This window comes from Myxococcales bacterium (assembly GCA_016712525.1).
Taxonomy (GTDB): domain Bacteria; phylum Myxococcota_A; class Polyangia; order Polyangiales; family Polyangiaceae; genus JAAFHV01.
The window spans coordinates 1,260,520-1,318,190 of record JADJQX010000007.1 but is presented as its reverse complement, the minus strand read 5'-3'; the positions used below and the strand labels follow the sequence as shown (position 1 = coordinate 1,318,190).

Sequence of the window (57,671 nt, the reverse complement as noted above, 5' to 3'; positions counted from 1 at the left end):
ACGCGCACCGGGGTCCTCGTCGGGACGATCGACTACATGGCGCCCGAGCAGATCCTCGGGCGCGCTGTCGACGGGCGCACGGACATCTACTCGCTCGGCGTGTTGCTCTACCGGATCGTCACCGGCACGAACCCGTTCCGGGATCCGCTGATGCCGGCGATGATCCACAATCACCTCAACGTGATGCCCGAGCCGATGCAGTCTCGGGTCCCGGGGACCGAGATCACCCTCGCGCTCGAGCGCGCCGTCGAGAAGTGCCTCCGCAAAGACCCGAAGGACCGCTTCGCCGCCATGTCCGACGTGGCCGCTGCGCTGCGCGCGTCGCTCCGGCTCGACCCATCGGATCTCCCGGAGCTCGGGGTGAGCGCCGAGCTCGAAGCCGATCTCGGGGACGACCCGTACGACGACGGCTTCTCGGACGATGCCAAGACACGCGTCCAGCGGCGAAAAGAGACCGCCGTCACCCGCGTACGTGCGTCGCGCCCACCCCCCCGCGACGCCACCGCCGTGACCCGCGTGTCGAGGCCCGCTGTCCCCGAGGCGGGGCCGGAGACGGCTCCTTCACGAGGGCCCGCGCCGTTTCCCCACACCCCCGCTCTCCCGCCCGCCCGGCCGGCGCCCGCGCCCGCGCCGCCCGACGCGCTCCCTGTCCTCGTCGCGAGCGACGAGCACGAGGACTTCTCCGCCGGGAAGACGCGCGTCGACCCGACGATCCGCTGCGCGATGTGCAACACGCCCAATCCGAGGGGGGCCGTCCACTGTGCGGCGTGCGGGGTGGGCCTCCACACGGGGGAGCAAGCCGCGGTGCGGGCGCGCGTGCGGCCTGCGGGGCCAGAGGTGCCACTCGTCCACGCCCCGCCACAGCCCGGGCCATTCATGCACCCTTCGTCGGTCGAAGGTGCGCGCGGCCCCCACATGGGCTCCGGTTCTCCCCCTTGGCCGCAGTCACCTCCCACACCGCCCGCCCCTCCGAGCCCCGAGCCGCCGGTCGAGGGCGTGTGGGCCCGTGTGCTTCGTTGGGCAGGAATTCGACGCTGACACGCCGGGGCGCCTGCCCCGTAGGGGCCCCTACGCCGCCTCGTCGGGCTTCTTCGTGAGCGCCTTCTTTGCCTTGTATCCGTAGTACGCCAGCGCCGCCGCGCCGACCCCGAGGAAGCAGATGGCGATGAGGCGCTTCATCCGCGGAGAGCTCATGTCTCCGTCGGCGATGTCGGCCATCACGCCGTCCGAGCTGCCGGAGCCCTGACTCGCGCCCTCGCCACCTCCGGAGGTCGTCCTGGACCCGCCGCTGAGCTCGTCTCCCGAAGCGCCCCCTCCGAGCGATGCTTTGCTCGAGGCGTGCCCACCGCCACCCATCGAACCGCCGCCACCGCCACCACCACCGCCGCCGCCACCGCCACCGCTGGCCGTCGAGCCGCCACTTCCACTCCCCCCGCCGCTGCCCCCGCCGCTGCCTCCGCCCCCGCCGCCCCCGCCACCCGAGGAGACGACGTTGCCGGCGCTCGAGCTGCGACTCGAGAGGGCGCCCCCGAGCAACTTGGTGGCGCCCGCAGCGACCAAGAGGACGCCGACGAGCAAGACCGCGTACTCGACGAGCGAGGCTGCGCGGCGATGCCGTGGAGGAATGAGCTTGCCCATCTCCTGAAAACCGTACTCTGGCGCGCAGGAATGGCAAAGCCCAAGGTCGGATCTTCTCCGAGAGGGGCAGGTACCGCGCGGCTACGAACGAAGTGCGAGGACCGAGGCGTTCCGGGTTAGGCTCGGGTTCGTGCGTGGCGCCGCTCTCGCTCGACTCCATGGGATTTCGAAGACCTATGGGGGCGTCCGCGTGGTGTCGAACGTCGATCTGACCGTGTCCGCTGGTAAGGTGCTTGTTATCGCTGGGGAAAATGGAGCGGGAAAGACCACGGCGCTCCGGGTTCTGGCGGGCCTCGTTCGGCCCGATTCGGGAGCGGTGGAGGTCGCGGGGGCGCGTGCCGTCGAGGCGAGCCCGCGCGCGGCCCGGGCCGCCGGGATCGCGCTCGTGGCGCAGCACTTTTCCCTCGTCGAAGGCCTCTCGGCCCTCGAGAACGTGGTGCTCTCGGCGCCGCCGAAGGGGCCTTGGGGGGCGTTTCGCGCCGATCTCGCGCGGCAGAAGGTCGAAGCGATCCTGTCGCGTCTCGGTGCGCGTCTCGATCTGGCGAGCGACGTCGCCGCCCTCGGGGTCGGAGACCGTCAGCGCCTCGAGCTCGCGAGGGCGCTCTACGCCGACGCGAAGGTCCTCCTCCTCGACGAGCCCACTGCGATCCTGTCGCCGCGTGAGGCCGACGACCTCTACGGCATCCTTCACGACTTGGCAGCCGAGGGACGCGCGGTCGCCGTGGTGAGCCACAAGCTGGACGAGATTCGTCGACACGCGGACGCGGTGACGGTGCTTCGTCGAGGGGAGGTCACCCTCGACGAGCCGCTCTCCCGCGGGGCCGTCGACGCCGAGACGATGGCGCGCGTCGAGCACGCGATCCTCGGCGGCGCGACGGCGCGCCTCGAGCCCGCACCGCCCCGTGAGCGCGGAGCTGCCGTGGCAACCCTCACCCGTGCGAGCGTAGGGCGGCTGCGCGAGCTCGATCTCGTGGTGCGCGAAGGTGAGATCGTCGGTGTGGCGGGTGTCGCCGGCAACGGCCAAGAGGAGCTCGTCCACCTGCTCGCGGGGGCGGTGGGGGCCGAGTCCGGATCGGTGTCGCTCCCTGCGCAGGTAGCCGTCGTTCACGAGGACCGCCACCGAGAGGGGCTCTGTCTCGACGTCCCCTTGCGCGACAACGTCCTCCTCGGGGAGCACGCGCGGTACTCCCGGTTCGGTCTGCTCGACGCGAAGGCCATGGACGCCGAGGCTCGGCGCAGGCTCGAGGCCGTCCGTGTGCGCGGCTCCGGAGACGCGCTCGAGCTCGACCTCCCGGCGCGCGCTCTCTCGGGGGGGAATCAACAAAAAGTCGTGTGTGCCCGTGCATTTGCGCGTGTCTCGGCGGGCGCGAAGCTGCTCGTCCTGGCGCACCCCACGCGGGGCGTGGACCCCGGCGCCGCACACACGATTCGCGAGGGAATTCGCGAAGCGGCGAGCTCGTGCGGCGTGGTCGTCGTGAGCGCCGACCTCGGCGAGCTTCGCGAGCTCGCGTCGCGGATCCTCGTGCTCTTCCGCGGCCGAGCCCGCGAGCTCCCCGTCACCTCCTCCGACGAAGAGATCGGCCGGGCCATGCTCGGGGAGGGGAGCTCGTGAGCGCACGCGCCGTGGACCGGCTCGCCGTCGTCGCGTTCGCGCTCCTCGCGACGTACGTCGCCTTCGGGCTCGTCGTGCTCGCGTACGGCGAGTCGCCCGCTCGAATGGCCGGCGCGCTCCTCGAGGGCACTCTCGGCTCCGCGTACGGCATAGGTCAGGTCCTCTTCAAGGCGACCCCGCTCCTCTTCGCGGGCGTCGCGATCGACGTTGGGCTGCGCGCGAAGCTCTTCAACGTCGGCGCGGAAGGGCAGATCGCCGTCGCGAGCTTGGTCTCGGCGGTCGTCGGCGCCGGCTTGCCTCAGGGGACGCCCCGTCCGGTCGCGTGGCTCGTGGTCGTCGCGGCCGCGATGCTGGCGGGGGCCGTGTGGGCGATGCCTCCCGCCCTCCTCAAGGCGCGTCGCGGAGTCCACGAGGTCCTGTCGACCGTCCTCATGAACAAGGTCGCCGACGCGCTCCTCTCGCTGGCGCTCGCGTCGGGGCTCGCCCTGGCCGGGACCACGCGGACGCGGGACGTCGTACCGTCCGCGCGGATCCCCAGGCTCGACGTCCTCTCGGACGCGTTCCGTGGGTCGTCCGCGAGCCTCTCGGTCGGCCTCGCCGTGGCGGTCGCGTTCATGGCCTCGTCCGCGTTCCGGCGCACGCGGGTGCGTGAGCTGTGGCTCGTCGGGGAGAACCCGTCCGCGGCGCGCGCCGCAGGGCTCCCGGTCACGTCTCGGGTCGCGCAGGCGATGCTCCTCTCGGGAGCGCTCGCGGGCCTCGCGTCGTCCGCGACCGTGCTCGGGTACAAGGGATACTTCGAGCTCGGCCTCGGCGCGGGCGCCGGGTTCGGGGGGCTCGCGGTGGCCATGATCGGCCGTGGGAGCGCCGGAGGTCTCGTCGGCGCCGCCCTCTTCTTCGGTGTGCTCGAGCAAGGTGGCCTCGTCGTGAACGCGCACGTGCCGCGGGACGTGATGAGCGTGCTCGAAGGCCTCGCGATCGTGCTCGTCGTGCTCGGCGAGCGTCTCATGGTTCGCGGACGGTCCATGGAGGGAGCCCGATGAGCGGCCTCTTCTCGGCGGCGTTCGTCGCCGCGTCGCTCCGCATGACCGTCCCGTTGGGGTTCGCGGCGATGGGGGGCGTGCTGTCCGAGCGCTCGGGGGTCCCCAACATCGCGCTCGAGGGGACCATGCTCGGCGCCGCGTTCGGAGCCGTCGCCATCCACGAGGCGACGGGGAGCCCCGTGGCGGGTCTCGTCGGGGGCGCGCTCACCGGGGCGCTCTTCGGCGTCGTTCACGCGGTGCTCGTCGTCCGGGCTCGCGTCGACGCGATCGTGAGCGGCCTCGCGCTCAACCTGATCGCCGTCGGGGGCACCCGTTCCCTCCTCCGGGCATTCTATCATTCGAGCGCCAACTCTCCGAATGTGATGGGTTTTTCGTATTTCGACACCCGCTCGCCGGTCCTCCGGGTGATCGTGGACCCGATGACCTGGGTCTTCGTGGCGGCGATCTTGGCCACGGTCTGGCTCGTCGGTCGTTCGTGGCTCGGCCTCTGGATTCGCGCATCCGGAGACGATCCGCGCTCGGCGCACGCGGCGGCGGTCCCCGTGGGGCGTGTGCGCTTCGGGGCGGTGGTGCTCGGGTGCTTGCTCGCGGGGCTAGGCGGCGTCGCCCTCGCGTTCGAGCAGCGCCAGTTCCAGTCGGGCATGACGGGCGGCCGTGGTTTCATCGCCCTCGCCGCGGTCATCGTCGCGGGGTGGAGGCCAGGCCGCGCCGTGCTGGCGTGCGCGGTCTTCGCGACCCTGGATGCGGCAGGCTTCGTGCTCCAGGATCGCGGCGGCGCGCTCCCACAGCTCTTCGCCGCGCTCCCCTACGTCGGCACCCTGCTCGTGCTCGTCTTCGTGGGCACGCGTGGGCGCGCTGCTCCCCGTGGGCTCGGCCAACACCACGACGACGGCGACGTCTAGGCGAGCGTGCCGTGGAGCGCGTGCCCCTCGCGCACGACGAGGCGCGTGCGGGCGACTCCGAACGGTTGAACGACCCCGATCTCGTGCGGAAGATCGAAGGCCGCGAAGTCGGCGTCGTAGCCGACCCGGATCCGGCCCTTGCTAGCCCCGAGCCCGAGGCTCTCCGCGGCGTTTCGCGTCGCCCCGAGGAGCGCTTCGTCCGGCGAGAGGCCATAGCTCCTGACGGCGAACGCGAGCGCGAGGGGGAGGCTCTCGGTCGGGGCCGTGCCGGGGTTGGCGTCGCTCGCCACGACGAGCCGGACGCCCGCCGCTCGAAGCGCTGCGACGTCGGGAGGTGCCTGTCCGAGCGTGAAGCTCGCGAGGGGGAGGAGCCCCGCGAAGACACCGGCGGACGCGAGCGCGAGCACTCCCTTCGCGCCCACGTTTTCGAGGTGGTCGGCGGAGTGCGCGCCGAGCTCGGCGGAGAGCTCGGCGCCTCCGACGTCGGCGAATTGGCCCACGTGAAGACGGACGTCGAGGCCGAGCCCACGGGCCGCGATGCCGAGCCCCTTCGCTTCGGCCGTGGAGAAGGCGTTCGCGTCCACGTACGCGTCGACGTAGCGCGCGAGCCCCTCGGCGGCCACGCGAGGCAAGAGCTCCCCGACGACGCGCGCGACGTAGGCGTCCCGATCGTCGCGCATGTCCTTCGGGAGGGCATGCAATCCGAGGAAGGTCGGGACGACGTGAGGCAGGCTCCCGTCTTCTCGCGCCTGCGCGATGGCACGCAGCTGCCGGAGCTCGAGCTCGGGGACGAGCCCGTATCCGCTCTTCACCTCCACGGTGGTTACTCCGAGAGCCGCCATGCGACGAAGGCGTGCCTCGAGCACCCGAGCGACGGCCTCCGTGTCGACCTCGGCGATGGCCCGCTGGGAGGCCACGATCCCGCCGCCTCGCGCCGCGATGTCGCGGTAGTCGCACCCGGCCATGCGCATCGCGTATTCGTCGTGGCGCGACCCGACCCACGCCGCGTGGGTGTGCGCGTCGACGAGGCCGGGGAGCACCACGCCACCCAGCGCGATCGTGCGGAGCCCGCGGGGGGCGTCGGCGCGGCTCCCGACGAACGAGAACTGGCCGTGCTCGTCGACGGCGATGGCTCCGTCCTCGATGACTCCGAGCGGGTTCGCCGTCGTCGCCGTGGCGGGGTCGCAGGTGACGATGCGGGGCGCCGTGAAGACGGTGGGCTCGGCCGTCGTCACGAGCCCCTCCGCGAGCCGAGGGCTCCGAGCTCGGCGGCGATGTCGGCGTGTCCGGCGAGGACCGCGTCGCGCTCTTCGCGCGTGACGGAGACCGGCCGGCACGCGCGGCGCATGGAGAGCCCGCGCTCGAGGGCCTGTTCGCACCGCGCGCGGAACGCCGGATCGCGCTCCATCCTGCCCGCGAGGGCGGCGCGCGCGCGCCGGACCATAGGCTCGCTCGAGCACACGAGCGCCATGTCGCAGCCGGCTGCGATCGCGGAAACCGCAGTGGTTTCGACCTCTTGCGAGAGCGCTTTCATCTCGAGGTCGTCCGACACGAGCACGCCGCGAAAGCCGAGCGTCGTGCGCAGGAGGTCCGTGGAGATCGCCTTTGAGAGCGTAGCGGGCGCGTCGGGATCGAGGGCAGGGTAGAGCACGTGGGCGCTCATGAGGGCGGGGAGGGAGGTCTTCGCCGCGAGCTCGAAGGGGCGCAGCTCGGTCGCTTCGAGGGCGCCCCGCGAGCGGCGCACGATGGGCAGCTCCACGTGGGAGTCCGTGTCGGTGTCGCCGTGTCCGGGGAAGTGTTTTCCACACGCGAGCAGCCCGCCCTCTTCGATCCCCTTCGCGAACGCGAGCGCCAAGCGAGCCGCGACGTCGGCCGTCGTGCCGAACGCGCGGTCTCCGATGATGGGGTTCTTCGGGTTCGAGTCGACGTCGAGGATCGGCGCGAAGCTCATCGTCAGACCGATGGCGCGAAGCTCTTCGGCGATCGCAAGGCCCGCGCGGCGGACGAGATCCACGTCGCCGGTCGACCCGAGCGCTCGCATCGTCGGCAGCGTGAGCACGGGCGGGCCGAGCCTCGCGACCCGGCCACCTTCTTGGTCGATCGCGAGGAGCGGAGGGAGCCCCTCGGGTGCTTCCCGTGCGAGCTCACCGAGCGTCGCGGCGAGCGCGTGGAGCCCGTCGCGCCCGGGGGTCACGTTCCGCTTGAAGACGATGAAGCCTCCGAGCCTTCCCGCGCGATGATCGGCGAGAAGCGTCTCGCTCGGGCTCGGGCCGTCGTACCCGACGACGAGGAGCTGGCCGGCGAGGGCCTCGGGGTCGAGAGACCGTGCGACCTCGGATTCCGTGCGTTCCATCGCGACCCAGTCTATTCGATGAGGATGCGGCTTCGCCCCTTTGTGGCAGCGTTTTCGTGGTGCCTCGCCTCGTCGTTCGGTTGCGGCGGAGGTCGCGACGTCACCGCGCCCCTCGAGCCCGTGCCCTCGCCACCGGCGCTCCCTTCGAGCCCCGATACGTCGTCCTCGTCCGCCGTCCGGCCCGTCGCGACCGCCGAGCCCTCCCCGGGCATCGCGCCCCCGCGAGGCAAGCTCCGGCTCCGCGAGGCGCGGCTCAAGATGCTCGCGCTCGTCAACCGTGATCGGGCCACCCAGGGCCTTGGGCCTCTCGCGCTCGACGAGGGCCCCGCCCAGCGCGCCGGCCAGCGCCACGCCGAGGACATGGCGAAAAATGGCTTCCTCGGACACTACGGCACGGACGGCTCCGTCCCCGAACAGCGTCACACGGAGGCCGGTGGCAGCGACATGGTGCTCGAGAACGCGTCCTGCATGGACGACCTCAAGCGGAGGGAGCTCGATCCCGACCCGCTCGTGGACGAGGCCGACATCGAGCGCGCCGAGCACATGTTCTTCGACGAGGTGCCGCCGCACGACGGCCATCGCAAGAACATCTTGAAGCCCCAGCACACACGCGTCGGCATCGGCATCGCGCTGCCTCGGCCGCTCCCCGGCGAGATCGCGGTGCCCTGCATCACGCACGAAATGGTCGACGGATACGGCACCTACGGGGCGCTCCCGGCGAAGGCGACCGTGGGCGCGACGCTTCGTGTGGAGGGTGCATTGTCCGGGCCGGCCCAGCTCGGCGGCGTCGGGATCTCGCGCGTCGACATGCCGAAGCCGCTCCCGCCCGCCGAGGCCAACAAGCGCCGCAGCTACACCGTGCCCAGCCCCTACGAGACCTACTGGCCGAAGGGCTTCGTGACGAAGATCCCGGTCGAGGTCACCCCCACCGGGTTCCGGATCGACGTGCCTCTGTCGGATGCGGGGAAACCTGGGCTCTATTCGGTCGCCATCTTCGGCAAGCTCCCGGGGCAGTCGAGCTACGGGATGCTCTCGCTCCGCACGATCACGGTAGCACCGAAGTAGGTCTTTGTAGGGGATGGCTTCCCTCAGAGGCGGACGACGCGTCGTCGTTCGACCTTCATGGATCGGCGAGGGCGGTCGTCCAGTCGGTCGGGCACTCGGGGCGCGCGGAGGAGCCCGGCCCGACGCAGGCGAGCGGGCTCGACCCCGGGCCCACGAGCAGGAACGTCGTCGGGGACACGAACGGGAGCGCACGAACGCGCCGCTTCTCGATCGCGAGCCGTCGACGCTCGCGCTCGTCGGCGTGGGCCGAGGCGTCGAGCTTGTCGAGCTGGGCACGCACTCGGTCGCGGGTGTCGTCGTCGTCGGCCACGGCGTACGCCCGCTCGAGCGCCTTCCGTGCGGCTTCGCGCTCTCCCGCGCGGCCAAGGAGCGAGACGGCGGCGAGGGTGCGGTCGGCCTTGGCGCCGAGCTCCACCGCGTGCACGATCGCGAGCGCGCCGTCCCTCCGCCAGGCTTCGCGTTCGGTCTCGTCGTCGAGCCACGCCGGCCCGAGGTAGCTCACGAACTCGCCGTAGTGGAGCCACACGTTCGGGTCCCGGGGACGGAGACGCGTGCCTTCCTCGAGGTAGCGACGGGCCGCGACCGCGTCTTTCCGCTCTCCTTTCGGGGGGCGGTACACGAGCAGCGTGTCGACGTAGCGGTAGATGGGGACGAAGTCCTTGTCGAGCACGAGGAGACCGTCCAAAAAGCGAACGAGATCATTATGTTCCAGCTCTCGGTGCTCGGACCAATGCCGGCCGTACTCGACGAGCAGCTTCGCCCAGAGGATGTCGCAGGCGGCGGAGTCGTAGCCGAGCGTCATACGCTTCAGCTGCGAGGCAGGCGGCAAGTAGAAGATGTCGGCCTTCGTCTTGGTGCGCGCGTGCTCGGCCGCGAGGCGCCCCTGACCTGCGGCGATGCCGGCGACCGACAAGACGCCGACCAGCACACCGACGACCCCCGCGCGGCTCACTCGACCTCCGAGAGCACGGTCATTCCTGGCTCGATGACGACCCCGCCGGGCTCGCTTCGGCCCCGAATCTCGAACGTGCTCGTGTTCCCGTCGCCGTCGAGGTCCCCGTGGGCGTGGGCCAGAAAGGACCCTTCGGGGCGGTCGTAGCCGAACGAGAAGGCGTGCGGGGCGTTGTTCGGGAGGGGCTCGAACGTGAGGGCCTTCCACGTCGGGTGGTCCCACGTGCCCGGAGCCTCGATCACGAGCACCCCGCGTGGGACCTGCGCGGGGGTGAGCGGCGCAGGCCCGGGGAGCGCACCCTCGTGGGCGAGCCCGTGGGCGACCGAGGCCTTCCCCAGGCGCTCGAGGCCCGAGACGGGCTCGGCGAGGCGCGAGGCGTGGAAGTCGCGGATGAAGGTCGGGACGGCCGTCGCCAAGATGGCGCCCACGACCGCGAACCCGATGGCGCCTTGGAGCGCCGTCGCCCCGCGAGCGCGCACCCGGCTCATTCCTCGGGATCCTCTTTCACGAGGTTTCCGACCAGGGCATGCGCGTCGGACCCGGGCGCGACCGGCACCCAGAAGAGGGACCGTGTTCCGTTGCCGTTCAGATCGCCTTCGGCGTAGGCCTTCGCCTGGGCCTGGAACCCGATGCCCTCCGACGTGAACCGGTACGCGTAGGATTGCGGCTGCGCGACGCTGAACCCGAGCTCTTTCCAAGGCGAGCCGGCCCAATCGGCGGACGTCGATTGGTAGCGTTTTCCGCGGACGTCGAGCGGGTCGGCGGGGACGCTCGCCTTGGACGATGGCGGGAAGTGCCGCATCGCGCGCTTCGCCTCGACGGTCGCGCCTGCGGGCTGGTTGGCGTCGGACTTGTCGTAGTACTCGGCGGCCGCCTTGCCGAGCGCGTTCACCTCGGCCACGGCCTCGGTCGTGCGGGTGTAACGAATGTAGCGCGCGGTCCCGTACATGCCGATGGCGCTCACGCCCGCCGCGACGACCACGAGGTTCATCACGTCGACGAGCGTGACGGCGCGCGACCGTCGACGGGAAGGGGGCCGGCCCGCGGAGGGGGGGGCCGGGCGGGCGCAGGGTTCGAGGGGGCGAAGACTCACGCGCCCTCCACGTTATCCTACTTGCGAGCGATTTCGCATACGGGTCTTATGCCCCCGTGCGCTTTCGTCTTTCCCGGGTGGGCCCGCTCCTTTTTTTCTCCGGTGCCTCGGCCCTCGTCTACCAGGTCGCGTGGCTCCGTGAGCTTCGGCTGGTCTTCGGAGCGAGCACCGCGGCATCGGCGGCCGTGCTCGGCGTCTTCATGGGAGGCCTCGGCCTCGGCGGGATCCTCCTCGGCAAGCGCGCTGACAAGGTACCCAATCCACTTCTTTTTTACGCCAACCTCGAGATCGCCGTCGCTGTCGCCGCGGCCGTGACACCGCTCCTCGTCTGGCTCGCTCGTACGCTCTACCTCGCGCTCGGGGGGCAGTCGACCTTGGGGATGGCGGGCGCGACCGTCGCGCGCCTCGTGCTCGGCGCGCTCGTGCTCATCGTGCCGACGACGCTCATGGGCGGCACGATGCCGGCGGCCGCGCGGGCCGTCTCGCACGAAGGCGATCCGGGTCGCCGGTCGATGTCGGCCCTCTACGGCATCAACACGCTCGGCGCGGTCGTCGGCGCGCTCGCCGCCAACTTCGTCATGCTGGAGGTCTTCGGCACGCGCCTGTCGCTCTGGATGACGTGCCTCCTCAACGTCCTCGTCGGGCTGGTCGGGCGCATGCTCTCCCGCGACCCGGTCGCCGAGCCCGTCCGCGAGGCCGCCCCCGCGCGCACGGTGGTGCCCGAAGCCGCCGAGGCCGCAGCGCCCGAGCCCGAGCCAGCGGCCGAGCTCGAGGCCGAGGCTCCCGCGAAGGACTCGGGCGAGAGCGGCGTCTCGCCGGAAAAAACACCTCCCTCGTCCGCGCGCCCCGCGACGACGGCGAAGGACGAGCCCTCGCAGGAGGTGCTCCCCGCGTCGCTCGCTTGGTTCCCTGTCGCGGCGGCGGGCGTCGTCGGCTTCGCGTTCCTCCTGATGGAGCTCGTGTGGTACCGCATGTTGGCCCCGCTCCTCGGCGGCTCGTCGTACACGTTCGGGCTCATCCTGGCGGTCGCGCTGCTCGGCATCGGCGTCGGAGGGGCGATCTACGGCTTCGGGAAGACGGTCCCCACGCTCCGAGGTTTCGCGCTCACGTGCGGTCTCGAGGCGCTGCTCATCGCGATCCCGTACGCGGCAGGCGATCGCATCGCGCTCCTCGCGCTCGGTCTGCGCCCGCTTCGTGTCCTCGGGTTCGGCGGGAGCATCGCCTCGTGGGCGCTCGTCTGCCTCGTCGTCATTTTTCCGGCCGCGGTCGTCTCGGGCGCGCAGTTCCCGCTCGTCATCGGCCTGTTCGGACGGGGAGGGAAAGATCTCGGAAAGCATATTGGTGTCGCTTATTTGGCGAACACCGTGGGCGCCATCGTCGGCTCGCTGTCGGGCGGGTTCGGGCTCATGCCCGCGCTCACGGCGCCCGGATGCTGGAAGCTCGTCGTCGCGCTGCTCGCGGGCTTCGGCATGGTCTCGCTCTTCCTCTCGGCGCGCCACGAAGAGCGCCGCGGACCGGTCTACGTCGGCGGTCTCGCGACCTCGTTGCTCGCCTTCGCGACGTTCTTTGCCGAGGGCCCAACGCCGGCCTGGAGGCACTCTCCGATCGGCGCCGGGCGCATGGACCCGCTCGCCGCGAACCCGTCGGCGAACGAAGTCGAGCGCTTCCGCCACGACGCTCGGAGCAGCATTTTGTGGGAGCGCGACGGCCTCGAGAGCACCGTGGCGGCGGGGCGCAAGTTCGGGACGAGCTTCATCGTCAACGGCAAGACCGACGGCAATTCGATAGGAGACGCGCCGACGCAGATCATGAGCGGGCTCCTCGGCTCGCTCTTGCACCCGTCGCCGAAGCGGGCGCTCGTCGTCGGCCTCGGCACCGGCAGCACCGCGGGGTGGCTCGGGAAGGTGGCCGGGATGGAACGCGTGGACGCCGTGGAGCTCGAGCCCGCGGTCATCGAGGTCGCCCGCGAGTGTTCCCCCATCAACGAGAAGGTGCTCGAGAACCCGAAGGTCCACGTGATCCTGGGCGACGCGCGCGAGGTGCTCCTCACGTCGCGAGAGCGGTACGACATCGTCTTCTCGGAGCCCTCGAACCCGTACCGCGCGGGGGTCTCGAGCCTCTACACGCAGGAGTACTACCGCGCCGCCAAGACGGCCCTCGGCGAGCAGGGCATCTTCATCCAGTGGATGCAGGGCTACGAGGTCGACGCCGACGCGCTCCACACGGTGCTCACCACGGTGCGCTCGGTGTTCGGGAGCGTCGAGCTGTGGGAGACCATGCCGGGGGACTTCTTGGTCCTCGCCCGCTCGTCGCCCGTCGCGTCGATCGACGTCGCCGCGATGACCGACCGGCTCGCCCAAGAACCCTACAAGACCGCGGTGAAATACGTGTGGGGCGGCGCCTCGCCCGAGGTGGTGCTCTCGCACTTCGTCGCGACGGACGACTTCGCGAAGCGCCTCGTCGACAACCACGTCGGGTTCGTCAACAAGGACGACCTGAACCGCCTCGAGTTCTCGTACGCGCGCACCGTGGGAGAGCAGGGGACCCTCGCCGACGAGACCATCCGCTTGTCCCGCGCGCTCGGCACCGATCGCCCGGCGGTCTCGGCGAAGGTGCGCTGGGACCGGGTCGACGCGTCGTGGGTGCTCTTTCGCATGATGAACGACGTCCCCGCGCCGTTCCCGCGCCCTTTGGACCCGTCGCGCGCCGACGAAGAGCAGGGCCTCCGTAAGGCGTACGCCGGCTTCCTCGGGGGCCCGGGGCTCGAGGTGGTCCGCGCCTTCCAGCAGGCAAAAGTCCCCGAGCCGACCTACTTCGAGACCCTGGAGCTCGCGCGCGCCGCGGCCCGCAGCTCCCTCGACGCCAAGGTGGTCGAGGTCGCCGTGGGCCCTCTCGATCCCGGCACGGCGAAGCTCCTTTTGGCCGAGCGTGTCGCGCGCACCGGAGACGACAAGTCCGCCGTGGCGCTCCTCGTCGAGGGCTTCGGCCTCGCCCGCGCGTCGGTGTGGGTCGACAAGCGCGCCTTGCTCCAAGCGCTCGCGCTGGCGCGTGAGATCGTGGGGCGGTCGACTTGGGCGGCCGATCCGCTGCTCGCCGCGCTCGAGACGCCGTTCGTCCTCCACATGGAAGACATGGCGCGCCATCGCGTCGCGATCTGGCTCTCGTCGCGCGCCCAGAACGCGACATGTGCGGCCGTGTCGGGAGATCCCCGCGGCTTCCCGTGGGAGCAGAAGGCCCTCGAGGAGCGCGTGGCCTGCCTCACGCGCGTCGGCTCTCCCGCGCTCCCCGCGGCCCAGGCCGATCTAGGGCGCTTCGTGCGTCAAGCCCCCACGCCCGTCGGGGGGCGTTGACCAATCCCGTCGGTCCATGGGGCTCGGGGTGTCGAAAAACGTCACTTGCGGCTGGGACAGCCCGAAAAAGCCGGAAAATTCACATGGACCGGCCCGTGCATTAGGCTCCATCACCGAAAGGGAAAGACCATGAAGAGTTTCCTCCGCAAGAAGCGAGCGGGCGGTTTTACGCTCATCGAGCTCATGATCGTGGTCGCCATCGTGGCGATCCTCGCGCTCCTCGCCATCTTCGGCGTGAGCAAGTTCCTCGCGACGTCGAAGACGGCCGAGGCCACCAACACCATCGGCCAGGTCAACAAGCTCTCGATGCAGGCGTACGAGCGCGAGATGGCCACCCCGCAGCTCCAGACGGCGGGCGGCCCCGGCGGCAGCAACATCCACGCCTTCTGTGGCACCTCGAACGCGGTCCCCGCGAACGCTGCCGACGTGAAGAACAAGAAGTACACCCCCAACCCGGGTGGCGACTACCTCGCGCTCGTCGCGGGCACGAACGACAACGTGACCGGCTGGCGCTGCCTCAAGCACGAGATGGGCGAGCCGCAGTACTACCGCTACCAGTACACCAAGGGTGCGGCGCCGACGATGGGTTCTCCGGCGGGTTTGCCCGGCGGTGCGTCGTGGCTCGCCGAGGCCGAGGGTGACCTCGACGGCGACGGCACGCTCTCGCGCTTCGTGACCGGTGGTGGCCTCTCGGCGCAAAACACGCCGGTTCCGTTCACGCAGATCGTGCAAGAGAACCCGGAAGAGTAATCTTTGGGAGAGGGGCCGTGAATCGTCACGGCCCCTTGCTCACCGGAGGAGCGATGATTCGAAGCCGTCGGTACTCACGAGGGTTCACCCTCATCGAGCTCATGATCGTGGTGGCCATCGTCGCGGTGCTCGCGCTCCTTGGCGTCGCCGGGTATCGGCGCATCATTCGAACGTCGCACTCCGCCGAAGCGCGGCAGATGATCGGCGCGATCAAGATCGCGCAGGAGCAGCGGCGTGCCGAGACAGGCTCGTACGCGAGCCCGTCGCCTGGCATCACGGGCGCTGCCAACTTCTGCCCGACCGGCGCCGGCCTCTCTCAGAAGTTCGCGTGGAACCCGGGCTGTCTGAACTGGTCCGTGCTCCCCGTCCAGTCGGATGGACCGGTTCTGTTTCGGTATGCCTCGGTCGCCGGGGCTGCGGGCGCGGCACCCCCCGCGCTCAATATTCAGGGTCAGAACGTGATCTGGCCCGCGCCCACGGTCAACGATTGGTTCGTCACCGTGGCCGAGGTCGACGAGAACGGCGACGGCACCTTCTGCCGCCTCGCGGGTAGCTCGTTCACCAACGAAATTTGGGTCGAGAACGAAGGCGACTGACCGCCCGGCTCGCCGAGCGAAGTGCTTTTGGGACGTGGCTCTCGCCCCGTTCAACGCGTGAGCCGAGTCGCGATATGTAGCGACAGCGCTCTCGCGCTCGCCTCCTCGAGATGGCTTCCGTCGTACGTCACGTAGCTGCCCTCGAGCGCCAGTACCCGCGCGCCGGCGCCCGTGAGCCGAGCCCGAAGCGCCGCTTCGTCGAAGCCCGAGATGCGATCCTCGAGCTCGAGGAGCGCTGGGGCTACGGGAGGGCGAAAGGCGACGACGCGAACCCCGGTTCGGGTCCACTGCGTCACCCGCTCCACGAGCTCGTTCACGAGGCTCGGGTCGACCTTCGTCGACGCGAACACGTTGCGGTATTCCGTGAGCGCGAAATCCGGCTGCGCCGGGGTGAGTGTCGCTCCTACCCAACCGTCGGCGAAGAAGGTCTCTCGGTAGTGCGAGTCGGCCGGTCGGGCGCGGCGCCCTCCGCCGAAGAAGGGATCGAGCGGCATGGGCTCGAGGTAGTCGAGGGCTGGCGCGAGCACGATGCGCTCGAGCACCTCGCTGCGGGTTCGCCGCGACTCGGCGAGGTACCCATTGTCTTGCTGCGCGTGAGGCGTGAGCGCGTGGGGCGTGACGCCGAGCACGATCACCCGGCGCTCCGCCCGCGGGTCGAGCGCCCGATCGACGTAGGGGAGATACGGGCCACACAGGCACACACCCGAGAACCCCAGGTTGACGACGTTCGGGTCGCCCCAGCCCGCCTCGCGGAGCACGGCGCCCATCTCCGACGGCGCGAGGCCGTGGTAGACACGAGAGTCCCCCACGAGGGCAACATGCACGGACCCACGGATCCTGGCTTTTTCAGCCCAAAATCGCTTCGGGTGCACCCCCGCGTGAACCGTCTCGGCCTCGGGGTGGGGCCTCAGCGCGCCAGCCGCGAGGACGAGCGGTACGGCGAGGAGGAGCGTGCGGAGGATCGGCGCATCCACGGCTCTCGAGCGGTAGCACGAAACACGAGGTGCTCGCCATGACGGCCGACGCGACCCCGGACGCGATCGAGCGCCGGCACGCCCCCGAGGCGTCTGCCCCGTGGCTCTTCTCCCGCGAGCTCGACGCGGCCCTCCTCGTCGTGCCCTACCTCGTGGCCCTCGTGGCGTTCGTCGCGTCGGGGCTAAGCCTTTCCGGTGGCCTCCCGCGCGCGTACGCCGCGTGGGGGAGCCAGTTCGTGCTCGGCAACACGACCCATGTGATCCTCACGTTTCTCCTTCTGGGGGCGCGCCGTGACCTCTTGCATGCGGCGCCTGGGCAAGCGCGCACGATCATCGTCGGCGCGAGCCTCACGTGGGGCGTCGCGTTCGGGAGTTACTACGCGCTCGATCGCTACGCGCCGACGCTCATGGACCTCTTCCTCGCGTTCGTGATCACGCTCGCGTCGCACCACACGTTCTCCCAGTCGAAGGGGATCTGGTCGCTCTACGCGATGAGGGCGCCCGCGCCACCGTCGCCGTCCGAGCGCACCATGCAGCAGCGCTACGTGCCGGTCGCGCTGATCCTCGTGATGGTCCGCTGGCTCTTCGTGGCCGCCGGACCTGGCAAGGTGTTCCCGTTCATCGGCGCGGTCCCGGGCCTCGAGGCGCCGCTCCCGTACGCCGTCACGTTCGTGTTGGCGGCGGCGTGGGGCTTTTTCGCCGTCGCGACCGTGCGCGCGGCCGCGGGGGACGCGCCCTTCTACGCCCAAGCCAAGTCGCGCTACGTCGCCGCGAGCGCGCTCGCGGTGCTCGTGATGATCGTCGTGCCGCCATGGGGCAGCGTGATCGCCTCGGGGATGCATGGCATCGAGTACTTCTTGCTCACCCGTCGCATGCTCCGCCCGTTCCCGGGCGAGGAGACCCCCGTGGGGCCGAGGGTCGTGGTCCCGGCCATGCTGGTCGCCATCGCGCCGCTGCTCGTCGTCGGGATGACGACGGCGCCGTTCTCTCCGCGGCCCGGGAGGTTGGCCACGCTCGCCATGTTCGCGATGAACGCCGTCGTGCTCGCCCACTACTTCGCCGACGCCTTCACCTACCGGTTCCGCATCCCTTCGGTGCGCAAGAACGCCCTCGCGCGCCTCGGCTTCGGTCCACCTCTCGCGCCGAAGGGGTAGGCCCGCGAAGGCCCGAAAGCGCCGAGCCTCGTCCTCTGGTCCCCCGCGCTCCTCCACGTGCTCTTCAACTCTCTCGCTTTCTTCGTGTTCACCGCGGTGTTCTTCGCCGTGTGGCCGCTCGTGTGCGCGAACCGCCGCGCTCGGTACGTGGTCATTGCCTCGTTTTCATTGGTGTTTTACGGGTTTTGGGACCCGCGATACGTGCTCGTCCTCGTCGCCACGTGCGCCGCCGACTTCTCGTTCGCTCTCGCGATGGAGAGGTACCCGGCGCACCGTAGGCTCCTGCTCGTGAGCTCGCTCACGCTGAACCTCGGCACGCTCGTGGCGTTCAAGTACGCGACCTTCCTGGCCGGCCTCTCCGATCGCGCCCTCCACTCGGTCGGTGTCGGGTCGACGCTCGTGGCCACGTTGCCCGCGTTCCTGCGTGTGCTGCCGCCGGGCATCAGCTTCTACACGTTCCAGTCGATGAGCTACACGATCGACGTGTACCGGGGAAAGCTTCGTCCCACCCGGAGCTTCTTGCACTTCCTCGTCTTCGTCTCGATGTTCCCCCAGCTCGTCGCGGGACCCATCGTGCGAGCGACGGATCTGCTGCCGGCCCTCGAGGAGCACCGCCACCCGACGCCCGCCGAGCGATCGAGCGCGCTCGTCCTCGTCGTCGTCGGGTACTTCAAGAAGGTCGTCGTCGCCGATCACCTCTCGGCCACGGTCGAGTCGGTCTACGGCGGGGCGCGCGCGGGGTCGATGCTCTATTGGCTCGCGACCCTCATGTTCGCGTTTCAGATCTACTTCGACTTCTCGGGCTATTCGGACATCGCGCGGGGGCTCGCGCGCCTCATGGGGTACGAGTTCCCGCTGAACTTCGACCACCCGTACACCGCGCGCAGCATGCGTGAGCTCTGGCAGCGGTGGCACATCTCGCTCTCGACGTGGTTCCGTGACTACGTCTACGTGCCGCTCGGAGGCAACCGCCGGAGCGCCACGCGGAACCTCTGGATCACGATGCTCGCGTCCGGCATCTGGCACGGCGCATCGCTCACCTTCCTCGTGTGGGGCGCGTGGCACGCGCTGTGGCTCTCCGTCGAGCGCTGGACGCGGTGGCCGGAGCGCGCGGTCTCGTCGGTCGTCGGCAGGGTCGTGGCGATGCCCTTCGTGTTCCTGCTCACCCTGCTCGGGTGGGTGTTCTTCCGCGCGTCGTCGCTGACCAAGGCCGTCGCGATCCTCTCCACGATGCTGACGGAGGTCCCGAACGTCCGTGACCTCGCGCTCTTGCCGAGCTATGCGCCGCTCGTGTTCTTCGGCGTCGGCGTCGTGGTGGAGGCCGTGTCCGTGCGGGTCTCGCGGAGGAGCGAGCCCGAGGTCCCGCCGAGCTACGCGCGAAGGTTCGCGCTCTCGGTCGGCCTCGCCGTGATGATTGTGCTTTGCATCTATTTCCGCGGCCCGGGCACCGCGTTCATCTACTTCCAGTTCTGAGGTCGGCCGGGGCCGGCGGGCCGGCGGGCCCTCGGCTGCCTCACGAACCGGAGGGCGCCTTGTCCGAGATGGGCGCCGCGGCCGGGATCGACTCGCTCTGAGGCTCGTCGCCGTCGTCCATCGCGTATTTCGCGAGGCGGTAGCGGAACGAGCGGAAGGTGATGCCGAGGAGCTTCGCGGCCGCTGTGCGCACCCCGCCCGTGCGCTCGAGCGCTTGCACGAGGAGCCGGCGTTCGAGCTCTCCGATCACGTCGTCGATGTTGCATCCCTCGTCGGGGATCGTGACGAGGGTAGGGGTGGGAGCCGAGGCGGCGCCGCTCACCTCGCGCGGCAGATCGCCGAGGCCGATGGTGCTGCCCATGGAGAGGGCTACGGCTCGCTCGACGATGTTCTCGAGCTCGCGCACGTTGCCCGGGAACCCGTACGCGTCGAGGGCGCGGAGCGCGTCGGGAGAGAACCCTCGGAGCGTCTTGCCGTGCTCACGCGAGCACCGGTCCAAGAAGTGGTGCGCGAGGAACGCGATGTCCTCGCGCCGCTCGCGGAGCGCGGGGACCTCGAGGCGGAGCACGTTCAGGCGGTAGTAGAGGTCCTGCCGGAACGTGCCGCCCCGCACGTCGGCCTCGATGTCCCGGTTCGTGGCGGCGAGCACTCGCACGTCCACCGGGGACTCTTGCGACTCGCCGACCCCTCGCACCTTGCGCTCCTGGAGCACCCGGAGGAGCTTCACCTGCATCTGGAGGGGCAGCTCCCCGACCTCGTCGAGCAGGACGGTGCCTCCCTCGGCCTCACGAAAAATCCCGAGTTTTCGCGAGGTTGCGCCGGTGAACGCGCCGCGCTCGTGGCCGAAGAGCTCGCTCTCGATGAGCTGCTCCGGGATCGCCCCGCAGTTGACGACCGAGAACGGCTTCTTCGCGCGGTCCGAGGCGTCGTGGAGGGCCCGCGCGACGCGCTCTTTGCCCGTTCCGCTCTCGCCCGTGATGAGCACGGTGCTCTTCGTGCTCGCGATGCGGTGCACGAGCTCGACGATCTTGCGCATCGGCTCGGACCGCACGAGGAGCCCCTCGTGCGCCCGATCGAGCCTATCGACCTGGGCTCGCAGTCGGTGGTTTTCGGCCACGATCGCGCGCTTCTCGAACGCCTTTTGGACGAGCGCGCGGAGCTCGGCCGTCGAGAACGGCTTCGCGATGAAGTCGTACGCTCCGCGCCGCATCGCCTCGATGGCCTGCTCGACCGTCGAGTGGGCCGTCATGACGATCACCTCGGTCGCGTCGGAGCGGGTGCGCGCGGCCGACACCAGATCGAGGCCGGAGCCGTCGGGCATCATCAGGTCGGCCAGCACCATGCCGTACGGCGACGGCGCGTTCTCGACCGCGTCTCGCCCAGCGAGAAAGCCCGGCGCCAGCGTGACCTCGTAGCCATCCCGGCGAAACAGGATACCCAACATGTCACGAAGCCCGGGCTCGTCGTCGACCACGAGGACCGTGCGAGGTTCTTGCGCGTGTGACAAGAACCTCAGCGTACCACGGGTCTTACTCGCGGAGCTTCACGATCACGGGCTTCGTCTCGCCCGCCTTGACCGTCACCGAGACGCTCTTTTTCAGGCCCTCTTCGGTGTTGATGAGCATGATCGTGTGGGCGCCCGGAGTGACAGGCACCTTGACCTTCGGGGTCTGTCCGAGGGGCTTTCCGTCGAGCGCGACGTTCGAGACGGGCGTCGAGTTGATCGTGATGAACGCCTCGCCGGCCGCGGCCGCGGGGGCTGCGGGCTTCTCCGGCGCTGCGGGCTTCTCCGGGGCGGTGGTTCCCGGCGACGTGACGGGGGTGCCGCCGGCGGGCGCCGTGGCCGCGCCCTTCGGATCGAGCGTGACCGTGAAGGTCTTCTCGGCCTGGCCGTCCTCGAACGTGATGCTCTGGTGGTAGTCGGTGAAGCCGGCCTTGGTGGCTTCGAGCACCCACGGCTTCGCGGGATCGAGGTCGACCGAGACGGGGAGGGACGGGAACTTTCGCCGGTCCGAGCCCGAGACGAGCAACACCGTGGCGCCCTCCGTCCCGAGGTTGATCGTCGCCTTGCCCTTCACGACCTTGAGCGGAAGCGCGACGTCTTGGACCTCGCCCTTCGTGACCGTGATCTTCTTCTCGACGGGCGCGTACCTGTCGGAGCCCGCGAGCTTGATGGTGTGCTCGCCGGGCGCAAGATCCCTGATTTCTTGAGGAATCTGCCCGATCTCTTTGTCGTCGACGAAGAGCTTCACGCCCGCCTGGTTGCCGGCGACCTTGAAACCCGTGCCGCCCTTGCCGCCCGCCACGAGGGCGAAGTCGACGGTGCTGCTCTGGCCCGAGTTCACGTTGACCGCCTTCGGAGCGGGCGGCTCGAAGCCGTCGGCCTCGACCTTGACCTGGTGCACTCCCGCCGAGAGCTTCTCGACGATGCACGGCGCGACCGTGCACGACTGCTGCGTGCCGTCGATGAACACGGCGACGCGGCTCACGGCGCCGCCCTTCGCGTCGGTCACGTTGACGGCCATGGCGCCCGTGCGGGGCATCAGGAAGAAGACGCCGAGACCGGCCACGAGCGCGACGCCGGCGACGAGGCCCACGATCATGCCCGTGCGGTTCGGCTCGGGCTGCGCGCGGGTGACGAGCGCGGTCTGCTCCATCGCCCGCGAGGTCATTTGCGCGCTCGGGGGCACCGAGGCAGGGGCCGTGGCGGGAGGCTGCGACGGTCCGGCGGCGGCGGGGGCAGCCGAGGGGGTCGGCGGCTTCGGCGGCGGCGCAGAGAGGGGCTTCGGCGGTCCGGGCATCGGCATGGGGGCCGTGTGCGTCTGGACCGGCGGGGGCGGGGGCGTCCCGGGGCGGATGGATCCGCCAGGAGGCGGAGGAGGCGGAGGGGCGGACGGCCCACCCGGCGGGGCCGACTTGAGCGGCGGGGGCGGAGGAGGAAGCTGCGCGCTCATTCCGACGAGGGTCGCGCCACCGGCCTTCGGGAACGACTCGGGGAGGCCCTTGTCGGTCACCTCGGTCGGCGCCGGCTCGTCGTCCTCTTTTTTGTCCTTGTCGAAGATGTGGGTCGCCTCATCCTCGTCGTCCCAGTCCATATCGATGCCCTTTTTCTTCTTTTCGGGCTTCGCTTCGGCGGCGGCGGGCGGAGTGCTCCCCGGCTTCGGGGGAACGGAGATCGCGGGCAGGCTCTTCCGCGCGGGCGGCGCGGAGGGACGGATCATCGGAGCCGCGCGCATGCTCCCGCTCGGGGTCGTGCTCGGGAGGGGCGGAGGTCCGGCGCTGGGCACGGGCGGCGGAGGGGGCGCAGCCGAGGCGGCGGGCGGCGGCGGTGCGGCCGACGCGACAGGCGGGGGGGGCGGGGGCGCGGCCGAGGCGGCGGGAGGCGGCGGCGGCGGAGCCGCGGAAGCCGTGGGCGGGAGGGGCGGCGGCGCGGCCGAAGGGGGAGGAGGAGGCGGCGCAGGGATGGCGACGCCGAGGAGCGTCTTTTTGGGCTCGGGCCCCTTCGCGCCGGCACCGGGGGGAGGCGGGGGCGCCGCGGCGCCGTTCGTTGCGGTCTTCTTGCCAAGACCCTCGAAAATGTCGAGGTCGGTCCCGCTCTTGTTTTCGTCTGCCATGAACGCTCTCTCGAACCCGTAGGAGCCGTGCGGAGGTCTCCGCCTTGGACATGAGCGAAAAAGGCGCAACATGCGCGTTTTTCCCTCGGTCGAAGCGAGCCCGGAACCCCTCGTTGACCGAAGGCTGCCGGATACCCGTCCCGCCGGCGCGCATGCTAGCGCCGACGCGTCACCTTGACGAGCGACTATCGTCGCCCAGCCGTCCGTTTCGGGCGAGATTTCGTCCGCTCCCCCGGTTTTCCCGTCGTCGCTCGGCCGCCCCCACGTCGGTTTGTAGTGGTAGGTACGACTTCATGCTTCAGGGGTTGGCGGAGGCCGACGGGGAGGGGGCCGGCTTCGGCTTGGCGAAGTAGCGCACGCGCTGCATCTGCAGGGGGCGCCAGACCGAGACGTCGACGACCGGGGTCGACTCGAAATAGGGGCGCCCTCCCGGCATCGCGCGGCGGACGAGGCGCATCGTCACGGGGCCGTGGGGGACGGGATCGCGTTCGCCGTCGAGCGCGAGCCCACCGCCGAGGAGCGCGGCGACGTCGTTCGCGACGAACACGCGCTTCGACGCCCCGGCCCTCCCGAGCAAGGCCGCGCCGCCGGCGAGGGCGTCGGCGCGTTTGGGCTCGTCGCGTGCGATCTCGGCGTAGAGGAGCACGCCGTCCTCGTCCCGGACCCCGACGACCGCCCGTGTCGCCGGGGTCGGGGCATCGTTGCCCGTGAAGAGCGGCGTGCCTTGGGCCTTCTCACGCGCGACGAGCGAGAAGCGCCCGTCGGCGAGCACGAGCGCGGTTTTTCCAGGGGAGGTGGGCGCGCCAGCGTCTCCCCGGCGGTCGGCCAAGGCGAGCACCGTGGTGGGATCGTCGTTGGCGCCGTCCTTCGGATCGACGGCCTTCGGGTCGACCTCGAGCACCGCGATCGCCGAACCCGCGCCTTCGACGCGGGCGGTGGTGGTCGCGATGGCGTAGGGGTACCCGTGCTGAGGCAAGCCCTTCACCCGCCACGCCGCGGCGCCCGGATCGAGCGGCGGCCCCGGTAGCACCCGGCGCGCGGTGAGGTAGAAGAAATCGCGCTCGTCCCGCCGGATGTAGCGGGGGAAGTTCATGTGCCCCATCGCGCGGATCATCCGCCGCGCGCGGAACCGGAAGTCGGGGAAGTCTTTGACCTGGCCCTCGTACTCCCAGTCGGCTTGGAGCGGCCGCCCGAGGGGAGAGAACCCCGTCCCTTGGGCCATCGAATAGAACTCGAACCCGGCGTGGCCGGCGTTCATGTCGAGGTGCATGCCGTAGCGGCAGCGCGCCCGCAGCATCGCGCGGCCGAGCTCCTCGGTGGCGATGTCGACCCCGTAAAAATAGCCGAAATACCCCTCTTTCGTGAGGCAGAGGCCGCTCCGCGTGGTGTGGATGGTGTCGTGCCAGCCGGGCGGCGTGCCGCCCCACCAGGTGCGGTTCCAGGGGTTCCACTTGTCGTCTTGGACGATCATCGTGAGGTTCTGGCGGTAGCTCAGGATCTCGTCGGGGACCTCGGAATTTCCAGGCCAGGAGCCCATGGCGGTCGACCCGTCCCGGAGCTCCATCACCGTGGCACCGTACGGCTTCGGCGGCAGGTACATGATGCCGTTCGCCTGCATGCCGTACTCGCCGTGCTGAGCCTGGAAGCCGCCGTTGAAGCCCGCGACCACGTTGCGAAGCACCTCGGGGGTGCGCGCGATCGTTCCAGGGCCGGCCTCTCCGGTGGCGCTCACGGGCTCGACGGTCCCGGCTTCCATGTGCAGCGCGATCACGCGCGCGTCCCACATGGTGATGAAGATGCGCGTGCCCGTGCGGTTCGGGTCGGCACGAAGGAAGGTCTGCGCGAACGGCGCCGGGACGCCCGGGATGGGTGTGATGAACGGGTCGTTCTCGAGGGCGACGAAGGTGCCCTCGTTCGGCAGAGCGGGCTTCAAGATCGGCTCGAGCGGCGCCGGAGGGAAGCCGACCTCGGGGTCGCGGGTGCTCGTCACGGTGCCCCCGGTGACCTGCGATAACCCCTCGAGACCACTCGGGGTTTCGGCGGTCACGGTGGGCCCACCGGTGACCTTCGTCCGCGCCTTCTCCGCCCACTCGAGACCCGTGAACGCCACGGCCTTCAGGATCTGCATGTTCTCGTCGCCGAACGCGGGCACCGAGCGAACCCGGTCGACCGCCCATGGGACGAAGCCCGCCGGACGGCCCTTCTCGGCGAGGCTCACGCGGAGGAGCTCGGCGCCTTCGAGCACGCGGCGAGACCCAGGATCGAGCACGACCTTCGTCCCGCCTCCGAGCCCCACGTCGAGCGCGTCGCCTCGGAAGGCGAGGCGGGCCTCGGTGAAGTCCCCGGCGAGCGTGTAGACGTCGTGGACGATGCCCTGCGAGAGGCCCGTCTTCTGCCACTCCGTACCGGCCGACTGGAGCTTCTGGAGAGAGGTGAAGTCGGCCGATTCGGCCGCCGGGTGACCCCGCAGATCGAGCACGTGGATCGCCTTCGGGGCGCCGTCGAGGGCCGTCGTGTAGGCGACGAAGGGGCCGGAGACCACGGGCGCGCCCTCGTCGACGCTGGCGGAGCTCGTGAGGTTCACGGGCGCCGAGACCTCGAGCACCACGCCCTCGGGCGAGCGCCGCACGAAAGTCATGTAGAGATCGTGCATGTCGTCCGAGGGCGAGCGGCCACGAACGAGCGCGACCTCGACGGACCCGAGGGACCGCGGCCGCCGAGAGACGACGAACGTCGACAGCTCGACCCCCTCCGCCGACGCGTCGATCCCATGCGCCGATAGCGCTCGGGCGATCGCGGCCTTGGGCGTGGGCGCGGCCAGGTCGACGCCGCCTCGCGCCCCTATGGCCGCGGCGACGGCGAGCACGAGCGCGAAGGGAATCGGGCGAAACCTCTCGGAACGAAGCACGTCCTGCAAACGCCCGAATCGGCCCATCGCGTCCGCGCGACCATACCGCGCTTTCCGCCAAGCTGCTCGACGTTCCCGTCAGGCGTCAGCGCGGGATCTGGACCGACACGGGCGGCGAGCGCTCGTTGCCGCGCTCCTGGGTGAGGTCGATGCGGTCCCCTGGGCTCGCGTAGAGCTCGATGCGGTAGGACCCGTCGGAGTCCGCCTGGGTCCCGGCGACCCGCTGGTCGCGGGGGAGCCTCGCGCTCTCGTTGATGGCGATGACGAAGGCGTCCGCGAGCGCGGCCCCCTTGGCGCCGGAGAGGACGTACCGCCCCGGGGCCGTCCCTTGCGAGACGGCAGGAAGCTCGGGTGGAGGCAGCGGCAACGTCGGGCTCACACACCCCGCGACGCCGAGCACGGCGACCGCCGAAGATGCGAGGAGGAGCGCACGACGACCAACCACCATGCCTACGAGATTAGCACGACTCGTGCCACCGCATCTCCTCGAAAAGCCCGGGAAATCGAACGGCAGTTGCCAACTGGGTTGGCAGCTCCGTGACGGCGGTTGTCAGGCGAGGACCTTGAGCCCCACACGACCCTTTCGGCGGGCCGGCTCGGCCTCGTGGACCTCACCGACGAGGTCGTAGTCGCTCGCCTGGGTGATGGTCACCCTCCGAATCTCGCCCGCCTTCACCTCGCCGCCCGAGAGGTAGACGTGGCCGTCGATCTCGGGGGCTTGCCCGGCGTGGCGCCCCTTCATCACGAGCTCGTGGTCCTCGCTCGGGCCCTCGACGAGCACGTCCACGTCGGTGCCGACGAGGCGCTTCTGGTTCTTGCGCGAGATCTTGCGCTGGAGGGCCATGAGGCTCCGCGCGCGTTTCGCGGCGACCCGCTCGGGGACCTTGCCCTCGAGCAGGAAGCTCTTGGCGCTCTCTTCGTCGGAGTACCGGAACACGCCGACGCGGTCGAACTCGGCCCACGTCACGAAGTCGCAGAGCTCCTGGAACTCTTCGTCGGTCTCGCCGGGGTGGCCCACGATGAAGGCCGTCCGGAAGGCGAGCCCCGGGATGGCCTTTCGAAGGCGCTCGACCACGCGCCTCTGCCGCCCGATCCCGTGGCCGCGCTTCATGCGGCGGAGCATGGCGTCCGCCGCGTGTTGGAGCGGCATGTCGACGTACTTCACCACGTTCGGGTGGTTCGCGAGCACGTCGACGAGGGCGTCGTCGAGGGTCTCCGGGTAGAGGTAGAATACACGCACCCAGCGGATCCCCGGCACGTCGGCGACGTCGGCCACGAGCTTCGCGAGGGAGACACGCTCGGCCTGGGGGAGATCACGCCCGTAGGCGACGGTGTCTTGGGAGATGAGGTTCAGCTCGACGACGCCTTGTTTGGCGAGGGCGCGCGCCTCGCGCACGATGTCGGCCGCGGGCCGGGAGCGCTGCTTCCCGCGGAACTCGGGAATGGTGCAGAATGCACACGTTCGGTTGCAGCCCTCGGCGAGCTTGAGGTAGGCGCTCGCGCGGCTCTGCGTGAGCACCCGCGGGTCTTTGGCGCGGACGACCCAGTCGGCCGGGTTCCCGACGAGCACGCGCTCGGCGTCTCCGCGGAGGACGTCGGCGAGCTTGAGCATGTCGCTCGACCCGAGGAAGTGATCGACCTCGGGCATCTCGTTCGCGAGCGCGTCGGGGTAGCGCTGCGAGAGGCACCCCGAGACCACGAGCTTCTTCAGGGCGCCGTGGCGCTTGAGCTCGGCCATCTCGAAGATGGTGTCGATCGACTCCTTTTTCGCCTCTCCGATGAAGCCGCAGGTGTTCACCACGATCGTGTCGGCCGTGTCGGGCTCGTCCACGATCGTGTAGCCCTCGCGCCGAGCGACTCCGAGCATCACCTCGGAGTCGACGCGGTTTTTCGGGCAGCCGAGGCTGACGAAGTAGATGGTCTTGTCGGTCGGGTCCGTCGTCTTCGTGCTCTTCGCCATGGGCTCTCGCTCGCGCAGGGGGAGGCCGTGCTCCCGCGGGCGCGGGTTAGTAGCAGGTGACGTCGGTGTTGTCGCGGCCGGGAGTGCCCCGCTGCGTGCCCTGCGCGTACGTCGAGAACGTGAGGCTCCAGCGGGCCCAATCGGACCGCACGTTCGCCGGGCAGTTCTTCGGGAAGGCGATCGAGCGCCCGGCCGTGAGGTTCGAGAACGCGGGGTAGTCGAGCTGATCCACGATCGTCGTGCCCGAGCGGACGGTCATGCGGTCGCCGTCGTTCTTGAGCACGTCCGTCGCGGCGAACGGGAACGAGGCCACGGGGAGGGCGTAGCTCGTCGCCTTCGCGGCCGTGCCGACGACGACGATCTTGCCGAGCGGCGCCACCTCGGCATCGGCGGGAAGGGTGGCCCTGTCGAACGCCGTCCCCCGCGGAGACTCGACCACGAGCCCGCCGACCCGGAGCGTGCAGGTGCGCGTGCTCGACAGCTCGATCCACTCGCCGTCGTCTCCCGAGCCCGAGCGCGACGAGACGAGAAACTCGGTGATTTGCAGGTCGCCCGCGACGAGGGGCCCGGCGCAGTAGGCCGTCGCGCCGCCGTCGCTCGGGGGCACGCTCGCGTCGACACCCGCGCCGCCGTCGGCCCGCGCGTCGGTCGCCGTGGAAGCGTCGCTCACGCCGGCGTCGTCGGGCTCGGGCGCGGCCGGTCGTTCGCCCGCTTGAAAGCTGTTCGGGTTGACCGTGTCCGGGTCGCTGGGGACGATGGGCTCCTCTTCGACGAAGAAGTCGTCCTCCGGGAGCACGGGGGCCTTTTTGGCGACCGGCGTGTCGGAGCACGCGGCGAGCACGGACGCGAGGGCCAGGGAGGCCGCGGCGAGAGGTAGAGCCCAGTGACGCACATGGTCAATGTAGCACCCTCTCCTACCTCTGCAAGCCACGTCGGCCGGGTCAGGCGCGGGCATCGGCGCGCCGATGGGCCCGCATGGCCTCGAGGAAACGGCCGAAGAAGCCGCTCGAGTCGTGCGGGCCGGCTGCGGCCTCGGGGTGGAACTGGACGCTGGCGGCGAAGAGCCCCGGGACCTCGAGCCCCTCGAGCGTGCCGTCGTTGAGGTGCCGGTGGGTGGGCACGGCGCTCGCGGGGAGGGTGGCCGTGTCGACACAAAATCCGTGATTTTGTGCCGTAATTTCGACTTTTTGGGTGCGGAGATCGACGACCGGCTGGTTCACCCCGCGGTGGCCGAACGTGAGCTTGAACGTGCGGGCGCCAAGGGCGAGGCCGAGGAGCTGATGGCCGAGGCAGATGCCGTAGAGCGGGCGCTTGCCGAGGAGCTCCTTCACCGTCGCCACGACGTCGGTCGCCGCGGCCGGATCGCCGGGGCCGTTCGTGAGGAAGATCCCGTCGGGATCCTGGGCGAGCACGTCGCTCGCGCTCGTGTGCGCGGGCATCACCGTGACGTCGCAGCCGAGGTCCACGAGGCTCCGCAGGATGTTCTTCTTCGTGCCGAAGTCGAGCACGACCACCTTGGGACGAGGGCCTTCGAGCGGCGTCACGGCGAGCGGGCTCTGGAGGGCTCCGTGGCCTTCGGTGAACGTGTAGCTCTCGCTCGGTGTCACGAACGTGACGAGGTTCTGTCCGTTCATCGACGGCGCCGCGCTGGCCTCGCGCCGGAGGTCCTCCACGGGCGCGGTCCCGACGGCGCACGCCTGGCTCCCGTGCGATCGCAGGTGGTGCGTGAGCGCGCGGGTGTCGACGCCCGTGATGCCCACGACGCCGTGCCGCTCGAGGTAGGCCGAGAGGGTCTCCTCGGAGCGACGGTTCGAAGGCAGCGGCGAGAGGGACCGCGTCACGAGGGCACGGATCTTCGGAGCCCCGTCGCGGGACTCGGCGTCCTCGTGGGTGATCCCCACGTTCCCGATCTCGGGCGAGGTGAGCACGAGCACCTGCCCGTAAAACGACGGGTCGGTGATCGACTCTTCGTAGCCGGTCGCCGGGGTCGAGAAGACGGCCTCTCCCGTGACCATGCCTTCGGCGCCGAACGACTCTCCCTCGAAGACCGTGCCGTCGGCGAGGACCAGATGGGCTTTGCGACGCGAGCTCATGGCGCGGCGCATAGCACGATTTCGACGTGTCGCGCGCGCGCCGCTCGCCGGGGACCCGAACGGCCCTTCAGCCCGCCTCGTCGAGCCGACGAGGCGCGGCCTCGGCTTGGCCTCGCCCGGAGGACGGGGGGACCGCGATGCGGCGCTCCGAGGCCCTCTCGGCGAGACGCGCGCGCTCTCGGACGCGGGCCTCCGTGAGGGCCCCGAGCCCGTTCATTTGCGCGTCGAGGATCCGCATCGCGCCGATCGAGAGTAGCCCGAACGAGAACACGCCGCCGACCGCGAAGGTGAGCACCTCGTTCGAGCGATCCGCGTGCGAGCGCTCGAAATAGACCGACACGGCGTGCACGGCGCGCGCGTACCTTCGCAGGATCACGATGCCGTAGAGGCCGAGGGTGAGGCAGGTGAGCGCCACGTCCCGCGCCGGTCGGATCTCGTCGAGGGCGGTCGTCTCTCGGAGCTCGTGGCCGAGCCGATAGAGCCAGACAGGACCGTAGAGCCCGAGCGTCGCGAGCATGAGCCAGGTCGTCCGCGCCGGCGCGTGCTCCGAGATGTGCCCCCCGTGGAGGCGCACCTTGACGGGCACGCGGTCCCGCGCGCGGGCGTAGAGCTCGGAGGTGTGCATGGTCATGGGCATGCGCGACGTCACGTTCCCGTTGCCCGGACGACAACGGCCGTTCACCCTCATCGTACGGGAAAACGACGGCACGTGCCGAATGCGCAGCCGAAAAAAGCCGCAACGCGGCGCGTCGAGCGATGCACGCTCCACGAGCGGTCCTTGACCCGGTGCGACATGGCCGATAACGAAAGACGCTCGTGATCTCCCCCGAGACCATCCTCGCCGTACGCGAGCGGACGGACATTCTCGCCGTCGTCGGGGAGCACGTGCCTTCGCTCAAGCGGCGCGGCAGGAGCTTCGTCGGACTCTGCCCTTTCCACAAGGAGAAGAGCCCGAGCTTCCACGTGAACCCCGACCGCGGTTTTTACCACTGCTTCGGGTGCAAGGAGTCGGGGTCGGCGATCGACTTCGTGATGAAGCTCGAGGGCGCGACCTTCCCCGAGGCCGTGCGGTCCCTCGCCGAGCGCCTCGGGCTCTCGGTCGAGGAGACCCACGCCGCGCCCACCGAGGTCGACCGCCAGAAGCGCCAGAAAGACGACCTCTACGCCGTGAGCCAGCTCGCGGCGGTCTTCTTCGAGCAGCAGCTCCGGGACCACCCCGATCGCGAGTACGCGCTCGCCGAGCTCGATCGCCGCGGTCTCCGGCCGTCGTTCGCGGGTGGTCATGGTGGCCCCGAGGTCGACCAGGCGCTCCAGGCGTTCCGCATCGGGTACGCGCCCCCGGAGTGGGACGGCCTCGCCAAGTTCGTGCGCGCCCAAGGCATCTCGCCGCTCACCGCCGAGACCGCCGGCCTCCTCGCGCCGCGCACGAGCGGGGCCGGGCACTACGACAGGTTCCGTCACAGGCTCATGTTCGCGGTGGTCGATCCGCAGGGGCGCGTGCTCGCGTTCAGCGGCCGCGCGCTCGAGCCGCACCCCTCCGAAAAACGCGATCCGTCGGACAAGCCTGCAAAGTACATCAACTCGCCCGAGACCCCGATCTACACGAAGGGAGCGATGCTCTTCGGGATCCACGCCGCGCGGCATGCGATCCGGTCGGCGGGGGAGGCCGTGGTCGTCGAGGGCAACTTCGACGTCGTGTCGCTGCACGCGCGGGGCATCACGAACGTGGTCGCGCCGCTCGGCACGGCGTTCACCCTCGAGCAGGCGAAGCTCCTCCGGAGGTTCGCGTCCGACGTGGTGCTCCTCTTCGACGCCGACGCGGCGGGGCGGAAGGCGGTCGCGGCGTCGGCTGCCCCGCTCGCCGAGGCCGGCCTCTCCGCGAAGGTGGCGAGCCTGCCCGAAGGGAAAGACCCGGACGAGGTCATCCGAGAGCGCGGGCCCGACGCCGTGGCGGATCTCGTCGCGCAGGCGCGCAGCATCACGACCTACCAGATCGACACGCTGCTCGACGCCTCGTTCGCCCAGTCCGACGCCTTCGAGCGCGCGCGGCGGGTCTCGGAGGTGATGAAGATCCTCAGCGCCGACAGCGACCCGATCGTCCGCGCGATGCACAAGTCCTACGCCGATCAGCTCGCCGGGAGGCTCGACCTCGTGCGCTCCGGGAGCGACGCCTTCCGCGCCCTCGAGCAGAGCGTGCGCCGTGCGGTGGCGAACGTGCCGCGGCCGAAGCCCAAGGCGACGCGGCCCGGGTTGCCCGAGGAGGGGGGGCCGCCGCCCCCGCCCGAAGGACCGAAGGACGCGCGCATCGCGCACAGGTCGCCCGAGGTCTCGAAGCGCCGCGAAATCGTGGGAGCGCTGATCGAGTACCCCAGCTCCTCGACGATCCCGAGGCGGCCGAGGCGCTCGACCTGCTCTCCGGCCCGAGCGTGCTCCTCGTGAGGGCCCTGAGAAATGCCTGGGATCCCGCTGTCAAGCGCCTCGATGTCAGCGAATTTCTTGCACAAATCGACGAAACGTTCCACGTTTTCGCCTCTTCGCACCTGGGCGCCCCCAAGCTCGAGACCGAAATCGAAGCAAAACGGGACTTGCTCGAGAACGCAAAACAGCTAAAGAGGCTCCTCCTCAAGGAAGAGGCCGAAAGTCTCGCGCGGGAGAACTACAAGCCGGAAGTCGACTTTGAAACGAAGGCCGAGCTGGCCATGGAAGCCGCGCTGCGAGCGAGAGCACGGCACAAGATCAAGTGAGCGACGTGGCCTCCACGAGGCCGGCGTCACGCGAAACCGAGGGACGTGAGCACCTACCGTCCCGAACGACGTGGTTGGTGGAAGAAGGCGGGCAATGGCGACGAAGAACCGTGACCGGAAAGAAGAAGCGGCGGGCAAGGAAAACGGCCAGAAGAAAGGCTTTCTCACCTACGACGAAGTGAACGAGTCCATGCCCGGCGACGTCGCCGTGGACCAGATGGACGACATGATGAGCGTCCTCGGCGACGAGGACATCGAGATCGTCGACGCCGCGACCCAGGTCAAAATCGCCCCGAAGCGGATCGTCGAGGAAGAGGCCGCCGAGAAGAAAAACGTGCCCCGCGACGGGCGCGAAAAAGAGGACGACGAGAGCTACTACTCGAAGTCGAACGACCCGGTCCGGATGTACCTCCGGAAGATGGGCTCGGTCTCGCTGCTCACGCGCGAGGGCGAGGTCGAGATCGCGAAGCGCATCGAGTCGGGCGAGCACCAGATCCTGGGCTCGATCCTGAGCTCGCCCGTGGCCGTCCGCGAGATCATCGATCTCGGCGACAAGCTCCGGAAGCACAAAATCCGCGTCAAGGAGATCATCCGCGACGGCGACGACGAAGAGAAAGAGTTCGACGAGGAGGAGGCCGATCGCCGCGTCCTCCGCTCGATCGACAAGGTCAAGCAGCTCGACAAAATCGGGCAGGACCTCGCCGCGCAGCGCGAGTCGGGCACGCTCTCGGCCACGCGCAAGAAGGCCGTCGAGACCGAGATCGCCACGAACCATCTCAAGATGGTCGAGACGCTCCAGGAGATGCGCCTCAACAAGAAGACGATCGACAAGGTCGTCCTCAAGCTGCGCACGCTCATCCAGAAGGTCGAGCGCGCCGAGAGCGGCTCGACCGAGCTCGAGAAGCGCACCGGCGTCGACATGGACCAGCTCCGCAAGGAGGCGCGCACCGCCAAGGGCGACGCCATGGCGGAGAAGAAGTACAAGCGCCGTCACGGCGTGACGCCCGAGGAGGTCCTCTCGAACCACTCGGCCGCCCTCAAGAACCTGAAGAAGGTCGAAGAGGAGCTCCAGCTCGACATCAAGGCCCTCCGCGCCACCTACTCGGAGATCCGCGAGGGCGAGCGCATGGCCGAGCGCGCGAAGGCCGAGCTCGTCGAGGCGAACCTCCGCCTCGTCGTGTCGATCGCGAAGAAGTACACGAACCGCGGCCTCCAGTTCCTGGACCTCATCCAGGAGGGCAACATCGGCCTCATGAAGGCCGTCGACAAGTTCGAGTACAAGCGCGGCTACAAGTTCTCCACGTACGCGACGTGGTGGATCCGTCAGGCCATCACGCGCGCGATCGCCGATCAGGCCCGCACCATCCGTATCCCGGTGCACATGATCGAGACGATCAACAAGCTCATCCGCACGTCGCGCTACCTCGTCCAGGAGTACGGCCGCGAGCCGACGCCGGAGGAGATCGCCGAGAAGATGGAGCTCCCGCTCGACAAGGTCCGCAAGGTCCTCAAGATTGCGAAGGAGCCCATCAGCCTCGAGACCCCGATCGGCGAGGAGGAGGACTCCCACCTCGGCGACTTCATCGAGGACAAGAGCGTCGTCTCGCCGGCCGAGGCCGTCATCAACAACAACCTCGCCGACCAGACCCGCAAGGTCCTGAAGACGCTTACCCCGCGCGAGGAGAAGGTCCTCCGTATGCGCTTCGGCATCGGCGAAAAGAGCGATCACACGCTCGAAGAGGTCGGCCAGGACTTCGAGGTCACCCGCGAGCGCATCCGCCAGATCGAGGCGAAGGCCCTCCGCAAGCTCCGCCACCCGAGCCGCTCGAAGCAGCTCAAGAGCTTCATCGAGAGCTGAGCGCACGACCGACCCACCCCGACGACCCGCGCGGAGGGAGGCAGAACGCCTTCCCTTCGGCGGGTCTCGTCGTTTTCGTCATGGCGATGGCGTCGCTCGGGTGCCGAAGGGGGTGCGCGAGCGAGCTCCTCGAAGGCCCCAAAAAGGCGACCGAGGCGCCCCTCGAGCTCTCGGGGACCGACTGCCCCGCGGGCCTCGTGCGCTGCCGCGAGGGCAGGGTCGAGCGGTCCCTCGGGGGCCACGTGCCGGTTCGATGCGAGCGCGGCGAGTCGTGCACCTGCCCGTTCGTGACCGAGCTCGAGTGCCCGGGCCCCTGCCTCCTCGAGGGCGAGGAGGTCTACCTGGGGGACGCGGGCGCTGCGCTCTGCCGCACACCGGGGGCGCGGAGTGTGCCCGTCGTCTCTCCGGCCCCCGAGGGCGCGTGCGACTCGGACGACGCGAGGTGCGTCGGGGGAGCGCTGGTCGTCTGCGCCCCGAGCCCTCGCACGGTCGCCCGGTGCCTCCGCGGCTGCGCGGGGCCCGGCGTCGTCGGCCCCGACGTGCCGCTCGCCGAGCTCGAGGCCTTGTGCGCACCGTGAGGCGCGCCGCCTAGCTTCGCGCCTGGCCCCTGGGACCGTGCAGCCCGGTACGCATGGCTCGGATGTCGTGGTGGCACGAACGCTGTGTCGTGCCGTCACCGCACCCGAGGGCGCCCGCACACGCCCGGATCCCGCGAGAACCGGCGCCTCCCGAGGTCCGATCTCCGAAATGTAGCCTAATGTAGGTGCGACAAAGTACCCTTGGATCCGTGAACTTTGGTCGATTTTGCTTGCCGTGACATGGGTTCCGGCGGGTGAGCGACGGGGGCACGGGACCTCGAAAGAGGCTCAGAGAGACGTGGCAACGCTCTTGCTTTTCTTGAGAGAAGGCACGGGCCGGAAGGAGCCGGGAGACATCATGAAGCGCTCGAAGTTTGGGGCTTTGGTCTTCGGAATCGTTTTGGTTTCTGTCTGTGTGGGCACCAAAGGGGAGGAGAACGTCGCGCGGGCCGAGCCCGGGGCAGGTGAGCCCGGCGCGTCCGACGGTCCAAGTCGCCTCGCGCCGCTCGACGGCGATGGGCACGAGAGCGCCGTCATCGCGACGAACGGGCTCAAGCTGACCACCACGCCCGCGCCGAGCGATCCCGGGGACAGCCGCTGCCCCGAGGGGATGGTCGAGGTCGACGGGGAGTATTGCCCGGCCCTCGAGCAGCGCTGCCTCCGTTGGCTCGATCCCGAGACCAAGCTGCGCTGCGCCGAGTTCGCCCCCACCGGGCCGTGCCAGGCCAAGACGGTGCATAAGCACTTCTGTATGGACCGGTACGAGTTCCCCAACAAAGCGGGCGAGAAGCCGCAGGTGGGCGCGACCTGGTACGAGTCCCGCGACGCGTGCAAGGCGCAGGGAAAGCGGCTCTGCAACGACAGCGAGTGGACGCTCGCCTGCGAGGGCCAAGAGCGCCTCCCGTACCCGTACGGCTACGCGCGCAACGCCGAGGCGTGCAACATCGACAAGCCTCACCCGAAGCCCGACGAGAACGCCATGTTCGACCCGAAGCGGCGCGCCGCCGAGTTCGCGCGGCTCGATCAGCGTGATCCTTCCGGGTCCCGCGAGGCGTGCGTCAGCCCCTACGGCGTCGTCGACATGGCGGGCAACGTGGACGAGTGGGTCGTGAACGAGAGCGGCACGCCCTACAAGAGCGGCTCGAAGGGCGGCTACTGGGGCCCCGTGCGCACGCGGTGCCGCCCGATGACCACGGCCCACTACGAGCACTTCTCGTTTTACCAGCTCGGCTTTCGCTGCTGCAAAGACGCGGCGGCCGACGAGGCCGCGCCGGCCGCCAAAGCGCCTGCGCACGCGACCGGGCCTTCGCTCGCGAAGAAGCCCGCGCCGCCCTCGATGCCCGGCTCCTGACGCTCGGGGCCTGACGCTCGGGTCCGGTCAGGGCTCCGAGGCGTCGGGGGCGCCGGCGTCCTCGGCCGGCTTCTTCTCGCTTCGAGGTGCGCGTGCCGGCGGATCGCCGTACTCCTGACGGAGCTTCTTCGCGAGGGCGTCGACGAGGACCTGCTCGTGGTAGTGCGGCATCTGCGGGAGCTGCACGACGACGCGCACGGGGGCATCGTCGCGGCCTCGAATGAGCTCCATCGAGCCGCTCGTGACCTTCTGCCCCGACTCGGTCGACTTGTACTCGAAGAGCAGGTAGCCGGTCGATTCGTCCTTCTCGATGACCTTGAGGCCCATGTCGACGCGCACCATGCGAAGGGCGGCGTTCCAGGTCCGGTCGTACCCGTAGAGGGACTCGTAGCTCGCCTTGGCGGTGGCGTCGGGGCCCGAGAACACGATGAGCGCGGCCACGGTGAGGCCGAGCCCCGTCGCGACCACCGGGCCCGAGGCCGCGAGCACGAGACGGAGCCCGAAGGCTCGGGCTTTTTCGCGGATGGGGGCACGGCGCGCGTCCATGCCCCACCGCTACGAGAGGCCGAGGCCGAGGGCCAACTTTTCGGGCGAGACTACTTCTTCGCCTTCGTTCCAGCGGCCTTCTTGGCCTCGTCGGCCCGCTTCTTCTCCTCCGCCTCGCGCGTCGGCTGGGCGAGCTCTTTGGCCGTCGGGCTCCCCCCGAGGTCCTTCCAGAGCTTGCACTCGTCGCCGTAGTGGAGCTTTTGGCACTGGGTCTGGGCGTACTCGGCGTAGCGCTTGACCGTCTCGTCTTTGGGGGTGCCTCCGGCCGCCTTGAGCTTCACGCAAGCCCGCGCATCTCCTCGGCTTTCGCACCGAAGGGTGTAGAACTCGACGAGCTCCGGCTTGCTCTTCGTCTTGAGCACGGCCTCGACGCCGACGCAGGCCTGCGAATCTCCGAAGAAGTTGCAGCCCTGGGTGTAGGCGTGGAGGGCCTTGTCGGGGGACGGGCTGAGGCCCTGACCGCCCGACTTGTAGAGGTCACCGGCGCGTTTGCAGGCCCCTTTGGCGCACCCGAGCTCGTAGGACTCGGCGGCCTTCGCGAAGTCTTTCTGGAGGCCGAGCTGGCCCTTCTCGTACGCCTCCCCGAGCGCGAGGCAGGTGTCCCAGCCGCGCACGTCTTTGGTGCAGCCGCGCTCGAGGAACGACCGCGCGCGGGTCGTGTCTTTCGACTCGAGGGCGAGCTCCCGCCCGGCCATGCAGGCGAACATGCTGTGCAGGTTGCACGCGCGCTCGAGGTGCGTGAGGGCCTTGTCCTTGTCGGCCGGGAGCCCCTTGCCGTTCGCGTAGATCGCGCCGATTTTGTAACAGCCGTCGCCGTCGGAGAACCCGCCCGACGAGCATTGGCGCTCGTAGGCCTCGATCGCGAGCTTCGAGTCTTCTTTGGCGCCGCCCTTGCCGTCGCGGTGCATGTCGCCCAGGCGCCCGCACGCGTAGCCGAGCCCGAGATCGCAGGCCCTGCGCGTGAACGCGAGGTGCTTGTCCGCGCTCTTCGTCGTGCCCGGTCGCTCCGCGCTGCTCGGATCGAAGGCCTCCGCCAGAGCGACGCACGAGTGCGGCTCGCCGAGGTTGCAGCCGGCGGTGTGGAGCTTCGTCGCGCTCTCTCCGGCCTTGGCGCGCTCAGCGTCGGTGGCCTTCGGGGCGTACGCCTTCGAGACGTACGTGTTGGCGGCGCGGCTGCACGAGACCCCGTGGCCGAGCGCGCACGCCTTCTCGAGCATCGCGAGATCGGGGTTCGGCGAGGCGAAGCGCGTCGTCCGCGTCTTGCCGCCGGGCTCGGTGATCGTGCGCGCGGGCTCGGACGCGTAGACGGCGAGGTTGAAGCAGCTCTCGGCGTTGCCGGCGTTGCAGGCCGCGGCGCACTCCTCCGGGGTGCCGGTTTCGCGGTCGCACGCCTTCTGGGCGGCCTTGCCCGAGACGCACTTCGTGCCTCCCCACGTGAAACCCGATGGGCACGCGGGGGTGTCGGCCTGCGCCTCTTGCTGTTTCGACTCCTCGGCCGTCTTCTTCGCGGCCACGATCGGGACGAGCTCGAGCCGTGTCACGGCCGCGCACTGGGCCGGAGGCTCGCTCGCGTCGGGGGACGACTTTCGGCACGCCTCGAGGTCGCCGTCGCGCGCCTCGGTCTTCTTGGCCGACGAGCTCTGCGCGCTCGTTCCGGCCCCGAAGATCTGCGCCACGGCTTTGACCTCGCCCTCGGTGCCCGTCGCGAGCGCGAACGCGCCCACGTAGACGCCGCGCACGACGTGCGTCGCCGAGTCGCACGTGCCGCCGCCGGTGAGCTCGGGACGCGTGATCTCGCTCGCGGTCGTGCGCTTCTTGCCCACGGTCACGAGCGCGAGGTCGAGGGTCGAGCCACGCTTCATCTCGCCCGCGAGCTGCGCGCCGGTGAGCGGCAGGTTCGCCGCGAGCTCGTCCGCGTTCGTCATCCGGACGACGTCTTCTTTGCGCGTGACGCCGGCGAATCGGTAGCTGCCGGGTGCGCTGCAACCCTTGAGAATCTTTAGGTTTTTGCAGTCGAAGCTCACGACCGCGACGCCGTCCTTGATGGCGACCTCGAGGTCCGAGCGCTCGTTCGACTTGAGGTCGACGACGAGCGGCTCTCCGGCCACCGCCTTGGCGCACGCCGCGATGTTGGCCTCGCCCATGGCCTCGTGCCCCGTGGCGGCCTTGGGCCGGACGGCCTCTCCCACGGCACCTGCCGGGCCTCCGCAGCCCACGAGCGCGCTCGCGAGCGCAACCAAGCCGATCCCTCCGACGACGACAGAACGCATGCTCCGAGACCTCCTGCGGGGTGGACGGGGCCGGGCGGCCCGCGTCGCACGGAATCGGCCGAGACCTAGCACACGGGCGCCGGGGTGGGCTCGGTAGCGGGCGTACGGGAACGCTGGCACATGAAGGTACGTGTGGTAGACCCACCGTTTTGGGCGGGGTGCTGTCGCTCTCGCCGCGTTCTCTCCGAGAGGATCCATGCGCTTCTTCCGCTCGTTCCCGGCGTCCTTGGCTCTCGCTTCGACCTGCGCCGTCGTCGCCGCGTGCGGCTCGGCCGAAACCGACGAGCCTGGAACGACCGACTCGAACATCGACGTGACGAACGTCACTCTTCCCACGAGCGCCGCGGTCACCGTGACCGAGCCGCGCACGATGATGTTCCTCGAGGAGAATGGCTACTCCTTCAAGCACGTGTTGCGCCTCGTCTCGGCGGGCGCGCCGGCCCCGGCGCCCTTCACGGGGCGGAAGTACACCGACTCCGCCGCGTATCGCGAGATCGTGCGGGTCGTGGAGAACGAGATCAAGGGCAAGCCCGAGGCCATCAACGGCGTCACGGTGACCGACGAGCGTTACAAAGAGGTGCCCTTCGACGGCGCGCGTCTCCCTTTCGACCGGACCGGCATCGGCGGGACGACCCCGGCCTCCGACGCCACGGTCGCGGCGCGCCTCCCCAACTACGGCCCGTCCGTCGGCGTCGGCGTCAAGTACGCCCACCGCCTCTTCGACCCGACCTGGCTCACGTCCGACAAGGTGCACATCGAGCTCATCGCCGTGTCGAACGGCTTCGATGGCCGCCTCTTCGGAGGCAACAGCTGCGGCGACGTTCGACTCATCTACCGGCTCGGCATCAAGCCCGACGGCCGCCCCTTCACGCTGCTCCCGTTCACGTTCCAAGTGCGCTTCTCGCAGCCCATGCTCGCGGGCGGCAACTGCCAGGAGAACGCGCGGCGCTGGCTGAGCGTGCCAGGGAGCGGCGAGAGCCACGGGCCGGCCTTCCTCCTGAACCGCGTGCTCCGCCCCCTCGGCTTCGTGAGGACCCAGGACTTCTACGGCGTCGACATCAACTATCAGGTGATGCATCAGTCGAGCGAGCTCAACGATCCCGACGACCACGCCGAGTACGTCATTCGGGTGTTCGACGGGACCAGCGCCGGTCTCCGCGTGGGCAAGCTCCCCATGGTGCCGCGTCAGGGCATGAACCGCGCCGACGTGGTGCGATGGGTGAAGGCGAACATCCCAAAGATCGACCTGGGGATCTCGTCGTTCAACCCGGGTGCTCCGCGGGCGGACCTCGCCCTCTTCGCCGTCTCGCACTCGACGCGAGGGATGGCACGGCGCGCCAATCGCCCGTTCGGCGAGTACCTCGACGAGTCGGACTTCAAGGACATCGAGGGCCAGCTCCTCGGCACCAAGACGATCCGTTCTCCCGCGATGCTCATTCGGCGCCTCGACAGCCTCACCTGCCAGGGGTGCCACCAGATGCGATCGATCGCGGGCTTCCACATCGTGGGGGAGCCACGACCCAACGACCCCGCGCGCCCCGAGCTCCACCGGGCTCAATCCGGGAACGCCGTCCACATGGGGGTCTCCCCGCACCTCGAGCTCGAGGAGACCCCCTACCGGTTGGGGTACATCAAAGCCATCGCCGCTGGCGCGGACGGTCGCACCTACGATGAGCCGCTTCCTTGGCACGGGCGCTCCGGCGTCGACATGGACGCCGACGGAAAATTCACGGGCCGCGGCGACGCGCCGGCCCCGATCGGCTCGCACTGCTCGCTCGACAACGCGACCTTCGGAGGCTGGAATTGCGCTCCTGGCCTCGAGTGCGTGGATGTGAGTGGAGATGAGCGAAAGTACTCGCTCGGAGCGGACGGGAGTCGGACACTCGACCCGAAGCCGCGCCTCGGGACCTGCCGTGCGGCCGGCGGCGGTCGCATCGGGGACCCGGCCCAGCTCTCCACCGTGACGCCTCGGTGGACCAACGCGTCGCAGCTCATCCCCTCGCTCGACGGCGATGGGGTCGCGCGTACGGCAGCGAACTACCCGACGCCCTGCGCACCTGGCTCTTTCGTCCTGCCGAACCGCAACGGCTTTCCGGGCGGGATGTGCTCGACAGGTTGCCGTCAGGCGGGGGCGGGCGCCGTCAGCAATATTGGTGGGCGCGACGTCGTGTGCACGCGCGTGCCGGAGCTCCGCTTCGAGGAGTATTGCTTCTTCAAGTTCGGCGCCGCGTCCACGACGCTCGCGAAGGCCGAGCTGCAGACCCAGGCGATCGAGACCTGTCTCACGTCCGAGACGGGCGGGAAGATCCAGTCGGATCTGTTCCAACTTCAGAAGTGCGACGTCGCGAACCAGTGTCGAGACGACTACGTCTGCGCCCGTGTCCCCGGCCCCAACGGAACGACCGTCGGGGGATGCGTTCCGCCGTACTTCATCTTCCAGCTCCGCGTCGACGGGCCTCCCTCCGACCGCAACCTCGTGTCGGCGGCGCCCCCTGGAGGCGGCACGGCGCCGGCCACCTGCACCCCGAACGAGCCGGGCCTCCGCCCCCAAGACATGGACAACGCCCAGACACGCGCGAGCTGCCTCGCGAGCCCGGTCGACTGCGTCGAGGACCTACCGAACCCGACGAACGGCGGGAGCTTCATTTGTTGGAAGAACGGAGCCTTCACCGCCAGCTGCAGCCGTAGGTGCGTGAATGGAAGCTTCGTCCCCGCGAACTGACCCGCGCTCGGATCGGAGGCAGTGCGCTAGCGGTCGGCGGCGGGGGGAGCCATGCTGTCTTGATCCGAGCTCTCGCTCGCCTCGATCGCGTCCCGGACCTCGCCCTTGTGGGTGAAGAAGAAGTAGGCGCCGAGGAGGGTGCTCAGGGCGAGCTGCGAGGCGTAGAGCAGGAACACGTAGGCGGCTCCGGCGCCCACGACCACGCTCTCCGGGAAGTACATCGACATGCCCGCGTAGATGCCGGCGTGGAAGACGCCGAGCAGGCCGGGCGGCCCTGGGATCAGGATGGTCACGCCCAACATGCCCATGAGCGCGACGGCCTCGCCGAACGTAATGGGAGAGCCGTCCGCGTGGCAGACCCCGGTGCCCCACGCGAGCAGCCACATGCCGAACGCGTTGATGAGCCAGTAGATGGTGGTCTCGAGGAGGAAGCCCCCGGCGTCCTTGCCGTTGCCGAACGCGTGCAGGCCGTTCGCGAGCTTCTCGGCGATCTCGGCGAGCTTCTCTCCGAGCCTGCGCGAGACGACGCCGAACACCGCGAGCGTCGCGCGCCGGGCAAAATCACGGGCGAAATAGAAGACGAAGATCGTGACGAAGGCGGCCGCGAAGACCCCGAGCATGACGAAGCCGCTCGTCCGAACGTGCTCGACCCCGATGGGGAGGCCCACCACCTTCTCCGGAAGCGGATCGAGGTGGGGGACGGTGACGAGCGCCACGGCGAGGAGTCCGCTCAGAAAGAGCCCGTCGACCACGCGCTCTCCGACCACCGAGCCGGTCGCCGAGGAGAGGCTCACGGCGCCCTTTTTCCGCACCATGTACGGCCGTACGAGCTCACCGATACGGAAGGGCAAGAGCAAGATGGCGGCGAAGCCGATGCACGAGATGGCGAACGTGCGCCGCTTCGAGATCGTCACGAACGACCGAAGCAAGAAGCGCCAACGTACGGCCCGAAACCACGTCATCGCGAGGAACGTCGCGGCGTAGGCGGGGACCGTCCACCACTTCACGCTCCGAAAGACCGACGTGTCGGCCGGAACGAGCGTGAGCCCCCCCTTCTTCATGGCGAAGAGGATGCTCGCGGTGATCACGGCCGAGGCGACGAGCTTGCCGGCATTTTGCCGAAAAAAGCCACGCGGCGCAGCTTTGGCTGCGCCGCGTGGGAACGGATTCTCGGGCACTACACGCTCCAGTAATGCAGCTTCCGCGAGACCTTCGTGGGCTCGAGGACGCTCTTCACGTCGACGAGGACGCCCCCTTCGTGCACGAGCCCTTCGATGTGGGCCTGCCCGAGCGCGAGGAACTCTTTGTGGCTCACGGCGAGGATGACCGCGTCGAGGTCCTTGAACGCCTCGATCGGCGAGAGCGTGAGCCCGTACTCGTGCACGGCCTCGGGCGCGCTCGCGATCGGGTCGTGGATGATCGCGTCGATGCCGAAGGTCGCGAGCTCCTTCAGGATGTCCGGGACCTTGCTGTTCCGGAGATCGTTGCAGTCTTCCTTGAACGTGAGCCCGAGCACGCCGACCTTGGCTCCCTTCACCGGGCGATCGGCGTTGATGAGCATCTTCACCGTCTTCTGGGCGATGTGGGCGCTCATGTGGTTGTTGATGCGCCGCCCCGCGAGGATGACCTCGGGCTGGTAGCCGAGCTCTTGCGCCTTGGTGGTGAGGTAGTACGGGTCGACGCCGATGCAGTGACCTCCGACGAGGCCCGGGCGGAACTTGAGGAAGTTCCATTTCGTCGCGGCGGCGGCGAGCACGTCGGCGGTGCGGATCCCGATGCGATCGAAGATGATCGACAGCTCGTTCACCAGGGCGATGTTGAGGTCGCGCTGCGTGTTCTCGATGACCTTCGCGGCCTCGGCCACCTTGATCGACTGGGCCTTGTGGATGCCGGCGTGGATGATCGCGCCGTAGGCGGCGGCGACGCGCTCGAGGGTGGGGCCGTCCTCGCCCGAGACGACCTTGGTGATGCGCTCGAGCGTGTGCTCCTTGTCACCCGGGTTGATGCGCTCGGGCGAGTAGCCGAGCTTGAAATCGCTGCGCGCGAGGCCCGAGACACGCTCGAGGATGGGGCCGCAGATGTCCTCCGTCACGCCGGGGTACACGGTCGACTCGTAGACGACGACCGCGCCCTTCGTGAGCGCGCGCCCCACGGTCTCCGACGACTTCACGACGGGCGTGAGGTCGGGCACGTTGTTCTGGTCGACGGGCGTCGGCACGGCCACGACGAAGAACGTGGTGCCCTTCAAGTCCTCGGGGTTGCTCGTGATTTTGAGAGGGTTCGCCTTGAGCTCCTCTTCGGAGACCTCGTGGTTGCGGTCGTACCCGCGGGCGAGCTCGGCGACCTTCTCCTTGTGGATGTCGAACCCGACGGTGCCGGGAAAGGCCTTCGCGAACGCCAGCGCGACGGGAAGCCCAACGTAACCCAGCCCGATGATCGCGATCTTCTCTGCCATCTCTGTCCTCCCGAGGTTCCCCGCGCTCACGGACGCGCGGGGTCACCTTACAGGAGAGAGCGCGTCCATGGGTAGTCCGTCCCGAGAATCCGTTCGACCGGCCGGCGCGAAGGGCGGGTTCCGGGCGTTTCGTGCCTTCGAGCCCGCGGTCGGAGGTCACGAGGCGATGGCGCCGCGCCCGTCGAGGATCGTGGTCGGGCCCCGACGAAGCATCCGATCGACCTCGTCGGGCCCCCCGATCGCGGCGAGCCGCTCGATGGCTCGCTCGGTCACCTCGACGTCCTCGGGGCGATGCGCATCGGAGCATGCGGCGGAGTACGCACCCTCGTCGAGTAATTTTTCGGCGATCCGCTGAGGCTTCGAGCCATACTTTCCGACAAGGGCGCACACGTCGAGGAGGAGCTGAGCGCCGGCGTCGATGAGCGCGTCGAGGCAGCGATCGTCGTCCCACACGGGCTGGTAGCGTTCGGGGTGGGCGAGCACGGCCGAGAGCCCCGCTTTGCGGAAGTCGAAGAATCGCGCTTGGAGCTGCGGTGGAAACGCCCGCGGCGAGAGCTCGACCAGGATCGGTCGCACGCGCTTGTACGGGCGACCCGGGAGGGGCGGGTAGGGGAGGACGTGGCCCTCGCGGAGGCGCGCGTAGACCACGTCGTCGAAGAAGTGCTCGCTCGCCAGCGCGAGGGACGGGAGCGCGCCGCGGGCCGCCGCTCGGATCGCCGGGACGGCGGCCTCGAACGCGTCGCGCAGGCCCGTCGCGTCGTTCTCGAACATGCCCGGCCTCGTGTGTGGCGTGGCCACCACCGTGTCGAACCCCGCCGTATGGAGCCGCTCGAGCATGGCGACCCCCTCGTCGACCGTACGTGCGCCGTCGTCGATCCCGGGGATCCAGTGGCAATGAAGGTCGATGAAGCCCCTCATGACGCGAGCTTACCTCAAAACCGGCGACGAGGGCCCCTCTCGGGGGCGGACGTCGGCGCGCTCGACCGGGCCGTGGCGAGCGGCTCCGGTTCGGCTGTCCCTCGAGGTGCGTTCTGGTCTACGCTGCGACCCGCCGAGCGATGCCGACGCTGAACCCGCACACCCGTGAGCTGTCGTTCAAGCTCGTCTTCTACGGCCCCGGCCTCGGTGGCAAGACCACCACGCTGAAGACGCTCTTCGCTTCCACGAAGCCCGAAAACCGCGGGAAGCTCGTGAGCGTCGCCACGCAGCAGGACCGAACGCTGCACTTCGATTTTCTGCCGCTGCGCGTCCCGCGGGTCCGTGGAATGACCGTGCGCCTGCAGCTCTACACGGTTCCGGGGCAGCTCTATTACGGGGCCACGCGCAAGCTCCTTCTCTCCGGGGTCGACGGGATCGTGTTCGTCGCCGACTCGCAAGAGGGGCGCATCGAGCCGAACCAAGAGTCCCTCGACGACCTTCGGCAGAACCTCGAGGAGCTGAAGCGGCCGCTCGAGCGCATCCCTCACACGTTCCACTGGAACAAACGCGACCTGCCGGATGCGGTCCCGGTCGACGAGCTCGAGCGCCGGTTCAACCCGCACGGTGCGCCGTCGCTCGAGACGATCGCGACCTCGGGCGAAGGCGTCTTCGAGGGGCTCGAGCGCATCACGCGCCTCGTGCTGAAGGCCCACGAAGGTGACGAGCTCGACGCCCGTCCGCTCCTCGGCATCATGGACGACGCGGGCGGAATCGCTGGCGTCCTCAAGTCGATGGTCGACGGTCCGCCTCGCCCCTCGCGGCCGAGCGACAAGCCCGACGCGCAAGGAACCTCGCCCGCTTCGAGCCCCACGGAGTCTCCGCCTCCCGCCGTTCGTGCCGACGCCCCGGCCCCCGAAGAGCCGTCGTCGCGCCTCCCGTCGACCGTGTCGGTGACCGAGGATCTCGACCTCGATCCCTTGCCGATCCTCCCGCGTCCGCCTCCGGAGCCCAAGGCTCCTTTTGCGACCACCGAAGGGGGGACCGCCCTCTCCGCGAAGTCGCCCTTGGAGGAGGACCTCCCGTCGGCAGAGCCCATCTCCGAGCCGCCGCCCGTGCCGAGCGCTCCCATCGGCGAGGCCGGCCCGGGCTTCTCGTTCCGCGCGCTCTTCTCAGGGTCGGACTCGGAGCGTCGCGCGGTCGAGCTCGCCGAGGCGCACCTCGCGCGGAGCGACGCACACGCCGCGATCCTCTCGTGCGACGTCGTGCTCTCGCGCGTCTTCGCGGCCGTGGGGGCGCACGTCGGAGCCTCGCCGTCTCCGCTCGAGCCCGCCCACGTGGCGTTCCTCCTCGGCCTCGAGGGCCCTCGGTATGCGGCCTTCCGTGGCGCCGTCAGGGCCGCGAGGCGAGGCGAGCCCGTGACGCTGCGCCACGCCTTCGATGCCTACCTCGTCGTCCTCGAGGCGAGCCGCCTGCGGGATCGCTTGCGCTCTCCTCGGTAGGATATCGGTCACACTTCACCACCTCGTCTCCCCTGCAAATCCGTGCATTGGGAAAAGCCCGCGTGTACGATGAAGGGGATGGCGGAGAACGTGCCCATGGACGAGGGAGGCGACGAGCCCGGGGCGCTGTCCCCTGGCATGCGCCTCGGTCGTTACGAGCTCCTCGTGGCCATCGCGCGTGGCGGCATGGCGAGGGTGTGGGCCGCGAGGCAGCACGGCCAGCGCGGCTTCACCAAGCTCGTCGCCATCAAGACGATCCTCCCGCACCTCGCGCGCGAGCCCGAGTTCGAGCGCATGTTTCTCGACGAGGCGCGCATCGCTTCGAACGTGCACCATCCGAACGTGTGCGACACCTACGAGCTCGGGGAAGAGAACGGCGTTCTCTACCTCGCGATGGAGTGGGTGAACGGCGACTCGTTGAGCCGCGTCCTCCGGCCGAACAGCGCCGAGACCCAGGTCCTCGACTACCGCGTGGTCGCGCGCATCGTCGCCGACGCGTGCGCCGGCCTTCACGCGGCCCACGAGCTCTGCGGCGAGGACGGGCGACCTCTCCAGGTCGTGCACCGCGATTTTTCCCCGCACAACATCCTCGTCTCGGCCGACGGCAACGTCAAAGTCGCCGACTTCGGCGTCGCGAAGGCGCTCGGTCAACTGCACGAGAACACCACCGCGGGACAGATCAAAGGCAAGCTCGCCTACATGGCCCCGGAGCAAGTCGCCGGCATCGTCGATCGCCGCAGCGACGTCTTCTCGGCCGGGTGCGTGCTCTACGAGGCCACGTGCGGGATCGCGCCGTTCCGCGCGGACAACGACATGCAGATCATGCACAACCTGATGTCGGGCAACTACGTGCGCCCGACGCAGCGCGTGCCCACGTACCCGGCGGGGCTCGATCGCATCGTCGCGACGGCCCTCGCCGCGGATCCGAAGCTCCGGTTCCAGACCGCCGAGCAGCTCCGCGTGGCGCTCGAGGAGTGGCTCGCTCGCTCGGGGCCCGTCGTCACCCAGGCGAACGTCGCCCAGGCGCTCCGCGCTCGCATCGGCGATCGAATCGACAGGCGGAAAGAGCGCATTCGTGCAGCGCAGGCAGCCTCTCCCACGGCCGACGACTCCCAGGCGATCTCGTCCGTCGCCCGTAGCTTCCCCGGGCCCGCGTCGGGGAGCGGCGTGCAGCTCCGAGGTGATCTCTCGTCCCCAGGATACGGGTCGCAGCCGTCGCACCCCTCGCACTTGTCGCACCCTTCGCAGGTGTCGCATCTGTCGCACGCTTCGCTCGCCGGCTACGGCCCGCCGTCGGTCGGAGCGGGCATGGGTCCGATGCCTCCGCCGGTCGCCGACGGTGACGGAAAATACAATGTTATCGGTGGAATAGCGATTGGCGCCATCGTCGCGATCGTCCTCGGGATGGGCGGCTACTTCGCCATCGTCCGGCCACGCTCCGCGCCTCCGGCCCAACCTCCCGCGGTCGCGGCTCCGGTGACTCCGGCGAGCGCACCTCCGGCCCCTTCGGCGTTCGCAGGCGTGGTGCCTTCGGTAGGCGCGGCGGTCGTCGCTACCCCCGATGCCTCCCCGGCCATGGAGCTTCCCGATACCCCTCAGATCGACCTCGAGCTTTCCCCACCGAACGCGACGGTGTCGGTCGACGGTCAGCCCGCGGCCGCCCTCGCGGCCATCCCGAAGCCGGGAGCAGGAAAGCCGGTCACCCTCACGATTCGCGCCGAGGGGCGAGAGGACGCGGTCGTGAAGGTCGACGATACGACGGCCTCTCCGCTCAAGATCACGTTGAAGTGGAAGGCTCGCGCCCCCGCCGCCCCGGCGATCCCGACGAGCCCCTATTGAGGCGCGCCCACACGGTGAGTAGCGCGCAGCCGCAGGGCAGGGCTCGACCCCTCGGCGCGATTCGTGCGACGATACGATGCGGAGGTCTCATGCGAAACGTGGCGTGGCGAACGTGGGCCGTGGGCTGTCTCGTGTGTCTCGTGGCGAGCTCCGCCCCACGCGGCGCGCACGCGGACGAGCCTGACCCGACCGTCGAAGCGAAGGCCCGGTTCCGCCAAGGGAGCGAGGCGTTCGCGCAAAAACGCTTCGTCGAGGCCGCCCTCCAGTTCGAGGCGGCATCCGCGCTCCGCCCGCACGCCGTGACGACCTTCACGGCTGCGCTCGCGTGGGACAGCGCGGGCCAGCCCGAGCGCGCGTGCGATGCGTACGGGCGAGCCCTCGATCTCCCCGGGCTCGACGCCAAGCAGACCACTCAGGCCAAAGACCGCGTCCAGAGCCTCGAGCGCACGCTCGGAACGGTGGTCGTCAAGGTGCCGTCGACCTGGAAAATCCAGCTCGACAGCCTCACCGAGGTGACCGGGCCTTCGCGTCTTCACGCGCTCCCGGGCGCGCACGTGCTTACGATCCGACCTTCGGGCTACCCCGTCGAGAAACGCGACGTGTCGCTCGAGGCCGGCAAGGCGATCGAGGTGGAGGTCACGGAGGCGCAGCTCTTGGCTGCGAAAAAGGCGGCCGAGCCTCCGCCCCCGCCGAAAGTCGAGCCTCCGCCCCCGCCGAAGCCCGAGCCCCCGCCACCTCCTCCCCCGGCGCAGTCGCCGCTCCGCCCGCTTGGCTTCGTGCTCGCCGGCACGGGGGGGGCGCTCGTCCTCTCGGGCATCGTCCTCGGGACCCAGGCTCTCGCCGCGGGTGACGCGTACAACGCCGGCCCGACACGCGAAGCGTACGACCACGCCACGAGCCTCGCGACCTGGACGTCTCTCGCGCTCGTCGGAGGCATCGTCGTCGCCGCAGCGGGGGTCACGTTGGCGCTCGTGCCGATCGGAAAGACCGAGGCGAAGGTCGCCGTGGGGCCCGGATCACTCGTCCTTGGAGGCACGTTCCAATGAACTGGCGTTCTCTTGCGCTCGCGGCGTTGGCGGGCACGGCGCTCACCGGCGCGTTCGCGAGCTGCTCTCTCGGGCTCGACGAGAGCCTCATCGGTCGCGCCGACAGCGCACCTCTCCCCACAGGTACCGGAGAGCCTCCCGAGTCGTCCGTTCCCGACGTGGTCCGCCCGACCGAGGCCGGCATCGACGGCTCCGCGGTCGGATCCTGCAAGGTCGACGCGGACTGCAAGGCGGCTTCGGCGTGCCTCAAAGGGAAATGCGAGTCAGGCACGTGTGCCTACGCGATCTGCCCTCAGGCTGACCCATGCCGGGCCGCGCGCTGCGACGTGGCCGCCGACGCCTGCCTGCCGCCTCTTCCGCTCCCGCGGACGGAGGAGATTCGCCTCGTCGACAACATCGCCGTGTCGGGGCCGCTCCGCTCGGTCGCGGTGATTCCTCCGTTCGCGTTCGTGTCGACGAGCTCGGGCGTCTACGCGTACCTCTACCAGGAGCCCGGCCTGCCCAAGACCATTCTCTCGGTGAGCGGCGCGCCGTTCGTGCCCTCGTACATGTTCGCGTCCGGGCGCCGCCTCTACATGCTCGGAGGTCTCACGGGGAGCCTCCAGCGCAGGCTACCGGTCGCGTGGCTCGACGTCCCGCAGAACCCCGCGGCCGAGCTCAAGGCCGAGTCCCGTCTCGTGTCGTACAACGGGCAGGCATTCAACGTCGCCCTGCCGACCGCGGGAGACAAGCTCCTTCTCGGTCACACGAGCCCCGGGTACGCGTTCGCCGTGGCCGAGCCACCCTTCACCGGCACCATCGGGCTCAACACCGTCGCGACCGCGCAGTCGTACCAGATGATCGCGACCTCGGGAGCCGACCGCGTCGTGGCGATCCGGCAGCTCGGCGGCGCGGGCGCCCCGGCGTTCTCGATCCTCACGGGCGCCGGGTCGGCGAGCGGCGTGTTCGGCGTCGACCAAGGCATCTCTCCCGGGCCGCAGTACTCGTACAACTTCGGAAACGGGCAGTTCGCCGCGAGCGCAAAGGGGGCCGTGGCGACCCTATGGCCGCTCAACCTGACGACCGCGCCCTTCAACGGGAGCGTCTCGGCCGTCCGCCTCGCGGTCATCCTCGACGACGACAAGGACACCTCGTTCGCGGGCGACAAGTTCGTCGACGTGGCGACGTACCCGGCCCCCGGCTCGCCGAACTACCAGAACATGGCGGGCCCGATCGCGTTCGCGGACGATCAGACCGTCTTCGCGACGTTCGCGACGCCGTCGACCCCGACCACCAAGCTGTCGGCTGCATTCTACACGCTTTCGGGCGCCGCCGACGCGGGCGCCGGGGACGCGGGCGTGGGCCAAGCGACCGAGCTCGCGCTGCAGCCGGGCAACGTGTACGGGGCCGCGGCCGCGCCAGGGGTCGGCGTCGTCACGGGCTACAACGGGACGATCGGCGCGGCTGTCATGCACGTCGTCCGGCCGGCGTGCGCGCCCTGAAGGCGCGATGAGGCGCGTCCTCACCGGCCTCCTCGCGAACGGGCACGTGCAGACCCTCGGCGCCGCCGCGCCGTTCTACTGCCCACCGCGCGGGTTCCGCCCTTCCGAGCACGAGCCCCTGAGGCTCCCCATCGCTCATGGCAGCCTTCGCGGTCACCTGCACGCCGATCTGTGGCTCGCGAAGGGGAGGCGCCCTGCGGTCGTCATCGTGCACGGGATCGGGGGAGATCTCGCGTCGCGGTACGTGGTCCGTGCGGCGGTCGCGCTCCATCGCGACGGGTTCCACGTCGCGCGGATGTCGATGCGCGGCGCGGGCGCGAGCGTCGCGGAGGCGCCGGCGCTCTACCATGCCGGTCTCACGGGCGACGTCCTGCACGTCGTCGACGTTCTTCGGAGCGACGACCGCATAAGCTCGGTCGTCCTCTTGGGCTTCTCCGGGGGAGGGAACCTGGTGATGAAGCTGCTCGGGGAGCTCGCGGAGCGTGGGCCGTCGCTCGTGGCCGCGGCCGCGACGATTTCGGCGCCCTTCGACTACACCTCGATAGGTCCGCACATGGACGCGCCCGCGCGCCTCCCGTACCGGTTCCACGTGCTTCGTGGGCTCGTTCGCCAGGCCCGCGCGTTCGCGAGGCTTCACCCGGACCGCGCCACGTTCGATGCGGCGGGGTTGTCTCGCCTCGGCTCGTTTCGCGAGTACGACGCGAAGGTGGTGCTGCCCGTGTACGGCTTCGCGTCGGTCGACGCGTATTGGGCCGCCGCGAGCGCTCGCCCCTCCCTCTCTCGTGTTGCCGTTCCCACGCGAGTCATCCACGCCCATGATGACCCGATGGTGCCCGGGGCGCTCGTGCGCGCGAGCCTGCGCGACGCGAGCCTCGCGCTGGACCTCGAAATGTCGCGCGAAGGCGGGCACATCGGGTGGTTCGCCGGCCTCGACGAGGCGAGCTTCGTCACGCCGTGGGCCGTCCGTCGCGCGACGGATCACCTCGCGCGCCACGCCCGGTGATCGCGCCGAGGCTCGGCGCCGCTCGGTCAGGCCGCGACGATGGTGTTCGAGAGCCGGCCGAGCCCGTCGATCTCGAGGTCGACGGAGTCGCCTGGCATAAGCCATTGATTTTGCGTGATTTTCGAGCCGTTCAGCTCGAGGAAACAGCCGGTTCCGCACGTGCCCGACCCGATGACGTCACCAGGGTACACGTCGACGCCGTAGCTCACGCGCGAGAGGATCTCGGCGAACGTGAACGTCATGTCTTTCACGTTGCCGGTCGACACGCGCGTCCCGTTCACGAGGCCTCGCATCTCGAGGTCGAAGACGAGCCCCTTCGGCGTCTTCTTGGAGCGCGCTGCGAGCTCGTCGAGGGTGACGAGGTAAGGCCCGAGGCCCGTCGCGAAGTCTTTGCCCTTCGCGGGGCCGAGCGAAAGCTTCATCTCTTCCATCTGGAGGACCCGGGCGGAAAAGTCGTTCATGATCGTCATGCCGAAGACGAAGTCGTCCGCGGTCTCGGGGGTGAGGTCGCGCCCCTTCTTTCCGACGACGATCGCGGCCTCGAGCTCGAAGTCGAGCTTCTCGCGCGCGAGCTCCCTCACGGCGACCGGGCCTGGGCCCACGACGGCCTGATGGTTCGTGAAGTAGAAGACCGGAAACATGTCGAACTCGGGGATCATCTCGAGCCCGCGGTTTCGCCGTGCCGTCTCGACGTGCTGCCGGAACGCGTAGCCGTCCCGCATGGACGGCGGGCGCGGGATCGGCGCGAGGAGCTTTTGCCCGGCTTCGGGGACGAGCAGCTCGGACGGGAGCTTGCCCGCCGCGTGAGCCGAGAGGATCGTGTTCGCGGCGTCGCGCGTGACGGAGCCCCGCTCCACGAACCCGAGCACGCTCTCTCCGTACGTGCGGGCGATCTCGGACGCCCCGCTCGGACGGCCGGCCTCGCGTTCGATCCACGCGAACGCGGAGGGCAGGTGCACGAGCTTCGTCGAGCCCCCATCGACGACGACGAGGGCAGGGACCTGGGTTTCGTTCTCGAGGAAGGTTGCGAGCTTCACGCGCCGGTCTTTACCACGACACGGGCGCACCGGGCCAAACGCGAGCCTCGCTCGGGATTTTCGAGGAGCCGCGGGCCTTCGCGGTAGAGTGGGGCCATGGCCAAGGGACTCTTTTCGCGCTTGCCGAAGGGCGCGCTCACCATCGCCAAGGAGCTTGCGCGACACATCCTCCGGAGGCCCGTCGTCGGCGTTGCGGTGGCCGGTCGGACGACCGACGGCCGATGGCTCCTCATTCGCCGCGCCGACACGGGCACCTGGGCCCTCCCCGGCGGTACGGTCGAGTGGGGCGAGACTCTCGCCGCGTCGTATCCGCGGGAGCTCGAAGAGGAGGCCGGGGTCGTCGCGTCGACCTTCGAGCGTGTCACGGGGGTCTTCTCGAGGCCCGATCGCGACCCACGGTTCCACGCGATCACGGTCGTCGTTCGATGCACGATCCAAGCGCCCGTCAAAGACCCGTCGAACCCCCTCGAGATCCTCGAGGCCCGCCTCTTCGCGGACGACGAGCTGCCCGATCTCGGCACCATGGGGATGGCCGAGATGCTGGCCTGCGCCCGCGACGGTGCCCCGTTTCACTTTGAGTAAGTGCCTGAAACTACGAGAGAAACAAGTTTCGGTGCCTCGCGGAGATCGAATGGGGACGCGGTGCGTACGGAGGGGCCTATGGAGAGAATCGGCGAATACCTCGTCAAGCGGCTCGTCGGCGAAGGCGGCATGGGGAAGGTGTACGAGGCCGAAGAGCGCCTCTCGAAGCGCCGCGTCGCCCTGAAGGTGCTCCGGCCCGAGCTCACGAAGAACGAGGAGGGCCGCAAGCTCTTCTTGAACGAGATGCGGATCCTGGCTCACCTCGAGCACCCGAACCTCGTCAGGAGCCTCTCGTCGATCGAAGACGGCGACAAGCTCGTCATGGTGCTCGAGTACCTGTCGGGCCGGACGCTCCGGGACGAGCTCGTTCGACGCAAGCGCCTCCCGTGGGCCGAGGCCGTGGGCCACATCGCGTCGATCGCCGAGGCGCTCGCGGTCGCTCACGAGCAGAGCCCGCCCATCGTCCACCGCGACCTCAAGCCCGAGAACGTGATGCTCGTGTGCGCCGAAGGGGAGGAGGCCGAGGGCGCGCCGAAGGGGCTCAAGGTCATGGACTTCGGCGTGGCGAAGGTCCTCGAGGCGGCACACGCCACCAACACGCAGAGCATCGGGACGCTCCAATACATGAGCCCCGAGCAGATCGACGCGGGCGTCATCGATGCGCGCGCGGATCTCTACGCCTTAGGCCTCGTCTTCTACGAGCTCGTGTCCGGTGAGGTCCCCTTTCACTCGGCGTCACCTCGTGAGCTCTTGAACCTCCAATGCACGGCCGAGCCTCCCGAGCTCGCCGACGACGTGCGCGTCGGTCTTCCGCGCGGCGTCGAGACGCTGATGTTCTCGCTCCTCGAGAAGGATCCGGAGAAACGCCCCGCGTCGGCTCGCGTCGTGCTCGACACCCTCGAGCCCTTCCGCTCGGCGGGAGAGGCGGCGCCTCGGAGGCGTACGACGGGAGCGCTCCCGAAGACCGACACCGAACGAACGAGCCCACCGAGCGGATCCGCTACGGCCTCGAAGCGTGAGCCCGAGGCCCCGAGCCCCGCCCCTCGACTCGACACCGTCGCGCTCGTCGAAAAGAACGCGCAAGCCAAGCCGAGCCGGGAGGTGCCCACGTGGGCCGGTGTGCTCGGGATCGTGCTCGTGTCGGCCCTTTCGTTCGCCGTGACCTATCGCCTCCGTCTCTCTTCCAACGAGCGAAACGCGGCCTCTCCCTCGGCGACGTTGGAGACCGCAGCGACGCCGTCTTCGCCCCGCTGAGGCCCCGTGAGCCCCCTGTCCGAGCTCGCCCCCGGCCGGGGCCTCCCGAGGGTCGCCGCGCCCAACGTCGAGGGCGCCTCCATCGTCGTGTGTGGAGAGGTGCGCGTCGCAGAGCTCGGCGAGGGCGTCGAGCTCGTGCGCTTTGGCTCCGCCGACCACGCGCGAGCCGAGCGCATCTACTCCCTCTCGGTGGCCGGTCTGTTCGGCATCCGCGCCGCCGGAGTCGACGCGGAGGGGCCTTGGCTCGTACGCGAGCCCGGCGCTCCGACCCTCGAGGACCGACCCGAGGTCGACCCGCTCGAGCTCGCGACGAGCCTCGCTAGGGCGCTCGCCGCGTGCGAACGTAGCGCGCTCTTCCCTGGGCCTCTGCGGCCGCGGGACGTGAGCCGCTTCGAGGGGCGGATCTCCCTGCGAGCCGACGCGCTCTATCGGGCTCTCGCCGGCATGCCCGCGGACCCTTCCGCTCGCGAGGGGGCGAGCCGGTGGGACTCCCCCGAGGTCGCGAGCGGTCGTGCGCCCGACGCCGCCTCGAATCGGTACGCGCTCGGACTGCTCGTGTACCGCGCGGCGACGGGGGCTCACCCGTTCGCCGGCGTGGGGCGGCTCGAGGCACAGAACCTCGCCGCACACGATCCGGCCCCGTTCCCATCCGAGGTTGCGAGCCGTCTGCCGCCAGGGCTCCAGTCGCTCGTGCTCGAGCTGCTCGATCCCCGGCCGGACGCGCGTCCTCGCTCCGCGGCCGATGTCGCGCGGAGGCTCGAGGCGATCGCGACCGGTCGACGAGCACGCGGAGATCGTGCGCCCTCGGAGGGGCGAAAGGCGCCCCCGGCGGCCGTGTCGACACCATCACGGCCTGCTCGTCACCTGCCGGTGAAGCGGCGGATATGGGTGTTGGCGCCCGTGGGGGTGGCTCTCGCCGCGCTCGTCACGGGGCTCCTCGCACGCTCTTCGGCGCTTCGCGTCGACCCCGTCCCGGTGGCCATGGCGCAGGGCGCGCCGCTCACCCGGGCCCGCGCCGCCGACTGCGCCCCCTGCCACGCGCGCGAGGTGTCCGAATGGCAAAGGTCCGTCATGGCGCACGCGTCGCGGAGCCCGCTCTTCGGCGCGCTCGAGAGCGTGGTCGAAGAGCAGAACGGGCGCGACGCGCGCTGCCCGAACGGTCCCGGTGCGCTGCGCTCTCGCGGGGCCGACGTGTGCACGGACGAGCGGTCGGGGCTCTCGGTCACGGGATCGGGAGGAGAGGGATGGTGCATTCGTTGCCACGCCCCGACCGAGTCGGTCCGACCGTCCGTGCCGCCGTGGTCGGCCTTTGGCAACGCATCGTCGCGACGACCTCTCATCGACATGTTCTCGGCCGAGGCGCTCGAGGGGATCTCGTGCCAAGCGTGCCATGCGACGGTCGGCCCCGTGGGCACGCACGGCTCCGGAGGCTACGAGGGAAATCCGTCCTGGACGTCCGCGCGAACGGGCAACGTCTTCTTCGCGAGGCCCGAGGACGCCGATGGGCGGTTCGGGATCGCGAACAGCGGCTATCGGATCGAGCTCTCCTCGTTCCTCGACGGGCGCGGCCAAGGCGCGCGTCCCCACGGCGCCCCGTCCGCGTCGGCCAAGGCGTACGGCCGATCGAGCGAGCTGTGCGGGAGCTGCCACGACGTTCGGTTGTTCGGCACCGACGTGATCGGGAAGGAGAGAGGCGAGCACTTCAAGCGGCTACGCAACGGCTACTCCGAATGGCGCGCGTGGGCCTCGACCGAAGAAGCCGCGGGGAGACGCGCCGCGACCTGCCAGGACTGCCACATGAGCACCTTCCCGGCGGTCTGCGAGCCCGGAGCGCCGACGCGCCCGGCCGAACGAAGCGACGCCTGTCCGCCCGGGCACAGGCTCGTGCAGCGGGCCCCGGGGGAGTACGCGAGCGGGTTTGTGTCGGGTGGAAGTGCCCGAAAAGACAAAATATTTTCTCACTACTTCACGAGCGTGGACGTGCCTCTCACGCCGAGCTTCGACCTGTCGTTCGCGAACGATCGAGCGCTCGATGCGCGAGGTGTCCCGCTCGGCTTGCGCCCGCGCCGCGATCTCCTGCTCGCTCGTTCGTTCCGCTTCGCCATCGAGGGGCCTCGTCGCACGGGGCGCACCCTCGAGGTCCCCGTCGTGCTCGAGAACGTCGGCGCCGGTCATCGCGTCCCGGCCGGCTTCAGCCAGGAGCGGGAGGTGTGGGTCGAGCTCCGGGTGCTCGATGCTCGCGGAGACGTCGTGTACGAGGTCGGCCGCGTCGACGGGCCCGGAGACGACCTCCACGACAAGCGTTTTCTCCGCGTCAACGTGCGCGACGTGGTCGGACAGGGGCGCGGCCAGGGCCGCACGTTCGGCCGCGACGAGGATCCCGACGGTCGCCCCTTGGGGGTCTTCGGGGCCGATGTCGTCGATGGGCCGGACGTGCCCGACTGGAGCCCGAGCCCGAGGCTCGGCGGTACGTCCTTCCGAGGCCGAGGCCTCGTGAACCTCCAGAACGGGTTCTTGCGATGTGTTCGCTGCATCGGCTTCGTCGACGGAAAGGGGCGATGCCAGCCGGGCCCGGGCCAGGGGAGGACACGCGCCGACCGTTACGAGGACGCGCCCTACGACCCCGAGACGGGCGAGTGCCGCTCGAACCTCTCGGGGGGCGAAGAGCTCTTCGAGACCTACTTCCCCATCGGCGCGCTCGACGCGGATCGGGGCACCGCGAAGGCCCCCGACGCGATCGTCGACACCCGATCCGCGCCGCCGGGCGTGCCGCTCACGTACACCTACGTGCTCGACACGGGAGCACACCAAGGTCCGTACCGCGTCGAAGCGAAGCTTCGATTTCGCAGCTTCCCGCCGTTCCTGGTGCGGGCGTTCGCGGCGTACGAGGCGGAGCAGGCGGCGCGGGGGGCGCGGCCCTCGGGGCCACAGGTCGACGTGGCGATGCTCTCGCGGATCGAC

At 69.8% G+C, this 57,671-nt stretch carries 45 protein-coding genes (2 of these 45 only partly in view); 24 read left to right on the top strand and 21 right to left on the bottom strand.

Annotated elements, in window-relative coordinates:
- A protein-coding gene (locus IPK71_22690) for a serine/threonine protein kinase (GenBank protein ID MBK8216548.1) crosses the window boundary here: on the top strand, window positions 1–1,038 show its 3' portion. The gene continues 531 nt to the left of window position 1, outside the view; the window shows 1,038 of its 1,569 coding nt (coding positions 532–1,569); its start codon lies beyond the left edge, outside the window; the stop codon is at window positions 1,036–1,038.
- A 30-nt stretch (window positions 1,039–1,068) separates the two neighbouring features.
- On the opposite strand, the gene IPK71_22685 is transcribed toward IPK71_22690, so the two are convergent.
- Complete coding sequence (locus tag IPK71_22685) at window positions 1,069–1,638, bottom strand: hypothetical protein (protein ID MBK8216547.1); 570 nt, start codon at window positions 1,636–1,638, stop codon at window positions 1,069–1,071.
- A 130-nt stretch (window positions 1,639–1,768) separates the two neighbouring features.
- On the opposite strand from IPK71_22685, the gene IPK71_22680 reads away from it, so the two are divergent.
- The 3 genes from IPK71_22680 to IPK71_22670 are packed head-to-tail and all read left to right on the top strand — an operon-like array spanning window position 1,769 to window position 5,192.
- Complete coding sequence (locus tag IPK71_22680; protein MBK8216546.1) at window positions 1,769–3,250, top strand: ATP-binding cassette domain-containing protein; 1,482 nt, start codon at window positions 1,769–1,771, stop codon at window positions 3,248–3,250.
- Window positions 3,247–4,290: an ABC transporter permease gene (locus tag IPK71_22675; GenBank protein ID MBK8216545.1), complete on the top strand. Its 1,044-nt coding sequence runs from the start codon at window positions 3,247–3,249 to the stop codon at window positions 4,288–4,290. The genes IPK71_22680 and IPK71_22675 overlap by 4 nt, the downstream gene beginning before the upstream one ends.
- The gene (locus tag IPK71_22670) at window positions 4,287–5,192 is read left to right on the top strand and encodes an ABC transporter permease (protein MBK8216544.1); all 906 of its coding nucleotides are present in this window, start codon (window positions 4,287–4,289) and stop codon (window positions 5,190–5,192) included. Before IPK71_22675 ends, IPK71_22670 begins: the two co-directional genes overlap by 4 nt.
- On the opposite strand, the gene hutI is transcribed toward IPK71_22670, so the two are convergent.
- Entirely contained in the window at window positions 5,189–6,427 is a 1,239-nt protein-coding gene (hutI, locus tag IPK71_22665) for an imidazolonepropionase (protein MBK8216543.1), read from the bottom strand. The two genes, IPK71_22670 and hutI, sit on opposite strands and share 4 nt — an antisense overlap.
- Window positions 6,424–7,545 (bottom strand): beta-N-acetylhexosaminidase, encoded by a 1,122-nt coding sequence (gene nagZ / locus IPK71_22660; protein ID MBK8216542.1) that lies wholly within the window; start codon window positions 7,543–7,545, stop codon window positions 6,424–6,426. The genes hutI and nagZ overlap by 4 nt, the downstream gene beginning before the upstream one ends.
- A gap of 42 nt (window positions 7,546–7,587) precedes the next feature.
- Here nagZ and IPK71_22655 point away from each other — a divergent pair, with 42 nt between their 5' ends.
- Window positions 7,588–8,610 carry a CAP domain-containing protein gene (locus IPK71_22655; protein ID MBK8216541.1) on the top strand — a complete coding sequence of 341 codons (1,023 nt, stop codon included), beginning with the start codon at window positions 7,588–7,590 and terminating at the stop codon, window positions 8,608–8,610.
- A gap of 55 nt (window positions 8,611–8,665) precedes the next feature.
- Here the strand turns inward: IPK71_22655 and IPK71_22650 are convergent, their stop codons facing one another.
- The 3 genes from IPK71_22650 to IPK71_22640 are packed head-to-tail and all read right to left on the bottom strand — an operon-like array spanning window position 8,666 to window position 10,556.
- Window positions 8,666–9,562, bottom strand: a complete 897-nt coding sequence (locus tag IPK71_22650; protein MBK8216540.1) for a hypothetical protein — start codon at window positions 9,560–9,562, stop codon at window positions 8,666–8,668.
- Window positions 9,559–10,050, bottom strand: coding sequence for a hypothetical protein (locus IPK71_22645; GenBank protein MBK8216539.1), 492 nt, complete (start codon window positions 10,048–10,050; stop codon window positions 9,559–9,561). Before IPK71_22645 ends, IPK71_22650 begins: the two co-directional genes overlap by 4 nt.
- Window positions 10,047–10,556 carry a hypothetical protein gene (locus tag IPK71_22640; GenBank protein ID MBK8216538.1) on the bottom strand — a complete coding sequence of 170 codons (510 nt, stop codon included), beginning with the start codon at window positions 10,554–10,556 and terminating at the stop codon, window positions 10,047–10,049. The genes IPK71_22645 and IPK71_22640 overlap by 4 nt, the downstream gene beginning before the upstream one ends.
- Before the next feature lie 155 nt (window positions 10,557–10,711).
- Here IPK71_22640 and IPK71_22635 point away from each other — a divergent pair, with 155 nt between their 5' ends.
- From IPK71_22635 to IPK71_22625, 3 genes are all read left to right on the top strand, one after another.
- Complete coding sequence (locus IPK71_22635) at window positions 10,712–14,005, top strand: fused MFS/spermidine synthase (GenBank protein ID MBK8216537.1); 3,294 nt, start codon at window positions 10,712–10,714, stop codon at window positions 14,003–14,005.
- Window positions 14,006–14,134: 129 nt separating this feature from the next.
- A complete protein-coding gene (locus tag IPK71_22630; protein ID MBK8216536.1) occupies window positions 14,135–14,755 on the top strand; it encodes a pilin in 621 nt (206 codons plus the stop codon).
- Window positions 14,756–14,808: 53 nt separating this feature from the next.
- Complete coding sequence (locus IPK71_22625) at window positions 14,809–15,351, top strand: prepilin-type N-terminal cleavage/methylation domain-containing protein (protein MBK8216535.1); 543 nt, start codon at window positions 14,809–14,811, stop codon at window positions 15,349–15,351.
- 50 nt (window positions 15,352–15,401) lie between these two features.
- Here IPK71_22625 and IPK71_22620 read toward each other — a convergent pair whose 3' ends face one another.
- Window positions 15,402–16,325, bottom strand: a complete 924-nt coding sequence (locus tag IPK71_22620; protein ID MBK8216534.1) for a hypothetical protein — start codon at window positions 16,323–16,325, stop codon at window positions 15,402–15,404.
- A 38-nt stretch (window positions 16,326–16,363) separates the two neighbouring features.
- Between IPK71_22620 and IPK71_22615 the strand changes: the two genes are divergently transcribed.
- Window positions 16,364–17,479, top strand: a complete 1,116-nt coding sequence (locus tag IPK71_22615; protein MBK8216533.1) for a hypothetical protein — start codon at window positions 16,364–16,366, stop codon at window positions 17,477–17,479.
- A gap of 57 nt (window positions 17,480–17,536) precedes the next feature.
- Entirely contained in the window at window positions 17,537–18,952 is a 1,416-nt protein-coding gene (locus IPK71_22610; GenBank protein ID MBK8216532.1) for an MBOAT family protein, read from the top strand.
- A 40-nt stretch (window positions 18,953–18,992) separates the two neighbouring features.
- On the opposite strand, the gene IPK71_22605 is transcribed toward IPK71_22610, so the two are convergent.
- The 8 genes from IPK71_22605 to IPK71_22570 form a co-directional block, all read right to left on the bottom strand.
- A complete protein-coding gene (locus IPK71_22605; protein ID MBK8216531.1) occupies window positions 18,993–20,396 on the bottom strand; it encodes a sigma-54-dependent Fis family transcriptional regulator in 1,404 nt (467 codons plus the stop codon).
- A gap of 85 nt (window positions 20,397–20,481) precedes the next feature.
- Window positions 20,482–22,566, bottom strand: coding sequence for a PEGA domain-containing protein (locus IPK71_22600; protein ID MBK8216530.1), 2,085 nt, complete (start codon window positions 22,564–22,566; stop codon window positions 20,482–20,484).
- Between the two features lie 298 nt (window positions 22,567–22,864).
- Window positions 22,865–25,474, bottom strand: a complete 2,610-nt coding sequence (locus IPK71_22595) for a hypothetical protein (GenBank protein MBK8216529.1) — start codon at window positions 25,472–25,474, stop codon at window positions 22,865–22,867.
- Between the two features lie 85 nt (window positions 25,475–25,559).
- Entirely contained in the window at window positions 25,560–25,922 is a 363-nt protein-coding gene (locus tag IPK71_22590; GenBank protein MBK8216528.1) for a hypothetical protein, read from the bottom strand.
- A 102-nt stretch (window positions 25,923–26,024) separates the two neighbouring features.
- Entirely contained in the window at window positions 26,025–27,434 is a 1,410-nt protein-coding gene (rimO, locus tag IPK71_22585) for a 30S ribosomal protein S12 methylthiotransferase RimO (protein ID MBK8216527.1), read from the bottom strand.
- Between the two features lie 46 nt (window positions 27,435–27,480).
- Window positions 27,481–28,326, bottom strand: a complete 846-nt coding sequence (locus IPK71_22580; protein MBK8216526.1) for a hypothetical protein — start codon at window positions 28,324–28,326, stop codon at window positions 27,481–27,483.
- Window positions 28,327–28,375: 49 nt separating this feature from the next.
- Window positions 28,376–29,527 carry a glutamine-hydrolyzing carbamoyl-phosphate synthase small subunit gene (gene carA / locus IPK71_22575; GenBank protein MBK8216525.1) on the bottom strand — a complete coding sequence of 384 codons (1,152 nt, stop codon included), beginning with the start codon at window positions 29,525–29,527 and terminating at the stop codon, window positions 28,376–28,378.
- Between the two features lie 67 nt (window positions 29,528–29,594).
- Entirely contained in the window at window positions 29,595–30,158 is a 564-nt protein-coding gene (locus tag IPK71_22570; protein MBK8216524.1) for a DUF4234 domain-containing protein, read from the bottom strand.
- Window positions 30,159–30,343: 185 nt separating this feature from the next.
- Between IPK71_22570 and dnaG the strand changes: the two genes are divergently transcribed.
- The 5 genes from dnaG (at window position 30,344) to IPK71_22545 (ending at window position 36,058) form a co-directional block, all read left to right on the top strand.
- Window positions 30,344–31,966 carry a DNA primase gene (gene dnaG / locus IPK71_22565; GenBank protein ID MBK8216523.1) on the top strand — a complete coding sequence of 541 codons (1,623 nt, stop codon included), beginning with the start codon at window positions 30,344–30,346 and terminating at the stop codon, window positions 31,964–31,966.
- Window positions 31,954–32,271, top strand: coding sequence for a hypothetical protein (locus IPK71_22560; protein ID MBK8216522.1), 318 nt, complete (start codon window positions 31,954–31,956; stop codon window positions 32,269–32,271). The genes dnaG and IPK71_22560 overlap by 13 nt, the downstream gene beginning before the upstream one ends.
- Before the next feature lie 94 nt (window positions 32,272–32,365).
- A complete protein-coding gene (rpoD, locus tag IPK71_22555; protein MBK8216521.1) occupies window positions 32,366–34,129 on the top strand; it encodes an RNA polymerase sigma factor RpoD in 1,764 nt (587 codons plus the stop codon).
- 80 nt (window positions 34,130–34,209) lie between these two features.
- A complete protein-coding gene (locus IPK71_22550; GenBank protein MBK8216520.1) occupies window positions 34,210–34,707 on the top strand; it encodes a hypothetical protein in 498 nt (165 codons plus the stop codon).
- 415 nt (window positions 34,708–35,122) lie between these two features.
- Window positions 35,123–36,058 (top strand): SUMF1/EgtB/PvdO family nonheme iron enzyme, encoded by a 936-nt coding sequence (locus IPK71_22545; protein ID MBK8216519.1) that lies wholly within the window; start codon window positions 35,123–35,125, stop codon window positions 36,056–36,058.
- Between the two features lie 27 nt (window positions 36,059–36,085).
- On the opposite strand, the gene IPK71_22540 is transcribed toward IPK71_22545, so the two are convergent.
- Together IPK71_22540 and IPK71_22535 are read right to left on the bottom strand one after the other, a co-directional pair.
- Window positions 36,086–36,604: a hypothetical protein gene (locus IPK71_22540; protein ID MBK8216518.1), complete on the bottom strand. Its 519-nt coding sequence runs from the start codon at window positions 36,602–36,604 to the stop codon at window positions 36,086–36,088.
- Between the two features lie 50 nt (window positions 36,605–36,654).
- Complete coding sequence (locus tag IPK71_22535; GenBank protein ID MBK8216517.1) at window positions 36,655–38,874, bottom strand: sel1 repeat family protein; 2,220 nt, start codon at window positions 38,872–38,874, stop codon at window positions 36,655–36,657.
- 196 nt (window positions 38,875–39,070) lie between these two features.
- Here IPK71_22535 and IPK71_22530 point away from each other — a divergent pair, with 196 nt between their 5' ends.
- Entirely contained in the window at window positions 39,071–41,596 is a 2,526-nt protein-coding gene (locus tag IPK71_22530; protein MBK8216516.1) for a hypothetical protein, read from the top strand.
- A gap of 26 nt (window positions 41,597–41,622) precedes the next feature.
- Here IPK71_22530 and IPK71_22525 read toward each other — a convergent pair whose 3' ends face one another.
- The 3 genes from IPK71_22525 to IPK71_22515 all read right to left on the bottom strand — a co-directional run bounded on the left by IPK71_22525 (window position 41,623) and on the right by IPK71_22515 (window position 44,969).
- Entirely contained in the window at window positions 41,623–42,657 is a 1,035-nt protein-coding gene (locus IPK71_22525) for a flippase-like domain-containing protein (protein MBK8216515.1), read from the bottom strand.
- Between the two features lie 116 nt (window positions 42,658–42,773).
- Window positions 42,774–44,051, bottom strand: a complete 1,278-nt coding sequence (locus IPK71_22520) for a nucleotide sugar dehydrogenase (protein MBK8216514.1) — start codon at window positions 44,049–44,051, stop codon at window positions 42,774–42,776.
- A 156-nt stretch (window positions 44,052–44,207) separates the two neighbouring features.
- On the bottom strand, window positions 44,208–44,969 hold the full coding sequence (locus IPK71_22515) for a protein tyrosine phosphatase (protein MBK8216513.1): 762 nt from the start codon (window positions 44,967–44,969) through the stop codon (window positions 44,208–44,210).
- Window positions 44,970–45,109: 140 nt separating this feature from the next.
- Between IPK71_22515 and IPK71_22510 the strand changes: the two genes are divergently transcribed.
- The 5 genes from IPK71_22510 to IPK71_22490 all read left to right on the top strand — a co-directional run bounded on the left by IPK71_22510 (window position 45,110) and on the right by IPK71_22490 (window position 51,837).
- Complete coding sequence (locus IPK71_22510; GenBank protein MBK8216512.1) at window positions 45,110–46,468, top strand: gliding motility protein; 1,359 nt, start codon at window positions 45,110–45,112, stop codon at window positions 46,466–46,468.
- A gap of 78 nt (window positions 46,469–46,546) precedes the next feature.
- Window positions 46,547–48,307, top strand: coding sequence for a serine/threonine protein kinase (locus IPK71_22505; GenBank protein ID MBK8216511.1), 1,761 nt, complete (start codon window positions 46,547–46,549; stop codon window positions 48,305–48,307).
- A gap of 89 nt (window positions 48,308–48,396) precedes the next feature.
- A complete protein-coding gene (locus tag IPK71_22500) occupies window positions 48,397–49,353 on the top strand; it encodes a tetratricopeptide repeat protein (protein ID MBK8216510.1) in 957 nt (318 codons plus the stop codon).
- The gene (locus IPK71_22495; protein MBK8216509.1) at window positions 49,350–50,834 is read left to right on the top strand and encodes a hypothetical protein; all 1,485 of its coding nucleotides are present in this window, start codon (window positions 49,350–49,352) and stop codon (window positions 50,832–50,834) included. The genes IPK71_22500 and IPK71_22495 overlap by 4 nt, the downstream gene beginning before the upstream one ends.
- A gap of 7 nt (window positions 50,835–50,841) precedes the next feature.
- Entirely contained in the window at window positions 50,842–51,837 is a 996-nt protein-coding gene (locus IPK71_22490) for an alpha/beta fold hydrolase (GenBank protein MBK8216508.1), read from the top strand.
- Window positions 51,838–51,863: 26 nt separating this feature from the next.
- On the opposite strand, the gene IPK71_22485 is transcribed toward IPK71_22490, so the two are convergent.
- The gene (locus IPK71_22485; protein ID MBK8216507.1) at window positions 51,864–52,559 is read right to left on the bottom strand and encodes a fumarylacetoacetate hydrolase family protein; all 696 of its coding nucleotides are present in this window, start codon (window positions 52,557–52,559) and stop codon (window positions 51,864–51,866) included.
- 411 nt (window positions 52,560–52,970) lie between these two features.
- Here IPK71_22485 and IPK71_22480 point away from each other — a divergent pair, with 411 nt between their 5' ends.
- The 3 genes from IPK71_22480 to IPK71_22470 form a co-directional block, all read left to right on the top strand.
- Window positions 52,971–53,456, top strand: coding sequence for an NUDIX hydrolase (locus tag IPK71_22480; GenBank protein MBK8216506.1), 486 nt, complete (start codon window positions 52,971–52,973; stop codon window positions 53,454–53,456).
- Window positions 53,457–53,534: 78 nt separating this feature from the next.
- Window positions 53,535–54,710, top strand: a complete 1,176-nt coding sequence (locus IPK71_22475; GenBank protein MBK8216505.1) for a protein kinase — start codon at window positions 53,535–53,537, stop codon at window positions 54,708–54,710.
- 6 nt (window positions 54,711–54,716) lie between these two features.
- Window positions 54,717–57,671, top strand: the 5' portion of a protein-coding gene (locus IPK71_22470; protein ID MBK8216504.1) for a hypothetical protein. The gene runs 39 nt beyond the window's last position; only the first 2,955 of its 2,994 coding nucleotides appear in the window; it begins with the start codon at window positions 54,717–54,719; its stop codon lies beyond the right edge, outside the window.

Bases quoted from the DNA above. Each gene is read 5' to 3' on its own strand.
- IPK71_22685 (MBK8216547.1), bottom strand. From the start codon at position 1,638: ATGGGCAAGCTCATTCCTCCACGGCATCGCCGCGCAGCCTCGCTCGTC.
- IPK71_22670 (MBK8216544.1), top strand. From the start codon at position 4,287: ATGAGCGGCCTCTTCTCGGCGGCGTTCGTCGCCGCGTCGCTCCGCATG.
- nagZ (MBK8216542.1), bottom strand. From the start codon at position 7,545: ATGGAACGCACGGAATCCGAGGTCGCACGGTCTCTCGACCCCGAGGCC.
- IPK71_22645 (MBK8216539.1), bottom strand. From the start codon at position 10,050: ATGAGCCGGGTGCGCGCTCGCGGGGCGACGGCGCTCCAAGGCGCCATC.
- IPK71_22630 (MBK8216536.1), top strand. From the start codon at position 14,135: ATGAAGAGTTTCCTCCGCAAGAAGCGAGCGGGCGGTTTTACGCTCATC.
- IPK71_22625 (MBK8216535.1), top strand. From the start codon at position 14,809: ATGATTCGAAGCCGTCGGTACTCACGAGGGTTCACCCTCATCGAGCTC.
- IPK71_22615 (MBK8216533.1), top strand. From the start codon at position 16,364: ATGACGGCCGACGCGACCCCGGACGCGATCGAGCGCCGGCACGCCCCC.
- IPK71_22605 (MBK8216531.1), bottom strand. From the start codon at position 20,396: ATGTTGGGTATCCTGTTTCGCCGGGATGGCTACGAGGTCACGCTGGCG.
- IPK71_22600 (MBK8216530.1), bottom strand. From the start codon at position 22,566: ATGGCAGACGAAAACAAGAGCGGGACCGACCTCGACATTTTCGAGGGT.
- IPK71_22590 (MBK8216528.1), bottom strand. From the start codon at position 25,922: ATGGTGGTTGGTCGTCGTGCGCTCCTCCTCGCATCTTCGGCGGTCGCC.
- rimO (MBK8216527.1), bottom strand. From the start codon at position 27,434: ATGGCGAAGAGCACGAAGACGACGGACCCGACCGACAAGACCATCTAC.
- carA (MBK8216525.1), bottom strand. From the start codon at position 29,527: ATGAGCTCGCGTCGCAAAGCCCATCTGGTCCTCGCCGACGGCACGGTC.
- IPK71_22570 (MBK8216524.1), bottom strand. From the start codon at position 30,158: ATGACCATGCACACCTCCGAGCTCTACGCCCGCGCGCGGGACCGCGTG.
- rpoD (MBK8216521.1), top strand. From the start codon at position 32,366: ATGGCGACGAAGAACCGTGACCGGAAAGAAGAAGCGGCGGGCAAGGAA.
- IPK71_22550 (MBK8216520.1), top strand. From the start codon at position 34,210: ATGGCGATGGCGTCGCTCGGGTGCCGAAGGGGGTGCGCGAGCGAGCTC.
- IPK71_22540 (MBK8216518.1), bottom strand. From the start codon at position 36,604: ATGGACGCGCGCCGTGCCCCCATCCGCGAAAAAGCCCGAGCCTTCGGG.
- IPK71_22535 (MBK8216517.1), bottom strand. From the start codon at position 38,874: ATGCGTTCTGTCGTCGTCGGAGGGATCGGCTTGGTTGCGCTCGCGAGC.
- IPK71_22530 (MBK8216516.1), top strand. From the start codon at position 39,071: ATGCGCTTCTTCCGCTCGTTCCCGGCGTCCTTGGCTCTCGCTTCGACC.
- IPK71_22525 (MBK8216515.1), bottom strand. From the start codon at position 42,657: ATGAAGAAGGGGGGGCTCACGCTCGTTCCGGCCGACACGTCGGTCTTT.
- IPK71_22520 (MBK8216514.1), bottom strand. From the start codon at position 44,051: ATGGCAGAGAAGATCGCGATCATCGGGCTGGGTTACGTTGGGCTTCCC.
- IPK71_22515 (MBK8216513.1), bottom strand. From the start codon at position 44,969: ATGAGGGGCTTCATCGACCTTCATTGCCACTGGATCCCCGGGATCGAC.
- IPK71_22510 (MBK8216512.1), top strand. From the start codon at position 45,110: ATGCCGACGCTGAACCCGCACACCCGTGAGCTGTCGTTCAAGCTCGTC.
- IPK71_22505 (MBK8216511.1), top strand. From the start codon at position 46,547: ATGGCGGAGAACGTGCCCATGGACGAGGGAGGCGACGAGCCCGGGGCG.
- IPK71_22500 (MBK8216510.1), top strand. From the start codon at position 48,397: ATGCGAAACGTGGCGTGGCGAACGTGGGCCGTGGGCTGTCTCGTGTGT.
- IPK71_22495 (MBK8216509.1), top strand. From the start codon at position 49,350: ATGAACTGGCGTTCTCTTGCGCTCGCGGCGTTGGCGGGCACGGCGCTC.
- IPK71_22490 (MBK8216508.1), top strand. From the start codon at position 50,842: ATGAGGCGCGTCCTCACCGGCCTCCTCGCGAACGGGCACGTGCAGACC.
- IPK71_22485 (MBK8216507.1), bottom strand. From the start codon at position 52,559: ATGCGGGACGGCTACGCGTTCCGGCAGCACGTCGAGACGGCACGGCGA.
- IPK71_22480 (MBK8216506.1), top strand. From the start codon at position 52,971: ATGGCCAAGGGACTCTTTTCGCGCTTGCCGAAGGGCGCGCTCACCATC.
- IPK71_22475 (MBK8216505.1), top strand. From the start codon at position 53,535: ATGGAGAGAATCGGCGAATACCTCGTCAAGCGGCTCGTCGGCGAAGGC.